Genomic DNA, 57,671 nt, shown 5'->3' on the forward strand with positions numbered 1-57,671 from the left:
GTGCGGGCCCGCGCGGCTCAGGTGTCGATACCCAGGCGGGCGCCGACGGCGGCCGGGACGGGGAAGGCCCGTTCCGGCGGCAGGAGCCGTCCCGCCTGGGCGGTGCGGCCCGCGCGGACGAGTTCGTCGATCCGGCGGACCCGGGGCGTGATGTCGGTGATGTCGGTGACCCACTCGTCGGCGTAGGAGCGGATCAGGGTACGGCCGATTCCGACCTGGATGCTGTAGTGGTTCAGGGCCGCGCCCCGCAGGGACCGTTCGGGATCCCACTGGACATGGACCGGCGCCGCGGCGAGCGCCGTCGGGTCGCCGGTCGTCAGGGCGGCGCTGCCGAGCGCCTCGGTCCAGCCCTCGCGGGTGACGCGTACCGCGAGTATCCGGGTCTGGCCGGCCTTGCGGCCCCAGTTGCTGCGGTGCATCAGCCACAGGAACGACGGCTTGATCCAGGTCATCCGGGTGAAGGAGAAGGGCGCCGTGAAGCGCCCAGCGCGCAGGGCGGCGTCGGCGACGGCGGGCGCGTACGCCTGGTAGACGACGATCGTCCGCTCGTCGTAGTCGGCTCGGACGCTGTACAGCGATGTCATACGGACACGCTGTCATCGGACCGCCGGGGCGGGCGAACGGTTTTCCCCCCGCGAGCCGGGCCGACCGGCGCCCGGCGGGGCCCGTGTGCCGGGGGGCCGGGAGCCGGGGGGCCTCAGTCGCGCGACACGACCCGGGTGAACGGGCCCGGGACGGCCGTCACCTCCTCCCAGGTGCCCTGCTGGACGACGCGGCCGCCGGCCAGGACGGCGATCAGGTCGGCGTGCCGGATGGTCGCCGGACGGTGCGCGATCAGCAGGGTCGTGCACCGGGGCAGGGCCGCGACGATCTCCGCGTCGCCGACGCCGTCGAGTTGGGCGGTGGTCTCGTCGAGTACCAGGACCCTCGGCCGGGTGAGCAGGGCGCGGGCCAGGGCGACCCGGGCCCGCTGTCCGCCGGAGAGGGTGGTGCCCCGCTCGCCGACCAGAGTGCCGTAGCCGTCGGGCAGCCCCGCGGCCACCCGGTCGACCCCGGTGGCGCGGGCGACGTCCCGGACCGCCCGGTCGTCCGCTTCGGGGGCGGCCAGCCGGAGGTTCTCCATCAGGGTGCCGTGGAAGAGGGGGGTGTCCTGGCCGACGACGGCGACGGTACGCCGCAGTTCGGTGTCGGCCACGTCCCTCAGGTCCACGGCGGTGCCGTCGGCGCCGACGAGTTCGACACGTCCGGCGGCCGGGTCCCAGTAGCGGGCCAGCAGATGGGCGCAGGTCGACTTGCCGGCGCCGGAGGCCCCGGTCAGCGCCAGGCGTGTCCCGGCGGGCACCCGCAGGTCGACGCCGGTGAGGACGGGGCGGGTGCCGTAGTCGGCGTGGACGGCGTGGAACCGTACCGTCAACGGCCCTTCGGGGACGGGGCGCGGCTCGCGGGGCGGCGGGGCGAGCGCGGGAGCCCGGACGGCGGCGCCCACCCGGGCGGCGGCGGCCCGCAGACCGCTCGCCTGCCCGGCCGCGGCGGTCGCGTCGGCGACGGGCGCGAGGGTGCCGAGGGCGAGCGCGAGGGCGGCCGGGGCCCAGGCGCCGGTGATCCCGTATCCGGCGACGGCGGCGACGCCCACGAGCGCGGCCGTCACCAGCAGATCGCGGGCCGCCGCCGCCCTGGCCTCCCACGACTGCTCCGCGAGCTGGGCGCGGCCCAGGTCGCGGCCGTCGGCCCGCAGTCGTTCCCGGCCGCTTTCGAGGGCGCCGAAGGCGAGGAGTTCGCGCAGCCCGTCGACGGTCTCGACCGTACGCGCCGAGAGGCGGGCCGCCGCGCGCCGGGTCACGGCGGCCCGGCGGGTCCTGGCCCGGCCGTCGAGCAGCGGCAGCAGGACCAGCAGCGCGGCGGCGGCGAGCACCGGCGGAAGGAGTCCCGGTTCCACGGCCCCGAGCGCCACCGCCCCCGTACCGAACACGGCGCTGGAGGCGGCGAGTTGGGCCACGGCGTGGGCGTAGAAGAACTCCAGCGCCTCGACGTCCGCGAGGGCGGCGGAGGCGAGATCGCCGCTGTCGCGGCCCCCGACGCGCGCGGGCGCGCTGCGGGCGAGCCCGTCGAAGACCCGGATCCGCAGTTCGGCCAGGACCCGGTAGGCGAGGTCGTGCGAGAGGTCCATCTCCCACCAGGTGACGACCGCCCGTACGGCGACGAGGGCGACGAGCGCCGCGATCACGGCGGGCCCCGGCGCGGTGCCGTGGACGACGGCCGCGCCGGTGGTGTGGGCGGCGAGGACGACGAGCGCCACGAGCGCCGTCTGGGAGAGCAGGGCCGCGACGAACGTCTTGACCGTGGTGCCCCGGTGGGCGAGCAGTACGGGCAACAAGGCGCGCAAGGCTCCGCGCCCGGGGACGTCGCCCCCGGCGCCGCCGTCGGTGAGCGGGGCGCCGTCGGTGAGCGGGGCGCCGTCGGTGAGCGGGGGGTCGTCGGCGCCGGGTGCGGGTGCCGCGCCGAAGTGCGGTCCTTCCGTGGTGGATGTCATACCGCGAGCCCTCCCGCCGACGCCCCGGCGGCCGTGGTGACCGTCGCTGTCGCTGTCGCTGTCACGAGGCGGGCGTAGAGGCCGCCCTCCGCCATCAGGGTGTCGTGGTCGCCGATCGCGTCGACCCGGCCGCCGTCGAGGACGACGACGCGGTCCGCGTCCCGTACCGACGCCAGCCGGTGGGCGACGACCAGCCGGGTCCGCCCGTCGGCGGCCCGCGTCAGGGCGCGGACGATCGCGGCCTCGGCCCGTTCGTCCACGGCGCTCGTCGCCTCGTCGAGTACGAGGACGGGCGCGTCGGCCAGGAGCGCCCTGGCCAGGGCCACGCGTTGGCGCTGTCCGCCGGAGAGGGCGGCGCCGCGTTCGCCGACGGGGGTCGCGTAGCCGTCGGGCAGGGCGAGGATCTCGTCGTGGATCCCCGCCACCCGCGCGGCGTCCCGCAGTTCGGCGTCGGTGGCGTCGGGGCGGGCCAGCCGCAGATTGGCCGCGACGGAGGCCGGGAAGAGGTAGGTCTCCTGGGAGACGACGGCGACCCCCCGGCGCAGCGCCGCGAGGGTGTACGCGCCGACGGGTTCGCCGTCGGCGAGTATCCGGCCGCGCGTGGGGTCGGCGTATCGCAGCAGCAGTCCGACGAGGGTCGTCTTGCCCGCGCCCGACGGCCCGACGACCGCGGTGGTGCGACCGGCGGGCGCGGTGAAGGTGACTCCTCGGAGGGCCGGGCTCCCGGCGCCTGGGTGGGTGAAGTGGACGTCGTCGAACCGGATCTCGGGAGCGGCGGCCCACGGCCGGGCGCGGGTGCCGGTGTCGGGTACGCCGCCCGGGGCGGTCCGCAGCCGGGCGATGCCGTCGGCGGCGGAGACCCCGAGGTATCCGGCGTGCCACTCGCGGGCCAGGTCGCGGACGGGCCGGAAGCATTCGGAGGCCAGCATCAGCAGCAGATATGTGCCGGTCGCGGTGGTCGTCCCGGACGTGGCGGACCAGCAGGCGACGAGGACGGCGGCCACCGTACCGCCCTGGACGGCCAGATCGGTGACGCCGGTGTCGACGAGGGAGACGCGGAGTTTGGCGACGGTGGCCCGGTGCAGCCGGTCGGAGTGCGCGGCGAGCCGGGCGCGGGTGCGTCCCGCGGCCCCGGCGGACCGGAGGGCGGCCATGCCCTGGAGGGCTTCCAGATAGTCGGCGGCCAGGGCCTCGTACGCGCCCCAGTGCTGCTTGCCGCGCCGTTCCAGCAGCCGGTCCCACCAGCGGGGGGCGAGCAGGGCGACGACGAGGGCGGGGGCGAGGACCGCGACGGCGACGGGCCGGACGGCGCCCACGGCGGCCAGCGTCAGCGGCGGCAGGGCGCAGGTGACGGCGAGTTGGGGCAGATAGCGCGAGACGTACGCGTCGGCGCCCTCGATGCCGTCCACGATGACGGCGCGCAGCGCCCCGGCCCGCTGGTGGCCGTCGCGGCCGGGGCCGGTGCCGGGGCCGGTGCCGCCCAGCCGGATCAGGAGTTCGTCGCGGAGCCGGACCCGTACGGCCGCGCCCGCGGTCACGGCGGCCCGCCGCTGCCGGACGGTGAGCAGGGCGCGGAGCAGGGCGGCGGCTCCGACACCCGCGAGGAGGGCGGGCAGGGGCCCGGTGTCGCCGCGCGCGGCGGCGGCGAGCGCGACCGCGAGCAGGGCGGCCTGGGCGAGTTGGGTCAGGGCGACGGCGGCGAGGAGCACGGTGGCGCGGGCTAGGGGGCGGCGCGCGGTGCGGGCGGCGCGCAGGAGTTCGGGATGGAGCATCATGCGGGTGCGTTCTCCTTGACTGGGGAAGCCGGTGACGTGGTTCGGTCGGGGCCGGTGGCGTACGGGTGCGGTGGGTGTGGCGGGTGTGACCGGTGTTTAGGTGGCGCGTCGGCTCCCGGGCGCGGTGCCGAAGGCCAGGCCGTGGACGATCCACCGCTGCCCGGCGGGTCCGCCGAGCGCCGCGCCGAGGTCGGCGCGCTGCCAGGCGCCGACGGGTCTGGCGGGCAGCCCGAGGGCGGTGGCCGCGAGATGGGCGTGGCCGATCCCGTATCCGGCACGCAGGTGGTCGCTCCGGATCCGGGCGGGTCCCGCGCCGGTGGGGCAGCCGACGGCGAGCAGGACGGCTCCGGTACGGGCGATCCACGCCTGCCCCGCCGCCCAGCGGGCGAGGGTGTCGAGTACCGGCCCGGTGGCCTCGGTGCGCAGGCCGTCGGCGTCGTGGGTGAGCAGGGCAGGCCGGGGTCCGCCGACGGCCAGCCACCAGTCGGGACCGCCGGGCGCGGCCGACCGGGCGGCGGCCAGCACCCGTCGCGCGAGCGCGTCGGGGGGCGGTCCGGCGGCGGCGAGTACGTCCGGCGGGGCGCTTCGCCGCGCGGCGATGACGTCGCGTGCGGCCCTGCGGTGCGCGGTGTACCAGGTACCGGCCGGAGGCCCGGACGACGCCAGGAGGCGCAGGATCCGCCGGGCGTCGGCGATGTCCGGGTGCGGGGCGGGGGCGCGTTCGCCGGACGGCGGTGCTACGGCTCCGGCCCGGTCCCCCAAGTGCCCTTCGGGGGTGAGGCGGACGGCCGCCAGCGGTATCCCGCCGGAGCCGGGGCCCGTGCGGGCGGGCCGGGGCAGGGTGCCGGGCGCCGGGTCGAGGCAGTAGCCGTACGCGCCCGCGGCGACGAGCGCGGCGACGGTGTGTCCGGTGTCCAGCAGGGTCAGCGGCCAGGCCCGGTGCCGGTAGTGGGCGACGGTCCGTTCGGGTGCCACTCCGAGGACGGCGAAGGCGCCGTGCGGCGGGGGCCCGGTCAGGGGCCCGACGGGGTGCAGCCGGTGGGTGTCCGGTTCGTACGCGTAGTGCCCGGCGGGCAGTCCGGCGCCGGTTCCGGCCAGCAGCCGTACGGAGACGGGGTGCAGCGCCCCGGCCGAAGCGGCGGGCCGCAGCCGCCCGCCCGCGACGGAGTACCGGAGCAGGGAGTCGAGCCCGGCGGGCACCGGGAGGCCGTCGGCGTCGCGGCGGGGCCGGGGCACGGCGACGGGCCGGCAGGGCAGATCAGGCCCGGGCAGCAGCGGCGAGCGTGCCAGATCGAGCGCGGCGGCCACGGTCACGGTCCGGGCCGCGCCGCCCCTGTTCGGCGGCCCCTCGGCGAGGCCGGTCCGACGGCGCGGGGCCGCGTCGCGGTCCGCCCGGCCGCGCGGGACCGCATCGTCGGCCCGGCCGCGCCGGGTCGTGCCGACACCGACACCTGCGCCTGCGCCGATGGCAGGGCCGCGCGGATGGGTACCGTCCGGCCCCGGGCGCGGGCCCGCGGGGACCCGGGCGCACGGATCCGTACCGACGGCACAGTTGTACGGATCCCCACCGACCGCCCGGTCGCGCCGGGGCGGGGCGTCGGTCCGCGCCGGGTCCGGCTTCCCCGGCGGGCCCGTCCCGCCGCCGGGACGCGGTGGACCTCCCGGTACGGCGCCTCGCGGGGCCGGGGCCGGGGCCCGGGTCGGCCCGCGTCCGCCCGGTGGCGCGGGCGGACACGGGTCCGGGCGGCCGGGTCCGGGGGCGGCTCCGGACGGACACTCCCCGCGGCGCACGCGCTCCGCGTCGGCGCGCGGCGGGCCGGGAGCCTCGCCCGGTACGGGTTCGATGGGCATCGGTACGGCCTCACATATGCGGCGGCGGGGTCAGGGTGAAGTCCGCCGGGCGCGAGGGGGGCCGGGTGCGCCAGCCGCGGGCGACGGCGGCGTCGGTGAAGCGGGGGCTGCCGAAGTAGCCGAACGCGGCCGGCGCGTTGGGGATCAGTCCGTCGACGAGGACCCGGGCGACCCTCAGTTCGGTACGGGCGACGTCCTCGGTGGTCAGGTCGGTGACGAGGACCCGGTGTCCGGCCGCGGCGAGCCGGGCGTCGAGGCCGGCCCGGTCGGCGGGCGGGAGGGCCGCGACGGGGACGGTGCCGTGCGCGGGGTGGGTGAAGCGGCGGGCGAGGGGCGCGGTGCGGGGGTCGAGCCACACCTGGACGTGCGCGCCGAGATCCCGTACGGCCCCGAAGTCGTCGCCGCAGTCGTCGAGATAGCGCCGGTCGGCACGGTGGTCGAGATAGAGGCCGCGGGCGAGCAGTCCGGCGTCGACGGCGCGGAAGACCCAGCCGTCCGGATCGGTGGTGCCCTGGGTGAACACCCAGGTGTGGACGGCTTCGAGTACCGCCTTGCGGACGGCTTCGGCGGGGTCGAGCCGGCAGGCGAACCCGGCCGCGTAGAGCCCGCGGACGGGATCGTGGGCGAGGGCGGCGGCGCACGGCGCGAACTCCGAGGGCAGTTCGACGGCGCTGATCTCCAGCGCGCAGCCCGCGAGATCGTCGGCGAGACCGGGTACGGAGTCGAGGTCGATGCCCCGGGTGGGCCCTTCGAGGTGCCACCAGAGTTCCAGCGCGTCGCGTTCGACGACCTCCAGCAGGGCGCGTTCGACGGCGTCGTCGAGGCCGCGCCCGGTGGCGATGCCCGCGTAGTTGAGGTGGTGGGTGCGGGGCAGTTCGCGCAGCGGGCCCTGGCGCCAGTTGAGATGGGTGAGGGCGACGGGCACCCACCAGGTGTCGCCGCCGGCCGGTTCGGTCGCCGTGGTCCACAGGGCGGGGGTGTCGGGGGTGAGCCGCCGGTAGGGGAAGCCGGGACGCTCGTACTGCCAGTCGGCGTAGGCGGGTACGGCTCCCGGCCCGTACACCCGGTGGCCTTCCGCGGTGAGTTCGGCGGCCGTGGCCCGGCGGGGCGCCCGGGGGTGGCCGGGCGGCGGGACCCGGTTGCCGCAGTAGCGCTCCACGGCCTCGGCGACGGCGGCCGTCCACGCGCCGTCGGGATCGCCGAAGGTGGTGCCGAGGGCGACCCGGTCGGCGGGCCAGGCCCCGAGGCGGCGGGCGTCGGCGACGTTCGCGGTCACGGCGGTGTAGCGGGGCGGCGCCCCGGCGGGGTGCGGTACGGGCGCGACGTCGCGGACGATGCCGCAGACGGGGTCCACCAGATGGTCGAGGGGCAGCGGCCGGGCGGCGGGCCCGGTGACAGCGGCGGCCATGGGTGTCGTCTGCGTCATCTGCGGAGCTCCTGGGGGAGGTCGGGGACGGTGTCGGCGGGGCGCGGCGGGGCGACGGGCAGCAGCAGCGCGCAGCCGTCGGCGCGCAGGGCCCGGCGGGAAGGCAGGAGCCGGGTCGCGGTGACGGGGTCCTGTCCGGTGTGGGGGTTGCGGGCGTGGGCGGGGAAGTGGTGTCCGGTGATCTCGGTCCGCAGCCGGGTGCCCGCGGGGATCCGGCGGGCCAGGGGGCCGAGGGGGACGGTGACGGTGGACCAGGTGCCGGGCGGCCGGGCGGTGCGGGCGCTGCCGACGGCGACGGGTTCGGCACGGCCGTGCGGGTCGACGGCGACGATCCGGACGAACCAGTCGGCGGCCGGGGTGTCGGCGCGGGCCCGCAGTTCGGCGGCGGCGGATCCGACGAGGTCGGTGTCCCGGGTGAGGGGCGCGGTGACGAAGAGGGCGCGGTCGGCGCGGTCGGGGTCGGCGCGCAGTTCGTCGGAGCGTACGGGCGCGGCGGGGTCGGCGTGGAAGGTCCCGCCGGTCAGGAGCGCCCCGTCGAGGGGTCCCCCGGTGAGGGGGAACCGGCGGGTGGGCGTGTCCACGGCGACGGCCGCCGGGTACCAGTACGGGGTTCCGGCGACGGCGACCGCGCCGTCCCGGCCCGGGAGCGGCGGTGGCCCGTCGCAGACGGCTCGGGCCCAGGCACAGGTCAGAGCGCCGAGGTCGACGCGGTGTTCGGGGCGGGCGCCGGGTCCGGGGTCGCGGGTGAGGCGGTGTCCCCAGGGTCCGAGGACGAGTCGGGCGGGGCCGCCCCAGGTCCGCCACAGGGCGAGGGTGTCGGCGGCGAAGGGGTCGTGGGTGCCGCCGATGGCGAGCAGGGGGGTACGGGCGGCGGGGGCGCGGCGTACGACCGCGTCGGCGCGCGGGGCGTCCCACACCCCCGGCCAGGACGGCAGGGCGCGGCCGAGCCGGGCGGGCAGGTCGGTGACCGGGAGATGGGTCAGCAGGCCGGGGTCGTGGCCGAGGCGCCGGTCGAGGGCGTCCGGGTCGGAGTCGGGGCGGTCGCCGTGCGCGGCCCACCAGCCGGCCCGGCCGAGGAGGCGTTCGACTCCGGAGGGGTCGCGGGCGGTCTCGGCGGTGCCGAGGGCGGGGACGGCGGCGACGACCGCGTCCGGGGGCCGGGCGGCGCACCCGTCGGGACCGCCGGGGTCGCCGACGACGGTCACCAGGGCGCAGTAGGCGGCGTAGGAGGAGCCCGCGGCGACGATCCGGCCGTCGCTCCAGGGGCGGGCGCGGACCCAGCGCAGGGTGGCGGCGCCGTCGGTGGGCTCGTGGGCGTACGGCCGCCACCGGCCTCCGGAGCCGTACCGTCCGCGGACGTCCTGGACGACCGCGGCGAAGCCGCGCGCGGCCCAGGCGCGGGCCTCGCCCCGGTGGGCGCGGCGGCCGTACGGGGTGCGGATGACGACCGCGGGGTACGGTCCGGCGGCGGGCCCCGCCGGGGGCAGCTGGATGTCGGTGGCGAGGAGGGCGCCGTCGACGGGGATCCGTACGGTACGTGTCACGGCGCGGTCCCCGGCCCACTGGTCCCCGGGCCACCGGCCGCCGGGCCGCCCGTGGTCGGGCCGCCCGTGGTCGGGAACGGGGCGCATGGGGGCACCGGCAGGACGGGGTGTCCGGTGGTGCTCAGATCGCGCAGGTCGACGGCGCGCAGGACGGGCGGTACGGCCTCGGGGCCGGTCCCGGCGGCGTTCAGCAGATCGTGGACGAGGAGCGCGGCCGTGTACGCGGCGGTGACCTCGGTATGCCGGGGGCCGGTGTCGGCCGTGCGGGATCCGGCCCAGTAGGCGGCGAGTTCGCGGTGGGCGGGGGTGGCGGCGAGCCGGCGCAGCCGGACGTCGGCCGATGTGACGCCGTACGGGCCGCGGGCGGTGGGCTCCACCCAGACCAGGGCGCCCTCGCGGTGGCAGCGCGCCCACAGGGCGCCGTCGCGGGCGAGCCGGTCGGCCGGATCCCACAGGCCGGGCGGTACGGGGCCGTCGAGGCACCAGACGACGGCGGTCCGGGGTCCCGCTTCGGTGGCGCGGTCGGTGAGCCGGTCCGGTTCGACGGTCGTCGGTTCCGCGCCCGCCGTACGGATCAGCCGGGCCACGGGCCGGGTGAGGACCGGATCGCCCAGCAGGAGCACGGTCGTTCCGGTAAGGGGGGTGTCGGGCCCGGCGGGTTCGGGGGCCCTGGTCGCGTATCCGGCGTCCTCGAAGGCGGCGACGAGCCGGTCCGCGATCGGCGGCGCGGTCGTTCCGGTGAGGGGGGTTTCGGGCCCCGGCGCGGCACCGAGGCCGCGGAGCAACGCCTGTGGCGGTACGTCCCCGGTGTCGACCCGGAGGAACGTGCCGTCGGGGGTCCGCAGGGCGAGGCCCCGGCCGGGCACGGTGACCAGGGCGGCCCCGGCGGTGAGGCGGGGGGTGTTCACGGGCGGACTCCTCAACTCGGTTTTCGGACGACGGTGTTCCGGTACGGCGCCGGAGCGGCACTGGTGCCGCTCGGTGGCCGGTGGTCGGTACGGCACGGTTCAGGCCAGCCGGACCGGCGGAAAGGGGCCGGGGCCGCCCGTGCGCGGGGGAGCGCGGACGCGGGCGGCCCCGGCCGACGGCGTCCGGCCGGTCACGCTCGGGGAACGGCGACCGGACGGCGCACCGTCATCCGGTTACTCGGCCGCCACCGCCGCGACCGCCGCGTCGGCCGTCTCGGCGCTCTCCGCGCCCTCGGCGCCCTCGGCGAAGGGGTTGTCGACGAGGGCGTTGGAGTGGGTGGCCGACTGGTGCGCGAGCTGGCCCGGATCGGCGATCGGGGCGAACACCTTGTGCTGGTCCACGGCGTGGACTCCTCTCCTGGGTGGAGCGTGCCCGCGGTCGCGAACACACCTCAACCTTAATGAATATGATTTTCATTCCGCAATAGCTGATGGCGCGGTCACGGGGTGATCCGGGTAACACACGGGCCAGCCGCCCTCCGGATCGACCCCCACCCGGCCGACCACGCCCAGGACATCGGCGAGCAGCCGGGGCGTGACGACATCGGCGGGTGGACCGTCCGCCGCCACGACGCCGTCCCGCAGGGCGACGACGCGTTCGGCGAACCGGGCGGCCTGGCCGATGTCGTGAAGGACCATCAGGACCGTGAGGCCGCGTTCGCGGCGCAGCCGGTCCACGGTCGACAGCACCTCCAGCTGGTGGCGCAGATCGAGATAGGTCGTCGGTTCGTCGAGGAGGAGGATCCGGGTGTCCTGGGCGAGCGCCATGGCGAGCCTGACGCGCTGGCGCTCGCCGCCCGACAGGGACTCCACGGGCCGGTCCGCCCAGGTGTCGACGCCCACGTCCGCCATCGCCCGCGCGGCCACGGCGTCGTCGCCGCCGCGCAGCATCCCCAGCGGACCCCGCTCCGCGTACCGCCCCTGGGAGACGAGTTGACGTACCGTCATACCCGAGACCGGCGGTGCCGACTGGTGGAGCAGGGCGGCCTTGCGGGCGGCGGAGCGGCGCGACAGCCGGGTGAGGTCGTCGCCGTCGAGCCCGATCGTCCCCCGCGACGGGCGCAGCAGCCCGGCGCAGAGCCGGAGCAGGGTGCTCTTGCCGCAGCCGTTGAGGCCGATCAGGGCCACCGACTCCCCGGCGCGTACGGTCAGATCGACGCCTCGGAGCACCTCTCGCCCGGGGTAGCCGAAGTGGACGCCGTCCACCCGGATCACCGCCCCGCCCGGACCGCCGCCCGTGGTTCCCCGGGCCGCCGCGGCCTCTTGCCCCGCCGTCCCGGGCACGGCGCCCGCGTCCCCTTCCGTCCTCCGCTCCGCTCTCGGGGCGGTCGCGTCCCTCGTCATGTCGTGTCCTCTCGGATCCGGCGGGCCACGATCAGCAGCAGAGCCGCGCCCGCGCAGGTGGTGAGCGCCCCGGTCGGCACGCTCAGCCGGTCCGCCCCCAGGGCGTCGGTCAGCAGCCGGGACAGTGCCTGGGCCGCGGCGTCGGCCCCGCCGACCACGGCGGCACCCGTGAGCGCCGCGCCGGGCAGGGCCGTCCGCAGATCGGCGCCGTACAGCGCGAAGGCCAGATGCGGTACGAGCAGTCCGACGAAGCCGAGGGCGCCGACGACGGCCACCGCCCCCGCCGTCAGGGCGACCGCGCAGCCCAGGGCCGCCAGCCGGACCCGGCCGGTACGCAGCCCCTGTGCGGCGGCCTGTTCGTCGCCGCACCGCAGCAGGGTCAGCGGGGCCGCCAGCGCCCAGGCGGCGGCGAACCAGCACAGCGCCCAGGGCCACAGCAGGCTCCAGTGCTGCCACACCCGGCCCTCGGTGGAGCCGACCAGCCACTGCACGACGCTGCCCAACTCCCCCGGCGCCACCAGCAGCACCATGGCGGTCGCCCCCGACAGGACGGCGGAGACCAGGACTCCGTACACCGCGGCGTCGAAGGGGTCGGCGTGCTCCCGCCCGGCGAGCAGCCACAGCAGCCCCGCTCCGGCGAACCCGCCGATCACGGCGGCCACGACCACGGCACCCGGCGACTGCCAGCCGGCGAACCCGGCGCCGGAGGCGACGACCGCGCCGAGAACGGCGCCCGGGGCGACGCCGGTGACCTCGGGTCCCGCGAGCGGATTGCGCAGCGCCGACTGGAGGACGATGCCCGCGACGCCGAGGCTCGCGCCCGCGACCAGCGCCACCAGGGCGCGGGGCAGCCGCAGTTCGAGGACGATATGCCGGGCGAGCGGGGATCCCCCGCCCCGCAGCACCTCCCACACCCCGGCCGGGCCGATGGCCCGCCCGGCGACGAGTCCGGCGCAGCCCGCGGCCACCACCAGGGCGCCCATCATCAGCAGACGTCTCATCCGGCACCCCCGAAACGGGTCCGGGCGGTTCGGACGGCGCTGTCAGGACCGTCGGGGCCGTGGCGTCCGGCCGGTACCGCCGGGCGCGGCCGGGGCGGACTCCCGCCGGCCGCCGCCCGTCCCGGCCGGCGCTTGAGCAGCAGCACACCCGCCGGAACGCCCAGCAGCGCCGTCCACGCGCCGACCGGGGTCTCGACGGGGGCGAGGGCGAGCCGGGCGGGCAGATCCGCCCAGGCCACCACGAGCGCGCCCCAGACGGCGGACCAGGGCAGCCACCGTACGGCGTCCCCGCCGGGCGCCAGCCGCCGCGCGAGATGCGGGGCGAGGAATCCGACCCAGGCCACGGGGCCGCAGACCGCGACCACGGGGGCGATCAGCAGCACGGCGACGGCGAGCGCCGCCGCGCGGGCCCGGTGCACCCGTACCCCGAGGGCGCGGGCGTCGTCGTCGCCGAGGCGGAGCACCGAGAGCACCGGGGCGCACAGCACCAGCGCCGGTACGGCGACCACCAGCCAGGGACCGAGTCCGGTGACGTCGTCCCAGGTCCTGGCGGAGAGGCTGCCGAGGAGATAGCGGTGGATCAGCTGGAGGTCCAACTGGTCGGCCAGCACCATCAGGAGCAGCAGCGCCGACTGGAGGGCGGCGGCGACGGCCGCCCCGCACAGCAGGACGGCGGACGGGCTCCGGGCGGCACCGGCGGCCAGCAGGGTCAGCGCCCCGCCGGCGGCCGCGCCGCCGATGGCGAGGAACGGCTGGAGCGCCAGGGGTACGGAGACGGCGAGGACGAGGGGGGCGGCGACACCGACGGCGGCGCCGGAGGAGACGCCGAGGAGTTCCGGTACGGCGAGCGGATTGCGCAGCGCCTCCTGGAGGATCAGCCCGGCGGCGCCCAGGCAGGCGCCCGCGACGAGGGCGAGCACCAGCCGGGGCAGCCGCAGTTCGGTCACCACGAACGCGTCGGCGAACCCGGCCGGGGGCACCACCGGTGTCCCCAGGGCGAGTCCGCCGCACACGGCGACCGCCAGCGCGCCCGCCGCGACGGCGGTACGCCGGGTCACCGCAGCTTCGCCGTCGCCTCGTCCAGCACGACGCCCAGGGACCGGGTGCCCCGGCCCTTCGCCCAGACATCGGCGTCGACCTCGTACACCCGCCCGTCGCGGACGGCCGGGATACGCGACCACAGGGGGTTCTCCGCCAGCTTCCGCGACAGCTCCTCCTTCGGGGAGCCGCCGAAGGAGAGCGTCTCGACGAAGAGGACGTCGACCTCGCGGGCGAGGATCTCCTCCAGGCTGTAACTCCCGTCGACGCCGCGGCTCTTCCACGGATAGTGGGAGAGTTTGGGGAAGAGTCCCGCCGTGACGTCGGTACCGGGGGTGGCGACGCCGAAGTTCTCGTCGCTGCCGAAGACGATCAGGCTGGTCAGATCGCTCCGGTTCCGCTCGGCCGCCGCCAGCTTGGTCCGGAAGGCCCGTTCGGCGCGTTCGCCCTGCTCGGTACGGCCGGTGAGCGCGGCCAGGTCGCGCAGGTAGCGGACGCTGTCCTGCCACTCCCCCGGCTGGACCGGCCAGAACACGGTGGCGCCCTTCAGGGCGGGGGCGAGTCTGCCGTGGGTGTCCTCCAGGCCGATCACCAGATCGGGCTCGTGGGAGAGGATCGCCTCGGTCTCGGGGCTCAGGAAGCCGCCGGGGACCACCGGGATCCGGGCTGCCCGCTCCTCGCCGAGGAAGCGGGGGTGGTCCAGGAGCGCGGAGTTGGTGGCCGCGGGCTCCATCCCCAGCTCGGTCAGCATGTCGTCGCAGAGGGCCACCAGACAGACCACCCGTCGCGGGGGATCCGGGGTGGTGACCTTCACCCCTCGGACGTCGGTGACGGTACGGGCGGCCGTGATCGGCGCCACCCGTACATCCGTCGGCTTCCCCGGGTCCCCGGCGCCCTCCTTCCCGTCGTCGGCCGTGGCACCGCACCCCGCCAGCAGGGTGCCCGCCAGTGCGGCGGCGGTCAGCCGGCGCAGGACATGCAGACGCGTCCGCAGCTTCACAATCCCTCCCCTTTCCTTTCGTTCCAGTTGATTTCAGTCGGCCAGGCGGTCGTTCGCCCCCGGCCGTGACGTCTCGCGCGCGCCGACCCCCTCGACGCACGATACAAGCCACATGATAATCATTTTCAGTAGAGACTTTCGCCCTTTCCCTCCAGGAGCCGCCCGTGTCCTCAGCCCGCGCCCGCGATCCCCGGCTGATCGTGGCCGACCATGTCGCCGGTGGAATCGAGGTGTTCGCGCTGCCCGACGGCGCGCGGACCGCCCGGCTGCCCGGCCGGTATCCCTCCGAGCACGCCGGATTCCTCGCCCTGTCCCGGGGCCGTACGGCCTTCGTCGACGACCGGGCGGGCGAGCTGGTGGTCCTCGATCCGTACGGCCCGGGACGCGGCCGCCCGCTCGTTGTGGCGAGCGCGCCGGTCGCGATCCCGGCCGAGCATCTGGCCGCCGATCCGTCGGGACGGCTGATCGTGGTCAGCACCGGACTTGGCCACGCCGACGCGCCGTGGAGCGATCTGCTGACGGCGGTGGACATCGGCGGGATCGGCGGGCCCCGCGCGGTCCGCGTCCGGACCAGGACCGGGGAGCCGGGGGTGCTGGTGATACCGCCGCCGGAGCACGGACGGCATGTGGGGCAGGCGGGGCACACGGAAACCCTGGTGGTGCTGCGGCAGCGCGAGCCGGGGGCGCTGGCCGGGTACCGCTGGGGCGATCTCATGGCGGCGCCCGCGGGCTGCCCGGCCGTCCCGCCCCGCGCGGGCCTGCCGCTCCCCGGCGACGGGCACGGCGACGCGTACGACCCGGTCACGGGGCTGCTGTTCGCCGCCGCCGGGACCGGTGTCCACCGGGCCCGTACGACCGCCGACGGCCTCACGGCCGAACCGCCGCTGCCCTGGGGCGGACCGGGCCGGGGCTACTATCTGCGGCTCGACCCGGTGCGCCGCACCCTGTGGTCGGGTGTCCGCGGCGGCCCCGCCGATCCGCGCCGCTGGCCCGAGTGGACCAACTGCGCCTGGTGGTACGGGCTGGACTCGGGGCGCTCGGGCCGGATCCCCATCGGCCCCGGTCTGGTGTTCCGCTTCGCCGTCGCGGCCCGGCACATCGCCTTCGCCCGGGTCCACCCCGACGGCGACGAACTGGTCCTCGTCGACCCGGCCGCCGGAACGGTCACCGGCCGTGTCCCGCTCCCGGCGATGTCCGGCGCCCCGCGCCCCGGCGAAACCCCCTGGGACGGCGTCCAGCGCCGCTCCGTCGCCGCGTCACCCGGCCACGACCTGGTCGCCGTGAGCCGCGGCGGCCACGGCGAGATCCTGCTGGCCGACGCCGCAGCCGGGACCGTCGTCCGCACCCTGACCGTACCCACGCCGCTCGACGAGGGCGGCCGGCTCGCCCTGTCGGCCCCGGACGACGGCGCCGAGGCCGACACGGTGGGCCGCTGACGGCCCGTCCTTGTTCTCCCGGGCCCAAGCGGACTCCCCGGTGGGGTCAGCGCAGGCCCAGACAGGGCAGCCAGGCCCGGGAGCCGCCGTGGCCGCAGGTCAGCAGGGCGGCGACGACCCCGGTCGTGCCGCCCAGGAGTCCGTCGTGCCATCGCTCCGTCTCGTCCAACTCCGGCAGTCGCGCCTCCAGATGGCGCAGCAGCCGGGCGCGCAGGGTCGCGGCGGCGGAGAGCCGGGCGTGGCGGGCGAAGGCGTCGGCGACGACGAGGACACCCGCGGCGCCGTGGCACAGACCGAGCCGGTCGGCGGGTTCGTCGCCGAAGAGGTGGAGGTTCTCGTCGTAGCGGTCGGCGAGGCCGGTGAAGGCTTCGGTCGCCCAGCTCGCCGTCTCCCGGTCGCCGACGGCGTCGGCGGCGTCCCAGACGGCCCAGGTGACACCGGGGTTGCCGTAGCACCAGGCCTGCCGGGCGCGGACCCCGGGCGCGGGCGGGGCGTCCAGTCCTGCGCCGTCCCAGCTGCGGACGGACAGCGCGTCGTCGAAGGACTGGCGGACGAGCCACGGCACGGCGTGGCCCAGTGCCCGGGTGAGCGCCGGTTCGGGGCCCGTAACGCGGACGGCGGCGGTGAGGGCGGTCACGAGGCCGGCGACACCGTGTCCCATGCCGGTGTTGATCCGGCCGTGGAGCCAGGAGAGGTTGGGGTCGTCGGCGTAGGGGCCGGTACGGAGCCGGGGCAGTTCGGCCTCGTCGCAGAGCGCCGCGAGATGGCGGGCGGCGGGGGCGGCCCGGCCGGGCGGTTCCGGGGAGCCCGCGTACAGGGCGAGCAGGGTGCCCGCGGGCCCGCTGATCAGGTCGTAGTCGGTGAGGGCGACGTCCTCGGTGCGCCAGGGCCGCCGGTCGGCCTCGGTCAGGAGGTGCTCGCGGAGCCGGTCGGCGATGCGGTGCAGCTGCGGATGGAGCCGGGCCGCGTGGTAGGCGCCGACGAGGGAGCCGGCGAGCCCGCCGTCGTACAGCGCGTGGTGGGAGGGGCCCCGGCCGACGGTGCGCGCCCACTCGGCCGTGGCGCGGTGCGCGGCGGCGACGGCGAGCCCGGTGCCGGTCGCGGCGACGAGGGCGGCGAGTACGGGGACCCCGGGGTCGCAGACGCCCGTGTCGTCGGCCCGGTATCCGGCGAGGAGCCGTACGGCCCGGTCGAGGGCCTGCGGCGAGTCGAGGGGGGTGGAGGTGTCCCGAGGGCTGGTGGGCATGGGTCTCTCCGGGATCGTTCCGCGTTCTTTCCGGGCCTCTCCGGGCCTCTCCGGGGGCGCGGAGGCGTGGGGGCCGCGGTCGGGCGGTCTCCGGCCCGGCGGCGGCCGGGCACGGGCGAGCCGCCCGGCGGTGGCCGGGCAGCTCTGTGGTTCCGGTCGGGTCAGCAGATGCCGACGACGGCCGTGCAGATCAGCAGGGTGCAGATGCCGATCGTCATCGGGGCGTTGGCCTCGACGGTGCCCTCGGTGGTGACGCGCTCGTCGAGCTGGTCGATGAGCTGGTCGAGGTCGGTCATGTCGACGGCGATCGTGTCGGTCAGTTCGGCGATGGGCATGGGAACTCCTTCATTGATCCGGCCCGGTTCACCCGGGCTCCTTCTTCCTGTGGGGTGGTGACCGTCCCGGTGGCCGGAGCGCCGGAGGCGCCCGGACCGGGAACGACTGGGGTGAGCGCGGCGGCGGCGAGCGCGGCCAGCTCATCGGGGTCCCGTACGGGGGTGAGGGTCAGCAGCAGTTGCCCGGCGACGGCGGCGCCGTGGTGGGCCGCGTCGCGGAGGGTGAGCCGGCCGGGGCCCGGGAGCATCTCCTCGATCAGCAGCTCGTCACCGGGCACGGTCGCGCAGAGCCGTTCGATCAGCGTCGTCGCGGACGAGGCGGTGAGATCGACGGGTACGGGTTTGGCGGCGGCGGACGGGCGCACCAGGACGCAGCGGGGCAGCCGGGCGGCGCGGGTCAGGACGGCCAGGGCACGGGCCTTGGCGAGGTCTCCGGCGCGCGGCGGCCACAGCCGTTCGCGCGGTACGCGCCAGGTGGCGGGCGCCACCACCAGATCACCGCCGACGGTCAGTCGCGGGGTCCGCGATATCTCCCCGGTCGCGGGGAACGCGTGGGCGAATCCGTCGAGCCGGAGGGCGGTCGTGGCGGCGGGCGGGCCCGCGCGCAGCAGCAGCCCGGCGAGGGTGTCGTACGGCGGCGCGGGTACCCGGGTGGCGTGGTAGACGGGCAGCAGGCGCACCCCGCCGGGCCCGCCGGCCTCGGCGACGATCCCCGGCCCCGGTGCCCCGTCGGGGCCCGGCGGGCGGCGCAGGGTGATGCGGTCGAGCGGCAGATAGCGCTGCGGTGGCCCGCCGGGCGCGCAGTACGCCAGACGGTTGGGGTCGCCGGTCCACCAGCCGGTGGTGACGGGCCGTCGGACGGCGTTGGCGGCGCGCTCGCCCGCCGGGGGGAGCAGCAGCTCCACGAAGCGGGCCCCCGAGTGGCGCTCCACGGCGGCGAGGAAGGCGCGGTACGCGTCCACGGCGTCGTGGCGGCCGTGGAGGGCGCGGATCGCCTCGGCGAACCGGGCGTCGAGTACATGGGCGGCGGAGGCGGTTTCGAGGACGGCGACGGGACCGGTGGGTCCCGGCAGCGGGCGCAGCAGGCAGTCCAGCGGCCAGGCGGGCAGGATCTCGTCCGCCGGGGGCGCGCCGACGGAGTCGAGGAGCGCGTGGCCGATGTCGACGCTCTCCGGCGTGCCGTCCCCGACGAGCCGGCCGAGCCGGGCGAGCAGCCGGGCGTAGCCGGAGCGGGGGTCGTGGGCGGGGTGCCATCCCTCGTAGCGCCGGATCGGTACGGCGGCGGGCCCGCTGTCGGTGTCGGCGTCGGCGTCGGCGTCGGTGTCGGTGTGGAGCAGGTCGAGGAGGAGGGCGCCGAGGGGGCGGGGCTCCACGCCGACGGCGTCGACGAGGGCGCTCGGCCGGGGTGCCCCGGCGGCGCCCGCCGCCAGGTCCGCTGTGCGGAGGCCGTCCACCCGGGCGGCGACGGCCAGGGCCCGGCGTACCCGGTCGGCCGCGGCGGCCGGGACGGTGGCGTCCACGGTGCGGTAGGAATCGGTGAACCAGTCGTGCGCGCGGCCCGTCCCGGCGGGTTGGGCGACGACGCCGGGGCGGCGCACGTCCCGGGCCGGGATCCAGCCCCCGGTACGACGGCGCGGGGGCAGACAGGGCTGGAGGACCCCGAGGCGTACGAGATGGCCGAGGAAGCCGCGCAGGGCGGTGGCGCCGGCGGATCCGGCGAAGGCGCTCTCCAGATCGGCGAGGGTACGGGGGCTGGCGGCGAGCAGCCCCAGTACGGCGTCGAGCGGCGGGGTCCGGCGGACGGCGACGCGGCGCACCCGCCCCGGCTCCTCGGGGTCGACGCCGTAGCAGTGCAGTCGCCCGTCGCCATCGGTGGCGTGCAACGCCGCGGGCGCGACGAGGACGTCGGGATCCCGCTGCCACGCGTCGGCGTCGGTGAGCCGGGCGCGCAGCAGATGCACGTTCTCGGCGGCGGTGGCCGCGAGCGCCCCGACGACGCTCCCGGGCACCAACAGGGGCGGGCCGATGGGGTGGTCGGGGCGGGCCCGGTGCACGACGGGTTCCCGTCCGGGGGCGTCGCGACGAGCATCGCCGTCCGCGACCGGCTCGCATCCGGGCACATCACCGCCACCCGCACGCCGTCGCGCGGGACCGGCCACCGGGGTGGAATCCGGTACGGCGCCCCCGGGAGGACGGCCGTTCACCGCCGACCGGGGTCCGGGCAGCGCGTCCGGCGGTACGTCACCGGAGCAGGCGCCGAACCCGAAGGGCCCCGCGCCCCGCCCGGAGTCGTCCGGCGCGGGCTCGACCGGGATCGTGGCGATATGGCAGGCCCAGCCCCGGGGCGTCGTCTTCACGGACGCGCGGGCGATGGCGCGCCACAGATAGCCGGACCGCTTGCGCAGCCGCTTCCCGGTCCAGGTCTCGCCGTCGGCCAGGAAGCGGGCGATGTCGGCGACGAGCCCGGGGGTCGCGGTGTCGACGAAGGCCCGCAGCACGGGGCTCTCGTCGAGCAGCCGCCAGGCGAGCGCGCCCGCCCGTTCCCGCTCCGCGGCGAGTTCCCGCTCCAGGGTGGACTGCGCGGCGGTCGCCGCCCGGGTGGCCCGGAGCAGTTCGCCCGCCTCCCGGGCCAGTCGCTCGGGGACGGCGGGGAGCCGGGTCAGCAGTTCGCACTCCCCCGGCCTCGGCGCGGCTCCCGAATGCAGCCGCCTGCGCAGGGCCAGAACGGCGTGGCGTTCGGCGTCGGTCAGCCGAGGGTCGGGGACGATCGCGCTCAGGGCGGCGGCCAGTCGCCGGGCCTGCGCGGCGCGGCGCTCGGCTGACTCCGCGTGGTCGGCGAGCCGTTCGGTGAGCCGGGGGTTGCCCGCGGCGGTCCACAGGGCGCACGGCACCCCGGCGATCCGGACCAGCGCCGTACCGTCCAGCGGTGGGAGGGCTCCGTGTCCAGCGTTTCCGGCGCCGTCGCCTACGTCGTTGTCGTCGTCGTTGTCCGGCCCGTGCTCGAAGGTCCCGTGCTCCGCGCGATATCCGGGGCGCGGCCCCTCGGTGCCTCCGGCCGCCGCCGAGCCGGGCCTCGTGGACACCCCTTCGGTCTCGGGCGGCCCGGAGCGGGGACCGCCCGCGGCGGCTTCGGTCGCCGGCACGTCCGGGCGTCGTGCCCCGTCCCGCGGGGCACGACGCGCACCGCCGACGGGTCCGTTCTCCGACGGCCCGTCCACGGTGCTCCCCCGGTCCGCCGGCGCGGGACACGCCGGCTCCGCCGCCGCCGTGTGGGGCCGACAGCCGCTCGGCGCCGCGTCCTCGCGCGCCCCGGTCCCGGAACCCGCTCCGGACCGCCGCTCGTTCCGTGTCATGTCACGCCGTCCCGTCCGCGACGAGGGCCTCGGTCAGCAGACACTGGCGGCCGGCCGGGAGGGCTCCCCGGTTCCAGTGGAAGATCACGGCGTACGCAGCGGCACGCCGGGGACCCCGTACCGCGTCACCGCCTTCGAAGTACCCCGTACGCCAGCCGTCGGCGGCGCGGCGCACCGCGTCGCGGTGGACGCCGAGGGGTTCCCGCCAGATGTCCGGCAGGGCGGCGAGCGCCTCGTCACGGGGGCGGGCCCACCAGGCGCGGATGCCCTGCTCGGCCCGGTGCCGCTCGGTGTCGGCCGGATCGGCGGGGGTCAGGGCGCGCCCGGTGTCGGACCGGACCGCCTCCCAGACGCCCCGGTGTTCCCAGCCCACGATGTGCAGTCCGCCGAGGAGTTCGCGGAGCAGCAGCAGCGAGATCCGCCATCCGGCGGGCGGCCGGTCCTCCGCCGCGGCCCGGTGGCAGTCGAGCCAGGCCAGGGCGTCCGCGGTGAACAGCCGGTGCACCCATGGCATGGCCGCTTCGCCGCCGAAGAGATAGCTCTCGGGCTCGTAGACCGTGCAGATCGGCGGCGCCGTCAGCTCTCCCCGGTCGTACAGGACCTTTGTCCGCGTCAGCAGTTCGGCGCGGAGCGCGGGTACGTCCGCCGGGTCGGCGGCCTGGAACCTGACCCGCAGCCCGGGGGGCTTGTGCATGAAGAAGAACTCCCGCGCCCCGGCCGCCAGTACGTCCCGGGCCAGGTCCGCGAGGCTGCCGTACAGCCGCGGCGGCACCGGGGATCCGGGGGTCAGATTGACCTGGACCCAGCTGTCCTCCGGATATCCCGGTCCGGGAACCGTCGCCGCCATGGTCCACCCCCTTCGCGTCACGACCCATTCGCCTGCGTGGCGATCCTTCACATGGAGTTAATTTCCTGATATCCATGTGACTCAAACGAATGTCAGATTTAGTCGTATAATGCGAAAAGTGCTACGGGGTACGGCAGTCGACCGTCCCGACGGCCCGGTCGGCGACGCGGGACCGGCGTCGGGAATCCCTCCTCAGCCGCGGCGGTCGGGCTCCAACTCCTGCCACAGAACCGCGAGTTCGTCGATGAGGGGGAGCACCGACCGGCCTCTCCGCGTCAGCCGATAGCGCACCCGGGGCGCCGAACCACCGACATCGTGGACGGTCCGCTCCACGAGCCCCGTGACGACGAGCCGGTGCAGCGCCCGGTCCAGCGGTTTGTTCTCCGCAAGCCCCGTCGCACGGGCCAGTTCGTTGTGCCGGGTCGGCCCCTTGGCGAGCTGGGCCAGGATCGCGAAAGTCCACTTACCGGACAGGACACGCGCGGCCTCGTACGCGTCCCGCGCCTTCTGCTGCTCGTCGAGGTGATCCAGGTACTCCGGCAGGATGGTCATCGATTCGGTTCCTCCGTCCGACACACCGGCTGGCGGCTCGCGGTCGAGCCGTTCGGGAACACACGCACACCCCGGGCGGTTCGCGAACGGAACGGCGGCGCGCGGGGGCGAAGGCCCAGTGTCGCAGGGATTCCTTGAATGATCCTTGACCATATGTGCGATCGCATGCGGTACGAACCGGGGCGCTCAGTCCGCAACCCGGGCGCGGAACAGGGCGACCGAGCCCACCACCGCCACCGAGTGCGTGGCGAACGCGGCGTCCAGCGCCTGGTCGAGGTCCGCCAGCCGGTCCTCCCGGTTGCACATCACACCGAGCCGGTTGGCGAGCGCCAGCTGGGCTCTCGCCAGCCGGGTGTGGCGCGGGCCTTCCCCGAGGATGGTCGCCCCGAAGAGGGTGCCACCCGGCCTCAGGACCCCACGCGCGTGGTCGAAGACGACGGCCTTGTCGGGCAGGGCCCCCGGCAGACAGTGCAGGAGGTAGCACATACCGACGGAGTCGGCGGAGCCCGGTGGCAGGCCCCATGGCCGCAGCGCGTCGGCCCGGTGGAGCCGGGGTCCGTATCGCCGCAGCCGGTGGGAGGCCGTGGCGAGGGACGCGGGATTGAGATCCATCAGGGTGACCGCGGGACGCGGCCCGGGGAACCGGCACTCGTCGAGCAGCACCCCGGTGGCGACCCCGACGTCGAGATGGCGCGCGGATACCTCGGAGTCGTACAGCTCGATCAGCCTGCGCTTCGGACAGCGCCAGGTCAGTGGGGAGTTGATGCCGTATACGGCCGTGTCGTAGACGCGGAGGAAGGCCCGGGTGTAGAGGGCCTGCCCCGCGTGGACGGCCCGTTCCCGCCGGCGGTCCGCCGCCGTGCCGTCGTCGTCTCGCGGCGCTTCCGTGCCGCCGCCGTACGCCTTTTCCACCCGGCGTCGTCCCCCTTCGTGGTCCGGTGGACGGCCGGGCGCCCCGCCCGGCCGCTTCGTACGCGTGACCCGGCCGTTCAGCGCGTCCGCGGCCGGGGAGCCAGCCGGATCACGGGGATCTCCCGGGTGGTACGGCGCTGGTACGCGGCGTAGCCGTCGAAGTCGCGGACGAGCCGGGCCCACCACCGCCTCCGCTCCTCCGCGTCCAGCACCCGGGCGTGTACGGGCCAGGAACGGTCCCGGATCCGGATCGTGGCGTCCGGTTCGGCCAGCAGATTCCGGTACCAGGCGGGGTGCCCGGCCGAGCCCCGGTAGGAGGCGACGACGAGGACGTCGTCGCCGTCGTGGAAGGTGAACAGCGGTACCGAATAGGGCTGTCCGTCGCCACGGCCCGTGGTGGTGAGGATCCCCACTTCGTGGCCCAGCAGCCGGGTGCCGAACCGTCCGCCGGTGCGTTCGTACAGCCCGGTGTGGACAACGTTGTTCGCCCGCTGGGCCAGCCTGCTCCAGCGGGAGACCCGGCGGCCGGTGCTCCCGGCACCCCCGGTCACGGTCATGGCCACCGCTCCTTCCCCGGGACGGCCGTGCGCCGTCGCGGCCGATCCCGCCGTCGTCGTCTCCGGCCGGGCCGGGGACAGCCGGGCCGGGTCCTGGTCGCGCGGAGCGCGGTAGCGGTCCCACAGCAGGGTGGGGACGACCCAGAACGCGTGGGTCAGGACGAGGCGTTCGATGCCCGCGCCGTTCGCCCGCATCCACGACAGCCGTCCGCCGAGGGACGCCGCGGCGCCCGTGACCGCCGCGTTCCCGGTCGCCAGATGGGTGGCGCCGTAGACGACGCCGGTGATGACGGCCGCGCGGCGCGGCCCGTAACGGCGGCTCAGTCCGCCCTGGAGAAGCCCGCGCCAGAACAACTCCTCGCCCGGAGCGATGACCAGGGCCAGACAGGCGGTCATCGGGACCGGGCCGAGGCCCGAGGCCGCGGCGCTCAGATTCCGGGCGTCCCGGTCGAGCCGCGGCAGGGCGCGGCGGACCACGACCTCCGCGACGGCGCCCGCCACGAACGTCCCGAACCCGATCCGGAAGGCGGTCGCGACATCCTCCCGGGTGAGGGCCCGGGGCCGGATCGAACGGTCGGCGGCCAGGGCGGCGATGCCCGCGGTGCCGTGGGTGAGGACGAGGCCGGGCCAGTGCGCCCGGCTCGGCCCCCGGAACGCGGCGGCGAGACCGATCGCGGTGAAGGGGACCCCGGCCGCGGCCACCAGCCGCCCCGCGGTCCACGGGCCGCCGCGGGTCCCGGTGGTGCCATCGGTGTGTTCGCGCGGATCCGGCACGGCCGCCTCCTAACGCTGCTCGTCGGTGACGGATGGGAGGCCGCCCGCCGTGCCGTCCGGGGCGGCGGGGCGCCGCAGGGACGGAAACTTGGTGTGGACGCACCGCTCCCAGACGTTCGCGGACAGCGCGCGCCGCAGGGCCAGCAGGACATGCGCGTCGGGTCCGACGCGATAACGGGCCCGGGGACGCCGGGCCGTCACCGCCCGCAGGACGGCCGCGGCCACCTTCCCGGGGGGCACGCCCTTGGGCAGCCGCTCCGCCATCTGCCGCGTCATCTCGGCGACGGTGTCGCCGTACGGTCCGTTCGTATAAGCCTTCAGCTCCGGTACGTTCTCGCCCCACCGGGTGTCGATGGCGCCGGGCTGGACGACACTGACGCGTACCCCGAAGCGGCGCACTTCCAATCGCAGGGACTCGGAGACACCTTCCAGGGCGTACTTGCTGCCGTGGTAGGCGGCCCCCACGGGCAGGACCAGTTCGCCCGCCATGGAACCGACATTGACGATCCGGCCCCGGCCACGGGCCCGCATCCCGGGCAGGACGAGCTGGATCAGACCCACGGGGCCGAAGACGTTGGTGGCGAACTGGACCGCCCACCGCTCCAGCGGTACCTCCTCGCAGGGCCCGAGCTCGCCGTAGCCCGCGTTGTTGACCAAGGCGTCGACGGCCCCGTACACGTCGGTCAGCTCCCCCACCAGCTCCCGGCGGGCCGTGGCGTCCGTGACGTCGAGCCGGCGTACGACACAGCCCGCGTCGGCCAGTTCGCGCATCGCGCCGACGTCGCGCGAGGTGGCGACGGTGGTGAAGCCGCGGCGTACGGCCGCCAGGGCGACGGCCCGGCCCACGCCCGAGGAGCAGCCGGTGATCAGAACGGTCCGCCGGTCCGCGTCCGGCGCACGACCCCGCTCGCGGCCCGGCTCCGGAACGGCGGTCATACGAACACCCCCAGGGAGAACTCGGCGCTGACACCGGGCCCGAATCCGGCGACGAGACCGCGAGCCCCCGCGACCGCGGTCTCGCTCGTGAAGAGCCGGGCGAGGGCGTCGAAGACCAGGACGCTCGCCGTGTTGCCGTGCTCGGTCAGGGCGGCCCGGCTGAACCTGTGGTGGTCGGGGTCGAGATCGAGGTAGCGGGTGAGGTCGTCGAGGATCCGGGGGCCGCCCGCGTGCGCCACCACGAAGTCCAGCTCCCGCACGGACCGTCCGGTACGGGCCACGAAGGCGTCGATCCCGGGGGTGACATCGCGCATGGTGTCCCTTACCCGGCTGTCGAGCCGGAAGTGGAAGCCGGTCTCCTTGACCTCGTAGGAGATCCAGTCGGCAGTGTGCGGAATGGTCTCGGTGGCCGACCCCTCGATCCTCAGACCGTGCCCGCCGCCACCCTGCCCGTCGCCATCCGGGCCGCCGCCACCCGGCGCGTCGTCGCCCCGGACGACGGCCGCGGCGAATCCGTCGCCGAACAGCCCGGCCGAGAGCAGGGATCCGACGTCGGTCTCGGTCGGCTGGTAGCAGAGGGAGCAGAGTTCGAAGGCGACGATCAGCGCGTTGCGGTCCGGATGGGCCCGGCAGTACTGGGCGGACGCCCCGATCGCGCCGCTCCCCGCGGCACAGCCGAGCTGGGCGATCGGCAACTGCCCGGTCGCGGTGGAGAACCCCAGCTCGTTGATCATCCAGACGATCGGGGACGGCATGGTGAATCCCGTGCAGGAGACGAAGACCACGGCGTGAATCTCGTCGCGGGACAGCTCCGCGTGGGCGAGGGCCCGTTCGACGAGCTCCGGCAGATACCGCTTGACCGCGTTCCGGTACAGCGCGGCACGGGCCGGGACACCGGGGTGCCGCAGGGTGTCCTCCATCGGCTGGAGGATCCGCCGTGTCTGGACGCCGGTGTTCTCGATGAGCCGCAGCGCGGCCTCCAGCCGGGGATGGTCGGCATGGATCCGGCGCGCGCTCTCGATGGTGTCCTTGAGGGTGATCTCGTGGTCCGGGAACATCGTCGCGGGGCGGCAGAGCACAGGCACGTCAAATCCATTCTGCCAATGCGAAAAGGGCGAAGAACGAGGCGAGCAGCCGCGGCATGTGCAGCCAGGACGGCATGGTCGCCCCCAGTCGTGAACGCGCCACGGCGACCATGATCCAGATCGCGTACGGAAGGGTGATCAGCGGCGCCGCCGGGGCGAGCGCGTCCAATTCCCGGGCGACCAGGGCCATACAGAGATATGGTGCGGCCAGGAAAAGCACATAGGCCGTTTTGGCGGTACGGGGCGACATCCGCTGGGCGATGGTCCGTTTACCGGCCGCCAGATCCCCGCCGGTGTCCCGGAGATTGTTGTGAAACATGATCACCACGAACAGGAATCCGGCGGCCGCGGCACTGAGCCAGACCGGCGCGGTGAGCTGTTCCACATTCACCCAGATCACGACGCCCACCACGAAGCAGCCGGTGAGCAGGAAGTCCATCACCTCACCGAGCGCTCGGTGGCCGATCGGCGACGGTCCGCCGGAGTAGAGGAGGGTCGCGAAGGCCAGCGGGATCACCAGGACCGACAGCGGGCTCGTCGTGTAGAGGAGATAGCTGAACCCGGCCGTGGAGACGGCGAAGCAGCTGAGCCCCACCAGCCGTACTCGCTCCATGGGAAGTCCCAGGTCGAGGGCGCTCCCGGGACGGGCGTTCCCGGGTCGGTCGACCCCGCTGCGGTAGTCGTCGTAGTCGTTGATCAGCCGGCGGCTGATGCTCTCCGGGATGAACAGGGCCAGGGTCAGCAGGGCGCGCGGCGGCGACAGCGTCCCCAGATGGCGGGCGACGGAGAGGGCGAAGGCCGCCTGCAGCAGAACGACGGCGGTCATCGGCAGCGCGAGTGCGGATATCCAGGCGCGAATCGACCCGGCCGACGCCTGCCCCGTCCTGTTCGGACTGTTCGCACTGTTCGCCACGGTCGGCTTCGACGGTCCTCGGGCCCGGGATTCGGACATGTGGAACTCCCCACTTCGACGGCGTCGGCGGGTCCTGGGGCACAATTCGAGGACGCTAGGCGAAGGCCGGACAGAACGTCCAGAGACAGCGTTGTCCGCTGGGGACATCACTGTCCTTATCGCTCTGACGGACGACTGGTAGCGTGACCGGCCGTTCGTGTTCTCCGATGACGGGGTCGCCGTGTCTCCTGAAATGCAGAACGAGCAGCAGACGGCCGAAGAGCCTTATCCGTTCGGCACGTACGACGGGCTTCTTCTCCATTCCCGTTACCAGCGGGTCCGGGCGGAAGGGCGGCTGTGTCCGGTACGGATGCCCTACGGGGACCGGGCGCTCCTGGCGACCCGATACGCGGATGTCAGGGCCGTGCTCGGCGACCCGCGGTTCGGCCGGACGATACCCGCCGGTCTCGACCAGCCGCGGGTCACCCCCGAGGTCCTTCCTCTCGGTCTGATGGAGATGGACCCGCCCGACCACACCCGGATCCGGCGGCTGATCGCGTCGGCGTTCACCCCGCGGCGCGCCGAACGGCAGCGTCCGTCGACACGGCGGCTCGCCGAACGCCTCATCGACGACATGATCGCGTCCGGCGGCTCCGCCGATCTGGTGAAGGGCTTCGCCTTTCCCCTGCCGATCGGGGTGATCTGCGATCTCCTCGGCGTGCCGTACGACGACCGGGACGAGTTCCACACCTGGGTCGTGGCGATGAACGAACTGGCGTCGGGGCAGGCCGACGAGTCCCGGATGGAGAACATCGGCCGGATGATGGCGTATCTCTCCGGACTGATCGCCGAGCGGCGCGCGGTGCCGACCGACGACCTCATCGGGAAGCTGGTACGGGATACCGACGAGGGCGCCGAGGAGAACGACCGGCTCGGCGATGACGAACTCGTCTTCCTCAGCATGCTGCTGCTGGTCGGCGGCTACGAGACGACGGCGAACCAGATCGGCAACTTCGTCTATCTGCTGCTCACCCACCCCGACCAGCTGGAGCTGCTGCGCCGCAGGCCCGAATTGCTGCCGGGCGCGGTCGAGGAGCTGCTGCGCTACACCCCGCTGGCCGTCTCCGCGATGTATCCCCGGTACGCCAGGTCCGAGGTCGTGCTCGGCAACGAGGACGAGGCCGGGACCGACCGGTACGCGGAGGCCGGGGACGCCGTGTCCGTCGTGGCCGAGGGATGTCCGGTCCTCACCTCGACCGCGGCGGCGAACCGGGATCCCCGGGTCTTCCCGGACCCCGACCGGCTCGACATCACCCGTGACGCCGCCGGGCATCTCGGCTTCGGTCACGGCGCGCACCACTGCGTGGGAGCGTCGCTGGCGCGGATGGAGTTGCAGGTCGCGCTCGGGCGGCTGCTGGAACGGCTGCCGGGGCTACGGCTCGCGGTCGGCCCCCGCTCGATCGCGTGGCAGCCCAATCTGCTCTTCCGCGGCCCCGTGGAACTCCCGGTCACCTGGTGACGGGACGGCGGGCCGCGGTACGGCGCGCCCGCCGGAACGGCGCCGTACATCCGTACCGGTGCCGCAGGACGGACGACCAGCAGTCCCGGCGGCCCGCGCCGCCGGGACCAGGACCCCAGGGGGGCAGGATGGACCACGCACCGCCGCCGGCCCCGGTGGCCGCAGGCACGACGACCGCGGCGCGCTCGGTACTCGGCCGGCTCGAACCCGACCTCCTGCGCGTACGGCGGTCCGTCGTGGCCGCCGCCGCGGCCGGTCTCCCGACCGCCGACGCGCCCTTCACCCACTACGTACGACGCCAGGGGCGGCTCTTCCGACCCGTTCTCACCCTGGTCTCCGCCTATGTGTGCGACGGTCCGCGCACCCCGTCCCAGGGGGACCGGCTGATCGCCGCGGCGACCGCCGTCGAGCTGCTGCATCTGGCCACGCTCTGCCACGACGACCTGTGCGACCGGGCCGCGACCCGCCGCGGCCACCCGACGGTCAACGCCGAGTTCGGCGACGACGCGGCGCTGCTGGCGGGCGACCATCTGATCGCCTGCGCCATGTCGGTGCTCGCCGGGATCGGCGGCGACGCGACCCGGATCGCCGGGGAGACCCTCAAGGAGCTGTGTCTGGGGCAGCTGCTCGAACTCGACGCCGTCCACCGGCTCGACCGCACCGAGGGGGCGTACTTCACCGTTGTCTCCGGCAAGACGGCGGCACTGATGGCGGCCTGCGCGCGGCTCGGCGCCTCGGCCGCCGGGGCGTCCGAAGCCGACCGGGACATCATGGCCCGGTTCGGCCACAGCCTGGGGGTGGCGTTCCAGATCTGGGACGACGTCCTGGACATCTGGGCGCCGCCCGGCATCACCGGCAAGCCGCCCGGCAAGGACGTCGAGAACGGCGTCTTCACCCTGCCCGTGATCCACGCGTTGCGGCAGGGCGGCACCGAGCTGCCCCGGCTGCTGACCCGCCGTCCGTTCACCCCCCGGGACCACGAGGCCGTCGTCCGGGAACTCGACCGGCTCGGATCCCGGCGGTACGCCGTCGAAGCGGCGCGGGCGCGGATCGCGGACGCCCTGGCCGGGGTGCGGGAGCTGGGCTCGTCCGTGGACGCGGTGGCCCCGCTCGTGGAGGTCGCCCGGCATCTCATGCCCGAGATCGACCATCTGCTGCCGCAGGGCCCCGGCCCGGACGGCGAAGGGACGGCACCATGAGCACCGAAGCGGCCCGCGCGGACGACTGGGCGGCGCTGGCGGCGGCCCGGAGCGCCGTCCGGGGCACGCAGGACGGCGAGGGCGGGTGGCCGGGTGAGTTCGCCACCGGCGGTACGTCCTGGGAGTCCGCGGACATCCTGCTGCGGCACCTGCTCGACGCGGTCGACCCGACGCACGTCGCGGCCCAACGCAACTGGATCGTCTCCCAGCAGAACGACGACGGCGGCTTCCCCCTGTGGACCGGCGGCCCTTCGAAACCGTCGGTCACCGTCCTGACCCATGTCGCGCTCCAGCTCGCCGGGTACGACGACGACCGGGAGCGGCTAGACCGGGCCGCGCGGTTCGTCCGGGCGAACGGCGGGATCGAGGCCGCCGAGTTCATTCCCACCCGGTTCTGGCTGGCGTTCGCGGGCGTCACGAGCTGGGACGAGGTCCCGGCGGTGCCGCCGGAGCTGATCCTGCTGCCGTCCTGGTTCCCCGGCAATGTGAACGACTTCGAGCCACTGGCCCGGGAGATCGTCGTCGCGGTCGGCATCCTCGCCGGCATCCGCCCCGTACGCCGGCTGCCGATCGACGTCGAGCCGCTGCGGCGCGACAACCCCGCGGCCTTCTCCCCGCGTACCGCGGTCAACCGGGCCGCCGCGGGCGCGGCACTGGGCACGGCCCGCGCCCTGCGGCGTCTCTCGCCGCCGCCCCTGCGGCAGGCGGCGCTCCGGCGGTCGGAGCGGTGGTTACTGAGTCGGCAGGAGTCCGACGGAAGCTGGGGCGGCACGTGGACCGAGACCATGGTCGTCGTCCTCACTCTCTGGTCCCTGGGATACGGCTCCGGGCACCCCGTCGTCCGTAAGGCGCTGGACGCGTGCGCGAGTTATGCCATCGAGCACGGGGACACCCGGCGCGTCCTGGTCTTCCCCTCCACGGTCATGAACACGGCGCTCACCCTGCGCGCGCTGGCCGCCGGGGGCGGGCGCGCCGGATCGGATCCCGTGGTCGACCGGGCCGTCCACTGGCTGATGACCCACCGCAGCGACAGCACCCACAACGCGCCCCACCCGCCGGCCATGGTCTGGGACTACGAGGGCATCCCCACCATCAACCCCGACGTCGACGACACCGCGATGGTCATCGCGGCACTCCACCGTCTCGACGTGCCGCGCTCCCCCGAGGTCGCCGCCGCGATCGCCGAGGGGCTGCGGTGGATCCTCGCCGGGCAGTCCCCGTCCGGCGGCTGGACCGGATACGGCGTGGACCACTGGTCGCTCCTCGGCAAGGGCGTCCTGGCCGGTATCAGCTTCATCGAACAGCCCTCCCCGTGCGTCACCGCGCATATTGTGGAGACACTGCACCTGGAGGGCCTCGGCTGGCACCCGGCGACCCGCCGGGCCGTCCGCTGGCTCCTCGGCCGGCAGGAGCCCGAGGGTTCCTGGCCCGCCCGCTGGGGTGGCCGGCTGTACGGCACGTCGCAGGTCCTCGTCGCCCTCGCGGCGGCAGGTTACGGCAGCGGGCACCCGGCCGTGGCCGCCGGCATGGAGTGGATCTACCAGCACCAGAACGACGACGGCGGCTGGGGCGAGGACATCCCGTCCACCCTGGGCACGACGGAGCACGGCACGGGCGAGAGCACGGTGGTCCAGACGGCCTTCGGTGTCGTCGCCGCGTACGCCTCCGGGCTGGTGGACGCTCAGCGGGTCGAGGCCGCGGTGGCGTATCTGCTGAAACACCAGGACGACGACGGCGGCTGGTCGGACACCCGTGAGTGGTTCGTCGTCATCCCCAACAACGTGTACTCCCTCGACCAGGCGCTCACCAACGCCTTCGCCCTGTGGGCGCTGGCGCTGCACGCCCGGCACACCGAGCGGAAGGACCTGCCGTGACCGTCACCGACGTCGCCGAGTACGACGCCTGGTCGTCCCTGTGGTGGCGCCGCCGCGGCCCCTTCTCGACTCTCCGCTGGCTGGCCCGCGCCCGCGCCTCCCACGTCCCGCCCGCCCGCCGCGACGACGCGGTCCTCGTCGACGTCGGCTGCGGCGGCGGGCTGCTCCACCCCTTCGTCGCGGACAGGGGATACCGCCATATCGGCATCGACATGTCCACGAAGAGCGCGGAGGTGGCGACGCGCCACGGTGTCGACGAGGTCCTGATCGCGGACATCTCCGCCCCGCTCCCCCTCCCCGACGCCTCCGCCGACGTCGTCACCGCGGGCTGCTGCCTGGAACACGTGCCCAACCCGGAGGACGTGATCGCCGAGTGCTGCCGCGTCCTGCGCCCGGGCGGCACTCTCATCATGGACACCATCGCCGACACCCTGTTGGCACGGCTGTCCGTCATCACGTTCGGCGAGAACGTCCCCCTGATGTTCGCGGCCCCCAAAGGCACCCACGACCACCGCCTGTTCATCTCCCCGTCCCGGGTCGTCACGGCCTGCGCGGAGAACGGCGTCCCGGTGACCCCCTTCGGCCTGGTCCCGAAGGCGGGGCAGCTGACGGCCTGGGTGGCGGGGCGGTGGAGCGGCGACGTGGGGATCCGCCGGGTGCGGAGCACGAGCGTCATCTACGGGGTGGTGGGGGTGAAGTCACCGGTGGGATCGACACCGGACTCCACGGACTCCACGGGCTCGTCAAGGACCGGAGGCCGTGCGGATTGGCCGGTTCAGCGGGCCAGGTAGCCGGCCGGGCCCATGACGATCAGGGGGGCGTCGGCCGGGCGGAGGGCACGCAGGAGGGTTTTCATCGCCGGGCGGGAGAGGGCGACGCAGCCCTCCGTACCGCCGCCGTGGCCGATATGGACCCAGATGCCGCCACCGCGCGATGCGCCAAGGGGGCGGGTCCAGTCGGACGGCGTGCGGCCGGGGACGCGGTTGTAGTCGATGGCGACGACGTGGTCGAAGGCCCCGGCCTTCGGTTCGTCCTCGAAGTTCAGGCCCCCGACGCGGTAGATCGGGTCCCGGTGGTAGGGCAGTTCGGTCCCGGGGTCGGGGAGCCGTCCGCCCGCGTCCGTGAGGGTGAAGGTGCCGATCGGGGTCCGCAGATCACCCTGGACGTGGTGGCCGGTCCAGCCCCGGTGTCCGTTGCGGGCGGGCCAGACGGGGGACTCGGGGCGCCAGCCGCGGGCCGGGTCACGGCGGTAGAGGACGGCCCGGGCGTGGTTGGAGTTCTCGGCGTCGCCGGTGACGACGAGTACCTGACGGGTCCCGGCACCGACGGTCCTCCGGGTCGCCGGGCCGAGCCCGGGTATCTCGGCGGGGCGCCGTTCCGTCGCCGACGGCGACGGGCGGGGCGGGCCGCCCGCGCGGGTCGTGGGCGCCGCCGCCCGGTCGTCGTCGGCGTCGCCCGCCGAGCAGGCGCCGAGGAGAGCGGAGGCTCCGACGAGGAGCGCGGCACGGCGGGTGCGGGGGTGTTCGGGGATCGGCGTCATCACTGCTTCCGGGGGTTTAGGGCCTGGTACGGCCGGTTGCGGTGGCCGTTTCACGGGTAACGGGGCGGGCGGGCGCGGCGGTTGCCCGTACCGGTGGCGCTGGCCCGGGGATGCGACGAGAGGTGGAGCGGGAGTCCGCCCCAGGTCGCAGCCGGGGACGGCGCGGATGGGACCCGGGGTGGAGCGAGTCGGGCCCCGGAGCTGATGATCAAGAACCGTCCCGGGGCCTACCGTCCTGGACATGACCTCCATCCGACGCGGCCCGGTGGCCGCGCTGCTCGCCCTGGCCATGACCCTTCCCCTGGTACAGACCGCCGTCGCGGCGCCCGCCGCCGCGCCCGCCCCGGTCTCCCGTGACGCGGTGGCCCGGCAGGCCGAACTGCCCCGGCCGACCGGCCCGTACGCCGTCGGTGCGAGCACCCTGCCGCTGGCCGAGAACGGCCGTACCGACCCGTGGGTGCCGGAGTCGGGCGCGCGGCGGACACAGGTGACGCTGCACTACCCCGCCGTCGGCGGCACGGGCGGCGCGCCCCGGCCGTATATGACGGTCGAGGAGGCCCGCGCGCTGATCACCGCCATGGAGCTGCTGCCGCCGGGCAGTGAAGGGCCGCTCTCCGCGACCCGGTCCTGGGCGCGGCAGGATGCCAGGCCGGCGAAGGGACGGTTCCCGCTGGTCGTGCTCTCGCCGGGGTTCGGGGGGCCGCGGGTGAGTCTGACCCATCTCGCCGAGGACCTGGCGTCCCGGGGCTATGTGGTGGCGTCCGTTGACCACGCCTACGAGTCGGTGGCGACGACGTTCCCGGGCCGGGGGCTGCTGCCGTGCGTGGCCTGTCAGAAGGTCGGGACCGGGGAGATCTCGTACGCCGACGTCACCGCCGCGCGGGCGAAGGACGTGTCGCACCTCATCGACCGGCTGACGGGCCCGCGGCCCGTATGGAAGCACGCCGGGATGATCGACTCGCGGCGGATCGGGATGGCGGGCCATTCGATCGGCGGCGCTTCGGCCGCGCACACCATGGCGACCGACCCGCGGGTGGACGCGGGCGTCAACATGGACGGCAGCTTCTTCGTACCGATCCCCGCGGACGGTCTGAAGGGCCGCCCGTTCCTGCTGCTGGGGGCCGAGGACGGGGCGCCCGGCAGCGGGGACGCCAGCTGGGACGCGGGATGGCGGCAGCTCTCCGGCTGGAAACGCTGGCTGACGGTGACCGGGAGCGCCCATGACAGCTTCAGCGACGCGCCGGTCCTGGCCGAGCAGCTCGGCGGTTCACCGGGCGGCCCGGGGCTGAGCGGCGACCGGGCGGCCCACCTCAATCGTGTCTATGTCGCGGCCTTCTTCGACCGGCACCTCAAGGGCGCGTACCGCCCGGTGCTGAACGGCCCGGCCGCCGCCCATCCGGAGGTCGTCTTCCACGCCCCCGGCCGCCGCTGAACCCGCGCCTTGGGAGGTCGTACGGCCCGACACGCGCAGGTGTCCGTACGGTACGGTCCGCGTCCGGTGCCCCCGGTTACAGTCTCCCGGACGACGGATCGCCGCTCGTGTCGATCCGCGGCACCCCCCGTACGACCTAGGGGTGAGAGGGTCCGAGCCGCGGACCCGGATCGTCCGAGGAGCCGGATCATGAAGTACATGCTGATCATGCGGGCCACCCAAGAGGCGTTCGCGAAGATGGCGGGCACCGATTTCGACGAGATGCTGACGATCGTCGGCCGGCACAACGACGAGATGATCCGCGCCGGGGTGCTGGTCGCGGCCGAGGGGCTCGACCCGGACGGCGGGGTGATCGTCGACTACGCGTCGGAGCCGCCCCTGGTGACGGACGGCCCCTACGGGGAGACCAAGGAGCTGTTCGTCGGGTACTACGTCCTCAATGTGGCGTCGAGGGAAGAGGCCGTCGAGTGGGCCAGGCGCTCACCGATCACCGGCGCCGGTCTCACGACCGAGATCCGACGGGTGACCACCATCGACGAGTTCCCGCAGGACAACCAATGGGTGCAGAAGGAGCGGACGTGGCGGGAGGCCACGGGCCAGCTCTGAGCGGCAGCGGTGGTCCCGGCCCGGCGGGCCGGGACGCCGTCGCCGCCGTCTGGCGGATCGAGTCGGCGCGGATCGTCGGCGCGCTCGCGCGCTGGACCGGCGATTTCGCGCTGGCCGAGGACCTGGCCCAGGAAGCGCTGGCGGAGGCGCTGGTGACCTGGCCCCGGGACGGTGTGCCCCGGCGTCCCGCGGGATGGCTGCTGACGGTGGGACGGCGCCGGGCGATCGACGCGTTCCGCCGCCGGGCCGCGCTCGACGAGCGGTACGCCGTCCTCGCCCACGACCTGGCCGAGGGCGGCGCCGTCACGGGCGGCCCGGCCGCCGATCCGGACGGCGGCGATGTGCTGTGGGATCCGGACCGGGTCGACGACGACGTCCTGGCGCTGATGTTCACCGCCTGCCATCCGGTGCTGTCGCGGGAGGCCGGGGTCGCCCTGACCCTGCGGGTGGTCGGCGGTCTGACGAGCGACGAGATCGCGCGGGCGTTCCTGGTGCCGACGGCGACCGTGCAGGCACGGATCACCCGGGCGAAGAAGGCCCTGCGGGCGGCCGGGGTGCCGTTCGCCGTGCCGTCCGCGGCGGAGCGCGCGGAACGCGTCGGCCCGGTACTTGGCGTGATCTATCTGATCTTCACCCAGGGGTCGTCCGCCGCCACCGGCGACCGGCTGATCCGCTTCGATCTGGCGGGTGAGGCGCAGCGGCTGGCGCGGGTGCTGAGCCGACTGGTGCCCGAAGAGCCGGAAGCCCACGGTCTGCTGGCGCTGCTGGAGCTGACGGCGGCGCGATTCCCCGCCCGGGTGGGCCCCGACGGGGACGCGATCCTGCTGGAGCGGCAGGACCGGCGGCGCTGGGACCGGGCGGCGATCCGCCGCGGCCGGGCCGCCCTGGCGCGCGCCGGGCGCGCGGGCCGCGGTCTGGGCGCCTACGGCGTCCAGGCGGCGATCGCCGAGTGCCATGCCGTCGCCCCGTCCGTGGCGGAGACCGACTGGCGGCGGATCGTCACGCTGTACGACGCCCTCGCACGGCTCGCGCCGTCACCGGTGGTGGAGCTGAACCGTGCCGTCGCCGTGTCGATGGCACGGGGTCCGGCGGTGGCGCTGCCGCTCGTGGACGCGCTGGCGGCCCGGGGCGCGCTGACGGGCTCCCGGCTGCTGCCCGCCGTACGGGGCGAACTGCTGGCCCGGCTGGGCCGGACCACCGAGGCGCGCGCCGAGTTCGCCCGGGCGGTGGAGTGGTGCGGGAACGACCGTGAACGGGCGGCGCTGGAGCGTCGTATCGCGGAGTTGGACGGGCCCGGCTGAATGGGCGGCGGGCCGGTACCGGCCGATCCGCCGGGCCCGGTGCCGGCGGACCGCGCCGCCCGGCGCCGAACGCCGTGGTGGTGCCGGCGGACGGCCGGACGTCCCGGCCCGGGCGGCGTCCGCCGTGCCGGACCGTGGTGGGGCTGTTGCCGCGCCCTACGGGGACACCCGCCCCCGGCCCGGGCCCGGGCCCAAGTGGTCACCATCGGCCCCGCCTGACCGGCCCCGGTGCGGGCCGCGGGTCCCGTCCGGTCGAGAGGATCGGACGGGACCCATGGCCGGCCCCGGTGGGTCAGCGGGTGCAGTTGATCGCGGCGTAGCCGTCCCACCAGCCGTACCCGGCCCGGTCGGAGTAGGCGTAGAGCAGCACGCACTGTTCATGGGTGTATCCGGAGATCAGCGCGTGCCGACGAGCCGTGTTCTCGGCCTCCCGCTTCGCCTTGCCGGAGCTCTGCTCGTACGAGGTGGCCGTGAAGACCTGCGCCTCCTTGGCGTCGGCGTCGGCGTGCGCGACGGCGGGTACGAGCGTGACGAGGCCCGCGATGGCCAGGGCGGCGCCGCCCCGGATGAGCGTACGAGTCATTTCGGTATCCCCATTCCTGGTGGAAGAGTTGCTGGAAGAGTTGCTGGAAGTGCGGTGGAAGTGCTGGTGGACGTCGGTGTGCTTCAGCGCTGGCAGAACAGTTCGGCGGTCGCCGAGTACACGCCGCCACCGACCGACCTGACCTGGGTCGCGCGGACATGGCAGTGGTTCGCCTGCCAGCCCGCCGACTGCGCGGCCTCGTAGGCCCGCCGGATCGCGCTGTCCACCGCCTGGCCCTGCGAAGTGCCCAGCGCGGTGCCGGTGAACGTCCTTACCTCGGCCGGGACGGACCGCTGTTGGGCGGCTTCGGCTCCCGCCGGGGCCGCCTGGACGGAGGTGACACCTCCGACGAGGAAGGCCGAGGCGGCGACGGCCACGGCGGTGGAGCGCAGATACGACGAGGACGAGCGGGCCACAGGGACTCCTCGATGGTCGCTTCGACAACCGTCGGAAACGGGCGTCGCCGTCTTCGACGACGTGTTCCTTCACCGAACGGCGTCTGAGGGATTCGGCCGAGCGGCCGGCTTGACGGTCCACAGCTTCGGCAGCCCGGCGGACGGCGGGCAAGCGCTGCGGGATCGGGTGCAACGGTGGAACCATTCCACCCCCGGTGACGTGGGATCACTCGACGGGGGTGGAATGCCGCCCCGACACGTTGGGGGCGGGGACGGTTGAGCGCTCTGGAGTCGGATACGGAGGTGTTCGCGCGTCGGCTGCGCGAACTGCGGGAGGCGTCGGGGCGCAGTTACGGTGCCTTGGCCCGCCGGGTGGGGGTCAACGCCTCGACCCTGTACCGCTACTGCTCCGGTCGGACCGTGCCGCTGGACTTCGTCGCAGTCGAACGGCTGGCGCGGCTGTGCGGCTGCCAGGGCGAGGATCTCGTATCGCTGCACCGACTCTGGGTGCTGGCGGACGGGGAGCGCCGCAGACGTCAGGCGTCGGCGGCGGCCGGAGCGCGGCAACGGAGCGCGGCGGGATCGTCGGAGGCGTTACCGGGGCAGGGCGGCGGCGGGTGCCCGGCGGGCCCCGAAGCCCCTGAGGCGTCCGAAGTCCCGGAGGGCACCGGGACGGCCGCCGCCGTGGGAGGTTCGTCCGCGGTAGCCGTCGTGCCGGCGGAGCGGTCGGCCGAAGGGCCCCGGCCGGCGGCGGCCGGGTCCACCGTGTCGCCGGGAGGTCCACGGCGAAGGCGCCGGACCGCCCGTGCCACCGGCCTGGTCGCCGCCGCGACCGTCCTCATCCTGTTTCTTCTGTCGGCGTTCGAGTACTCCCCGTCCTTCCGGGAAGGACCGGTGGGCCGGGAACGCGCCACCGCTCCGCGGGGCACGGGCACCCCCGCCGTCCCCGCCGTCCCCTCCGGATCCGCACCGGGCCCGTCCGCTTCACCCTCCTCATCGGCTTCGCCACGGGATACGGCCGCGGGACCGCCGGCCCGCCCCTCCGCCGCCGCGGGTCCGCGCCGCACCGGCTCAGCCACCGCGCCCCGGAAGTCTCCCGCGGCCTCGGAACCCCCCGGTGGCGCCGCGCCGTTCATCTGGAGCGTCGACCACCACGTCTGGGCGGCCGACTGCAACCACGCCTATATCGTCGACCGCCCGCCGGCGGCGGTCCCCCCGCCGCCCGCCATGGCCGACTCCGAAGCCTGGGCCCGCGCCCTCGGCGCGGTGCACAAGGGCGACACCCTCATCAGGGTGACCGTCCAGGGCCGCGGTGAGCGGACGGTGGCACTCCGGGCGCTCCGGGTCCGGATCGCCGACCGGCGTCCCCCACAGCGTCGGAACGTCTACTGGACGGGTCCGCCCTGCGGAGGGGCGCTGGCCCCCCGGAGTTTCGCCGTCGACCTCGACGCCACCCGCCCGTCGGCCCGTCCGATGCCCGGGTACGACTCCGGGGCGGAGATCCCCGCCGTGTCGTTCCCGTACCGGGTCTCGGCACGGGACCCGGAGGTCCTTCTCGTTGTCGGCCGCACGGTGAACTGCGACTGCGACTGGTATCTGGAGCTGGGGTGGAGCAGCGGGGACCGCTCAGGGACCGTACGGATCGACGACGCCGGACTGCCGTTCCGCACGAGCGGTGTCCGGGACGGACCCGCCTACCTGTACGACGACGGGACCCGGCGCTGGGTCCCGGCCGATGGCGGTGGCGGTGGCGAGGACGAGAGCGAGAGCGAGAGCAAGGGCGAGGGCACCCGCCCACACGGAGTAGGAAGCCCCGTCGTCGTCCGTCGAACGATGCAGCGCGAAATCGTTCGGGCGGCCGACGGTCCGCTCTCCGTACCGCTCCTACGATCGAAGCCTCCCCCGACGAACCGCACGCGAGTGCCGTAAGGAAAGGGCCAGCGATGAGGCCTGCCCGCAGGAATCTGACCGATGGAACCGTGACCGCCCTCGCCGGTCTCGCCTTGATGTTGTTCACCGACGGGGTCGAGGTCCCGGTCGTCACCCTCACCAAAGTGGGCGTGGTCATGATGGCCATCGGCGCCGCCGGAGTGCTCGTCGGCCTCGTTCAGTCGAGGAAGTCCGAGCAGACGTAGGGACCGACCTGGCCGGCTCGGGCTCGGAGGGTGACCCGGATGTCGTCCGTCCGCTTCGTTTCGCGCCCGTCGGTCACGGCCCGTGCCCTGGCGAAGGTGCACACGAGTTGTCCCATCAGGTTCCGGTCCCTCGGCTCCGTGGGCGACAGCTCGTCATCGGGGACCGTGACGGCGACCGTGTCGCCCTCGTAGACGGCTTCGAACCGGAAGTAGGGATCGTCGCGCACCAGTGACACCAGTCCGGCCGCGCGCTCCACCTTCGACGGGCCCATGGTCAGTTCCTTGATGACGACGGCGGGATACGCGAGGTCGTCGGCCGTCAGATCCGGGCGTGGTACGGCCTCCAGGCGTCCGGTCGGGGAGACGAAGTACATCCGCATCCCCTTGGTCAGCCCGCCGGGGGCCTGCCCGCCGTCGAGGACCCCCGTGGGGCGGACCCCGCATCCGGCGACGAGCACGGCGGCCAGTGCCGTCAGGGCGAGCCGGGTCGCCGGGCGTACGGCGGTCATCGTGTCTCCTCGGGGGCGGGGCGGCGGGGCAGCCGCAGGGTGAACAGGGCGCCGCCGTCCGGCCGGTCGGCGGCGACGACGGTCCCGCCGTGCAGCCGGGCGTTCTCCAGGGCGATCGCGGTGCCGAGTCCGCTGCCCTCGGAGCGGGTCCGGGCGCTGTCCGCCTTGTAGAAGCGGTCGAAGACATGGGGAAGCACATCGGGCGGCAGCCCCGGGCCGCGGTCGGCGACCTCGACGGTCGCCCCGCCGGCGTCGGCGGCCAGGGCCACGGTGACGGGTTCGGCCCCGTGCCGCAGGGCGTTGCCGACGAGATTGGCGACGATCACGTCGAGCCGCCGCCGGTCCACCGGCAGGGTGACGGCCGGACCCGGTTCGAGGCGTACCCGGTCGGTCCAGCCGCGCAGCGACAGGGTGGCGCGGACGGCTTCCGCGAGATCGGTGTCGGACACATTGAGCCGGGCCGCGCCCGAGTCGAAGCGCGACATCTCCATCAGGTCCTCCACGAGCCGGGCGAGCCGGGCGGTCTCCTCGGTGACCGTGCGCGCGGCGCGGGCCGAGTCCGGGGGGAGCGATCCCGCGTCCTCGTCGAGGACGGTGGCGACCATCGTCATCGCGGCGAGCGGGGTGCGCAGTTCGTGCGAGACGTCGGCGACGAAGCGCTTGGCCCGGGCGTCCTGTTCGCGCAGTTCGGCGACGGACGCCTCCAGCGCGTTCGCCGTCTCGTTGAAGTCGCGCGCGAGGTCGGCGAGTTCGTCCCGGCCCCGGACCCGGACCCGGGACGAGAGGTCACCCGCGGCGTGTCTGCGGGTGGCCCGGCCGAGTTCGCGTACCGGACGCAGTACGGTGCCGGCGGCCAGCAGCGCGAGGACGACGGCGAGCAGCACCACCGGCACCATGGCGTCGCGGACCGCGGCGAGCACCCCCGTGGTGTGCTCCAGCTCCGCCCGCAGGGATACGACGGCGAAGACGTCGAGGCCGGAGGGGCGGGCCGTGTCGGTGGTGACGGGGGTGCCGACGACGAGATACGGGCTGCCGCGCCAGTCGACGCGCTGGAAGCTGATCCGGTCGCGGGTGCGGACGGCTTCGCGCAGGGCGGGGGTGATCCGCGTCCGGTCGGCGGACGGGTCGGACGCCCCCGTCAGCGACCGGTACCGGGTCACGACGAGGGCGCCGTCGCCGAGTCCGTCCGCGATCCGGTCCGCGAGGCGGGACAGGGCGACCCCGTCGGCCGGGATGTCGAAGTCGGCCGCGGCCTGCTCCATCCGGTTCCGGAAATCCGTCAGGACCGCGTTCTGTTTGCGGTCCAGGACGGCGTTACGGGACTCCCGGTACGCGAACGCGGTCGCGGTCAGCCCGCTGACCAGGGCGACCAGGACGAAGGCGACGACGAGCCGGGTCCGCAGCCCGCCGAACCAGCGGAGCCGGCGCAGCCGGGGGCGGCGCGGGGCGGGCGGAGTCCCGGCCGGTCCCGTGAGCCCGCCCGGCGCGTCGTCCTCCCCGCCGGCCCCCGTACCGCCCGCTCGCCGCGTCCTCACAGCGGGCCGAAGCGGTAGCCGAAGCCCCGCACGGTCTGGATGAAGCGGGGCCGTGCGGGGGTGTCCTCGATCTTGGCGCGCAGTCTGCCGACGGCCGCGTCGACCAGGCGCGAGTCCCCGAGGAAGCCGTGGTCCCAGACCGATTCCAGCAGCTGTTCGCGGCTGAAGACGCGCCCCGGGGACGCGGAGAGTTCGAGCAGGAGCCGCAGCTCGGTGGGGGGCAGCGCGATCGGCGTCCCGTTCTTGGTGACGGTGAGCCCGGCCCGGTCGATCACCAGGCCCGCGTGGTTCTCCCCCCGGGCCGCCTTGACCGGTTCGGCCCGGCGCAGCGCCGCCCGGATCCTGGCCTCCAGGACGGGTGCGGTCACCGGCTTGACCACGTAGTCGTCGGCGCCCACCTCAAGCCCACCGACGATGTCGGAGTCGTCGCCGCGCGCGGTCAGCATGATCACGGGGACGGTCGAGCCGGAGGCGCGGAGCCGGCGGCAGACCTCGAAACCGTCGATGCCGGGCAGCATCAGATCGAGGACGGCGATCTCGACGGCCGCGCCCGCCGGTCCCGCCAGCAGGGCGAGGGCCTCCTCGCCGGTGGCGGCCGTGGCGACGTCGTAGCCGTGTCTGCGCAGCACCAGCTCCATTCCGTCGCGTACGGACATGTCGTCCTCGATGAGCAGCACATGGGCCATGGGCCCGATTATGCGCGACGTTTCCCCTGTTCAGGGCCGGTGGGAGCGGGGTGGGGGCCCGGTCCCGGGCATTGTTACGCGTTCATCACGCGGCCATGGAAACGCCGCCATGTCGGGGCTCGACGGTGAGCCTCATGACCAACCACACCGTCTCCCGCGGAGCCGCCCGGCTCCGGCTCGCCGCGGTCGTCGCCGCTCCCCTGCTGGTCCTCTCCGCCGCGTGCCGCGGCGGGGAGGGCGTCCGGGCGCACGAAGGCGAGGAGATCGCCTCCGTCGCCGACCAGCCGGCCCCCGCCGGGTCGGCCCGCGCCGGCGGGGGTTCGCCGAAGCCCGCCGCCTCGGGCCGGAGCGCCTTCTACGACGCACAGCTCACCTACGTCCGGTGCATGCGCACCAAAGGCGGGGTGAAGGACTTCCCCGATCCGAAGCTCAGCGGCTATCTCGACTGGCCGAAGATCGACGACGTCGTGGACCCGAAGGGCCGGGGCGAGGAGTACAAGGGCGGCCGGAACGCTGTGTGCTTCCCCGAGATGGAGGCCGCGATGGAGCTGGCGCCGAAGCGGGACAAACAGAAGGACTACGAGTCGATGCTGGCGCACGCCAAGTGCATGCGCGACAACGGGGTCTCCGCCTTCACCAACCCCACGCTGTCCGGCGGCGGGGTGATCCCCGGCGGCGACCCCAACCCCGGGAACCCGGTCATCGACCCGAAGTCCCCCGGGTACGAGCGGTCCCGTGAGGCGTGCGCGAGCAAGCTGCTCGAAGGTCTGGACGGGATGCAGTAGATGCGACGCCGTACCGGACTCCTCATCGGCGGGACCGCCGTCGCCGCCGCGGTGGGCGCGGGTGCCCTGGTGTACGGCGCCGGCGGGACGGACGGGCGCGGTGACGGCCGCGACCGAGTGCCCGCCACCGCCGCCGTCACCAGGGCCGATCTCGTCCAGTCCCACACCGTCGACGGGAAGATCGACTTCGCGCGGCGCCGGGCGGTGAAGTCGGCCGTGCCCGGGACGGTGACCGTCGCGCCGAGGGAAGGCGCCACGGTCACCCGCGGGCAGGCCCTGTACGAGCTGGACGACAAGCCCGTGACCCTGCTGTACGGGCCGGTGCCCGCGTTCCGCGAGATGAAGGTGGGCGATCGCGGCAGCGACGTCCTCCAGCTGGAACGCAATCTGGTGGCACTCGGCCTCGGACGCGGCATCCTCGTGGACCCCCGCTACGACGAGGCGACCGAGGCCGCCGTCGAACGGTGGCAGACGTCCCTCAACCGCGTCCCGACCGGCCGGGTCGGGCACGGGCATGTCGTGTTCCAGCCCGAGCGGGTCACCGTCGTCCGCGCGGACGCGGCGCTCGCCGATCGGGTGGGGCCCGACACTCCCGTGCTCACCGTCGCCTCCACCCGGCCCGTGGTCCGCGCCGACCTGGGGCAGAACGAGGCACGGTACGCGGCCGATGGTACGAAGGTCGAGGTCACCCTGCCCAGTGGGAAGTCGGTACAGGGCCGGGTCACCGGCACGGTGCGCCCGGCGGACGCTTCCGGGGGCGGAAGCGGAGGGGGAGGCGGAGGCGGAGGCGGATCGGGCGACGGCATCACCGTCGAGATCGCCCTGGACGGCGGTACGTCGGCGGTGTCCGGCGAGGACACCGAAGCCACGGCGAACGTACGGTTCATCAGCAAGAGCCGTCAGGACGTCCTCACGGTCCCGGTGGAGGCGATCGTCGCCCTGCGCGGCACGGACGGCGGATACGGCCTCCAGATCGTGGAGGGCGCCACGTCCCGGATGGTGCGGGTCGAGACGGGGATGACGGCGGACGGCCGGATCGAGGTCGGCGGGCCCGGGATCACCGAGGGGATCGAGGTCGGGGTGGCCGTCGAATGACGTACTCCGTCTCCACCACCTCCACCGCCTCCACCACCACCGGGCCCGTGGTCGAACTGCGGGACGTCGGCAGGACGTACCCGGGCGGGGTTCACGCCCTGCGCGGGGTGAGCCTGAGCGTCGACGCCGGTGAACTGCTGGCGATCGTCGGCCCCTCGGGTTCCGGCAAGTCGACGATGCTCCATGTCGTCGGCACCCTCGACGCGCCCACCACGGGCACGGTCCGGGTGGCCGGGTACGACGTGGGGCGGCTGTCCGACGCCCGGCTGTCCGCGTTGCGGGCCCGCCACATCGGCTTCGTCTTCCAGCACTTCCACCTGGCGGCGGGCCGGGACGCCGTCGACAACGTCGCGGACGGGCTGCTGTACGCGGGAGTCCCCCGTGGCGGACGCCGCGCCCTGGCCCGCGCCGCCCTGGAACGGGTCGGGCTCGGCCACCGCCTGCGGCACCGGCCCGCCGAGCTGTCCGGCGGCGAGAAGCAGCGGGTGGCCATCGCCCGCGCCGTGGTCGGCGAACCGGATCTGCTGCTCGCCGACGAGCCGACGGGCGCGCTGGACTCGGCGTCCGGCGCGGTGGTGATGGACCTGCTGCACGAGTTGAACGCGGCGGGCACCACGATCTGCGTGATCACCCACGACAACGAGATCGCGGCGTCGCTGCCGCGCCGGGTCCGCTTCCGGGACGGGACGATCGTCGCCGACTCCCGCACCGGGGAGGCGGTTCCCCGATGAGCCCGCGCACTCCGCGCCGCGTACGGCGGCCCGGCCCGAAGCCGGCGCGCCCGGCACTCCGGGACGTCCTCGCGCTCGGCGCCGTCGGGCTGCGGGCCCGGCGGGCCCGGGCCGCGCTCTCCGCCCTCGGGATCGCGATCGGGATCGCCACGATGGTCGCCGTGATCGGTGTCTCCCACTCCAGTACATCGGATCTGATGGCACGGCTCGACCGGCTGGGGACCAACCTCCTCACCGTCGAGGCGGGCGAGGAACGGGACGGCACACCGGTGAAGCTGCCGAAGTCGGCGGTGGCGATGGTGGAGCGCATCGGGCCCGTACAGCAGGCCACGGCGACCGGGCACGTCGACGCCCGGATCCGCCGCAGCGACCTGGTGCCCGAGGAGCGGGCGCCCGGGGTCACCGCGCAGGCCGCCAGGACCGATCTGCTGGCGGCGCTCAACGCCGAGATGGCCCGGGGCACCTGGCTGAACAGCGCCAACGAGCGGCTGCCGGTGACCGTCCTGGGTTCGGTCGCGGCGCGGCGTCTCGGGGTCACCGCGCCGGGCGAGAAGATCAGGATGGGGGACGAGTACGTCGTCGTGGTCGGGATCCTCGCACCGGTGGAACTGGTCCCCACCCTCGACCGGGTGGCGCTGGTCGGCTTCCCCGCGGCACGGACCTACTTCGGCTTCGACGGCCATCCCACGATGATCTTCGAACGCTCGCCGGATGCCACGGTCGAGGACGTCCGCGCCGTGCTGGCCCGTACCGTCAGCCCCGGCGCCGAGCACGGTGTCAAGGTCTCCCGGCCGTCGGACGCGCTGGCGGCGAAGGCCGCGACGGACGAGGGGCTGACCGCCTTGATGCTCGGTCTGGGCGCGGTGGCGCTCCTGGTCGGCGCGGTCGGCGTGGCCAACACCATGATCGTCTCGGTCCTGGAGCGGCGCCGGGAGATCGGTCTGCGCCGGGCGCTCGGCGCCACCAGGAACGCGATCCGGATCCAGTTCCTCACCGAGTCCCTGCTGCTGTCGGCCGTCGGCGGAGCCGCGGGAGCTGCCATCGGCTCGGCGGCGACCCTGGGTTTCGCCCGGTTCCAGGGCTGGACCGCGGTGATCCCCCCGTGGTCCCTGGCGGGCGGCGTCGGTGCCACCCTGCTCGTCGGCGCCCTGGCGGGCCTGTACCCGGCGGTACGGGCCTCCCGGCTGCACCCGACGGTGGCGCTGAACGCGATGTGACGCTCCCCTTGCGGGGCGCTTTGGGGGTCCTGAGCCCCGGCGCCGGGCGCTCCAGCTGTCCCTCCGGCCGGGGTGGTGCCGCCACAAGGAGTTTCGGCTGCGGGCCGTCCGTGGCTGGTCGCGCAGTTCCTCGCGCCCCTGGATACCCGGCTGCCCCGCCCGGCAATGCCCCGGCCCACCGGGCGGGGATGTGTTTCGGACGCGGGCCGTCCGTGGCCGGTCGCGCAGTTCCTCGCGCCCCTGGATACCCGGCAGCCCCCGCCCTCGCGGGGCCACCGGGTGGCTCAGGCGGGTGGGACGACACCCGGGGGGCGCAGGGCGGTTGCGAGGGTCGGGCCGATTACCGTGAGGGCGGTGGGGTCCATCAGGCGCAGATGGGCGAAGGGCACCGGGACCACCGTGATGTCGCCGCCGATATGGGGGCGCCACCGGTGGGCCAGGCCGGGGGCTGCGTTGCCCTCGGGCGAGCCGAACACCAGCAGCGGGCCGTCGAAGACCCCGGCGGGCGCCGTCGTCTCGTCCATCAGGCGTATGAGGTTCCGGGTCACGTGCAGGACCCGTTCCCCCGCGCCCACCGCCTCCGCGCGGTCCACCGGGCCGCCGTCCCGGGCGATCGCGTGGACGTCCGGCGCTCCGCCGGCCGCCGGTTCGCCGCGAACGGCGCCGACGGGCCAGGAGTCGATCGCCGCGAGCAGCCCCACCCGGTGGCCGAGTCCGCGGAGCCGTACCGCCAGGGAGTGGGCCACCGTTCCGCCGAAGGACCAGCCGGTCAGCAGATAGGGGCCTTCGGGCTGTGCGCCGGTGATCTGCCGCAGATAGTCGGCGACGAGCGCGTCGTAGCTCTCCGCGAGGCCGCCGGTGCCGTCGAGACCGCGCGCCTGGAGGGCGAACACCGGATGCTCCCGGGGGACGTACGGCAGCAGGCCCGTATAGCTCCAGCCCAGTCCGCTGCCCGGGTGGACGCACCACAGCGGCGGTCCCGCGCCCTCGCGCAACCGGAGCAGCGGGCCGAGGGCCGTGGGGCCCGCGACCGGGTCGCGCAGCAGGCCCGCGACCGTCGGCCGGAGGAAGAGCCGCTGGACGGTGATGTGGACTCCGGCGGCCTCGCGGGCGCGCCGTATCAGCCGCGGTACGAGGAGGGAGTGCCCGCCCAGCTCGAAGAAGTTGTCGTCCGCGCCGATCCGGTCCTCGGGAACGTCCAGGATCTCGGCGAAGACGGCGAGCAGCGCCTTCTGTTCCGGGGTGGCGGGGGCCCGCCCGGACGCGCCGCCGCCCGGTTCAGGACCGGCGGTCGTCGGCGGCGCCGGCAGGGCGGCCCGGTCGGTCTTCCCGTTGGGGGTCAGCGGCAGTTCGGGGATGACGACGACCGCCGAGGGGACCATGGGCGCGGGCAGGGTCTCCCCGAGCGCCCGGCGGATCCGGGCCGGGTCGAGCGCGGCGGGGTCGCCGGACGGGACGGCGTAGGCCACCAGCCGGCGGTCGTCGGCGGAGCGTTCGACGACGGTCACGGCGCCCCGGGCGACGCCCGGCAGCGCGCCGAGCGCGGCCTCGATCTCGCCGAGTTCGATGCGATGGCCGCGGATCTTGACCTGGCCGTCGGCCCGTCCCACGAACTCCAGGTCGCCGCCGGGCAGTCGGCGGACGAGGTCCCCGGTGCGGTACATCCGGCCGCCCGGCGGGCCGTACGGGTCGGCGGTGAACCGTTCGGCGGTCGGGGCCGGACGGCCCCGGTAGCCGCGGGCCAGGCCCTGCCCTGCGACGTACAGCTCCCCCACCACCCCGGCCGGGAGCAGCCTCAGCCGGGCGTCGAGGACGAGGAGGCGGACGCCTTCGATCGGGCGCCCGATGGGCACGGGTCCCGGCGGGGTCGGCTCCCCGGGTTCCAGCCGGTACTCGGCGCAGGCGACCGTGGTCTCGGTGGGACCGTAGAGATTGTGGACGCGTACGTCCGGGTTGCGGGCGCGCCAGCGGTCGAGCAGCGGGCCGTGCAGCGCCTCGCCGCCGATGAGCAGGGAGTGTTCGGGGGCGACGGAGTCCGGAAGCTGGGTGAGCAGCTCCAGATGGCCGGGGGTGGCGCCCATCAGCGTCGGCGGCGCGAGGGGCCCGGCGCCGGGCGCGGCCTCGAACCGTACGCGTCCGCCGCTGATCAGCGGGGTGTAGAGGCCGGGTACCGCCCCGTCGAAGGCGACGGAGAGGCCGATCAGACTCACCCCGGCAGCGGCGGGGTAGCGGTCGCGGCAGTTGCGGAGGTACGCGGCGAGGGCGCCGTGCTCGACGACCACGCCTTTGGGGCGTCCGGTGGAGCCGGAGGTGTAGATCACGTACGCGGGGTGCGCGGGGTGGGCCGGCCCGAGCGGCTTCGCCGGGCCGGGCGGGGCGCCGGGGGGATCCGCCGGTACGTCTCCGTCCAGCTCGATCACGGGCAGGCCGGCGCGGAGGCCGGCGGGGGTGCCGGGCCGGGTCAGCAGCAGCCGGGGCGCGGCGTCACCAATCAGGAAGGCGAGGCGCCGTTCGGGGTTCCCCGGGTCGAGCGGCACATAGGCGGCTCCCGACTTCAGGACCGCGAGCAGCGCCGTGACCAGGTCGGTGCCGGGTGGCAGCAGGACCACGACACGGTCCTCGGGCCCGATGCCGCGGCGGATCAGCTCCCGGGCCAGCCGGGCGGCGCGGGCGTCCAGTTCGCCGTAGGTGAGCCGGTCGTCGCCGTGTTCGACCGCGACGGCGGCGGGGGTACGGGCCGCCTGGTCCGCGATCAGCTCGGGGAGCAGGGGTCCGGCGGGCGCGGCGGGCGGTCCGCCGGTGAGGAGTTCGGCCCGCTCCCCGGGGGTGAGCAGCTCCGCGTCGCCGATCCTGGTGTCAGGTTCGGCCGCGCACACCGCCAGCAGCCGGACGAGCCGGTCGGCGAGGCGCTCCACGGTCGGGGGGTCGAAGAGGTCGCGGGAGAACTCCACGGCCCCCTCCATTCCGGCGACGCGTTCGCGCTGTCCCGCGCGGCGTTCCCGGAGGTGGACGGTGAGGTCCACCTTGGCGTCCGCTTCGACCACGGGTTCCAGGGTGGCCTCGACGCCGGGCAGCCGTGGTACGGCGTCGGTGTCCTCGACCAGGCTGAGGCCGACTTGGAAGAGGGGGTTCCAGGCGGCGGAGCGGACCGGGCGCACCACTTCGACGAGCCGGGCGAAGGGCAGGTCCTGGTGGGCGTAGGCGGCGAGGTCGGTCTCCCGTACCCGGCGCAGGAGTTCCCGGAAGGTGGGGTCGCCGCCGGTGTCGGTCCGCAGGACGAGGGTGTTGACGAACATGCCGATCAGATCGTCGAGTCCCTCGTCGGTGCGTCCGGCGACGGCGGAGCCGATCGGGATGTCGGTTCCGGCGCCGAGCCGGGTGAGCAGTGCGGCCAGCGCCGTCTGGAGCACCATGTAGAGGCTCGCCCCTTCGCGGCGGGCCAGTTCCAGCGCCGCCCGGTGGGTGTCGCGGCCGATGGTCAGGGGGACGGAGCCGCCGCGGTAGCTCGCGACGGCGGGGCGGGGCCGGTCGACGGGGAGTTCCAGGCAGTCGGGGATCCCGTCGAGGGTCCGCCGCCAGTAGGCGAGTTGCTCGGTGGCGAGGCTGCCGGGGTCGTTCTCGTCGCCGAGGAGGTCCCGCTGCCAGAGTGTGTAGTCGGCGTACTGCACCGGCAGGGGTTCCTGGTCGGGGGCCCTGCCGTCGGCGCGGGCCGTGTAGGCGGCGGCGAGATCGCGCAGCAGCGGGGCGAGGGACCAGCCGTCGGCGGCGATGTGGTGCAGCACGATCAGCAGGACGTGTTCCCGCTCGCCGACGGCGAAGAGGTCGGTGTGGAGCGGTGGCCGCCGGGTGAGGTCGAAGGGCCGGTGGAGCGCGGCGTCCAGGGCCGGGCGGAGTCCGGTGGCGTCGACGGTCGTGGTCCGCAGCGGGGGGCGTGCCTCGTCGGGTTCGAGGATCCGCTGGTACGGCTCCCCTTCCGGGTCGGGGAAGACGGTCCGCAGGCTCTCGTGGCGGGCGACGACGTCCGCGAAGGCGGCTTCGAGGGCGGCCCGGTCCAGGTGTCCGCGGAGCCGGTAGCCGAGGGCGATGCGGTAGCCCGTACCGCCGTCCAGCCGGTCGAGGAAGAGGATCCGGGCCTGGGCCTGTGACAGCGGGATCATCGTCCGTCCTCCCCCCGGGGCCTGCGGCGCAGCACGGGCCGCCGCCGTACGCCCTCGGTGGGGCCGGGGTCGGGCAGGGCGGCGGCGAGCGCGGCCGGGGTCGGGGCCTCGAAGACGGCGCGTACCGCGACGTCCACGTCGAGGACGGTACGGATCCGGCTGGTGAGGCGGGTCGCCAGCAGGGAATGGCCGCCCAGGTCGAAGAAGGACTCGTCGGCGCCGACCCGGTCGAGGCCGAGGAGTTCGGCGAAGAGCTCGCAGAGGGACTTCTCGCGGGGGGTGCGGGGTTCGCGGAGGTCGGCCCGGCGCGAGAAGTCGGGTACGGGCAGTTCCCTGCGGTGGACCTTGCCGCTGAGGGTCAGCGGCATCCGCTCCAGGAAGACGGTCGCGGAGGGCAGCATGAAGTCGGGCAGTGACGTGGCGGCGAAGGCGCGCAACTCCCCCTCGTCGACCTCGGTGCCGGGGCGTGGCACGACATACGCCACCAGGCGTTTGCCCGCCCCGGGTGTGCCGTCGTCCCGGACGACGACGGCGACCTGGGCGACCCGTTCGTGGCGGGCGAGTACGGATTCCACCTCGCCGGGTTCGACCCGGAAGCCGCGGACCTTGACCTGGTCGTCGACGCGTCCGGCGAAGGCGAGGTGTCCGTCGTCGGTCCACCGCACCACGTCTCCGGTGCGGTACATCCGGGATCCGGGCGGCCCGAAGGGGTCGGCGACGAACCGGCGGGCGGTGAGTCCCCGGCGGGCCCAGTAGCCGCGGGCGAGGGCGGCTCCGGCGATGTACAGCTCCCCCTTCACGCCCGGCGGTACCGGCCGCAGCCATCGGTCGAGCACATGGAGCCGGGTGTTCCAGATCGGGCCGCCGATGGGTGCCGTGGTCGATTCCCAGCCGGGCAGTTCCTCGGCCGTGAGCGCGAAGGCGGTCACCAAATGGGTCTCGGTGGGGCCGTACAGGTTGTGCAGCCGGCGTCCGGGCCGCAGGGCGAGGAACTCGCGCAGCCGCGGGGTGAGCCGCAGGGCCTCGCCGCCCTGGCTGATGTCGCGCAGCGCGGGCAGGGCGAGGCCCTGTTCCAGCGCGGCTTCGGCGATGGCCTCCACCATCACCTGCGGGGTGCAGATCTCGTGGACGCCGTGTTCGTCCAGCCAGCGGACCAGGGCCGCCGCGTCGCGGCGTACGTCGGCGTCGGGCACGGCGACCTGTTTGCCCGCGGTGAGCGGTTCGATGATCTCCCAGGCGGAGACGTCGAAGCTGAAGGCGGAGAACTGCGCCACCGGGCCCGCGGGGGCGCCGGCCCGGCCCCGGGCGATCCAGTCGGTGTGGTACTGCACCAGGTTGACCATGGCGCCGGAGACCATGGTGACCCCCTTGGGGGTGCCGGTGGAGCCGGAGGTGTGGATGACGTAGACGGGGGTGTCGGGCACGAGGGGGGAGGTGCGTTCGGCGTCCCGGACGTCGTGCCCGGGGCGGGCGGCGATCCGGTCCCGTACGCCCGTGTCGTCCAGCACGATCCGGGGCACGCCCCCGGGCAGTGCGGCGGCGGTCGCCCCGGTGGTCAGCAGGGCCGCCGGGCGGACGTCGTCCAGGAGGAAGGCGATGCGCTCGGCCGGATAGCCGGGGTCGAGCGGCAGATACGCCGCCCCGGCCTTGAGGACCGCCCAGACCGCGGCGATCAGGTCGGTGGAGCGGGGCAGGGCGATGGCGACGACCCGTTCGGGGCCCGCGCCGTGGGCGATCAGCTCGCGTGCCAGCCGGTTCGCGCGGGCGTTGAGCGCGGCGTACGAGAGCAGCTCGCCGGCGGCGGTGACGGCGGGGCGCCCGGGGTCCCGGTCCGCCCAGGCCTCCAGCAGCTCGGGCAGGGTGGCATCGGCGACGGGGTGGCCGGTCGCGTTCCAGCGGGTCAGGACCCGCTCCCGCTCGCCCGGCCGGAAGAGTTCCAGGGCGCTCAGCCGCAGCTCCGGCCGGTCCGTGACCGCGCGGATGAGCAGCAGCAGCCGTTCGGCGATCGTCCGGACCGTGGTCTCGTCGAAGAGTTCGGTACTGAAGTGGACCGCGCCGCCGAGCCCGGCGGGCCCGTCGGCGGCGGGCGAGGTGTCGTCCAGTTCGATCACCAGGTCGAAGGGGGTCGTGCCCTTCTCCACGGTCGCGCGGCGGGCGGTGACGCCCGGGAGGTCGAGCCGTCCCGCGCGGGTGTTCTGGAGGACCAGCATGACCTGGAACAGCGGATGCCGGGCCGGCGACCGTTCCCGTACCAGGTCCTCGACGAGCATTTCGAAGGGGATGTCCTGGTGGGAGAGGGCGTCGAGGGCGGACTCCCGTACCCGGTCGAGCAGTTCGGCGAAGGAGGGGTTGCCGGCGAGGTCGGTCCGCAGGACGAGGGTGTTGCTGAAGAAGCCGACGAGGTCCTCCAGCGCGGCGTCGTCGCGGCCGGCGGTCGGGAAGCCGATCGGGATGTCGTCGCCCGCGCCGAGTTTGCCGAGGAGGGCGGCGAGGACGGCCTGCACCACCATGAAGAGGCCGGCGCCCCGGGATCGGGCCAGGTCCTCCAGGGCGCGGTGGAGGTCGGCGGGGACCGTGAGGGGGATCGACGCGCCCCGGGAGGTGGCGGTCGCCGGACGGAGCCGGTCGAACGGCAGGTCGATCTCCTCCGGCAGTTCGGCGAGCGCCGTCCGCCAGTAGGCCAGTTGGCGGGCCACGACGCTGCCGGGGTCGGCGGCGGTGCCCAGGAGGTCCCGCTGCCAGAGCGCGTAGTCCGGGTACTGGACGGGCAGCGGCGGCAGCGCCGGGGCGCGGCCGTCGCGGCGGGCCGTGTACGCCTCCGACAGATCGCGCAGCATCGGCCGGTGCGACGAGCCGTCCCCGGCGATGTGGTGGATCACCAGCAGCAGGACGTGCTCGTCGGGGCCGGTGGCCAGCAGGGTCGCCCGCAGCGGCGGTTCGCGGTCGAGGGCGAACGGAAGCCGGGTGAGCCGGGTCAGCTCGGCCGCGAGCCCTTCCGGTGGTACGGGGACCACCGGCAGGGCGAGTTCGGCGGCGGCGGGGTCGAGGACCCGCTGCCGGGGTTCGCCGTCGGTGGCCGGGAAGACGGTGCGCAGCGACTCGTGCCGGGCCGTCAGATCGCCGAGCGCCGCCCTCAGGGCGGGGACGTCCAGCGTTCCGGTGAGCCGGAGCGCCATCGGCTGGTGGTAGGTGGCCTCGTCGCCCCGGAGCTGGTGCAGGAACCACAGCCGTGACTGGGCGTACGAGAGGGGGATCCGTTCGGGGCGTACGGTACGGACCGGTCCTGCGGGCCGGGGTGTCCTCGGTGTCTCGGGCGCGGCGCCGTGGCCGGGGCCGGTCGGCGGGACGGGGCCCAGCCGGGCCGCGAGGGCGGCGACGGTGGGTGATTCGTACACGGTACGGATCCCGATCTCGCGGCCGAACCGGGCGCGGATCCGGCCCAGCAGCCGGCCCGCCGACAGGGAGTGGCCGCCCAGGGCGAAGAAGTCGCCGTCGCCGCCGACCCGGGCCGGGTCGACACCGAGGACCTCGGCGAAGACGGCGCACAGCGCCTCCTCGACGGGTCCGGCGGGCGGGCTCGCGCCGTCGGGGTGCTCGGCCGCGGGGACCGTGAGGGCGGCCCGGTCGACCTTGCCGTTGGAGGTGAGGGGGAGTTCGGCGACGACGACGATCCGGGTGGGGACCATGGCGGAGGGGAGGACGGCGGCCAGCTCGTCGCGGACGGCGGCGGGGTCGGGCCGGGCCCCGGGTCCGGCTCCGGCTCCGGGTCCGGGTCCGGGTGCCGGGACGACGAACCCGGTCAGCCGGGTGCCCGTACCGTCGTCCCGGGCGACGGCGGCGGCCTGTCCGACGCCCGTACAGCGGACGAGGGCCGACTCGACCTCGCCCAGTTCGATCCGGAAGCCGCGCACCTTGACCTGGCCGTCGGCCCGGCCGATGAACTCCAGCTCCCCGCCGGGGAGCCGGCGGACCAGGTCACCGGTCCGGTACATCCGGCCGCCCGGCGGGCCGTAGGGGTCGGCCGTGAACCGTTCGGCGGTGAGCGCGGACCGGCCGAGGTAGCCGCGGGCCAGTCCGGCGCCCGACAGATACAGCTCGCCCGCCACCCCGTCCGGTACGGGCTCCAGCCCGCCGTCGAGGACCCTGACCACGGTGCCGGGCACCGCCCGGCCGATCGGCGGGTCCGTGCCGCGCGCGGGGGCCGCGCAGGGGTGGCGGGTGGCGTCGACGGTGCTCTCGGTGGGCCCGTAGGCGTTCCACAGGGCGCGGCCCGGTCCGGCCCAGCGGTCCACCTCCTCGGCGGGCAGGCGCTCGCCGCCCGCGGACATCAGCCGCAGCGCGGGCAGTTCGGCGGGCCGCAGCGGTGGCAGCACGCCGGGGGTGACATGGGCGACGGTGACGCGTTCCCCGGCGAGCAGGGCCTGGAGGGCGTGCGGGTCGACCCGCTGCTCCTCGTCGGCGAGCACCACGGTCGAACCCGCGGCGAGCGGGACGAACAGGCCGATCACGGAGGCGTCGAAGGTGAAGGCGTGCCAGGCCAGCACCCGGTCGTCGGGCCGTAGTTCGTGGTGGGCCGCGGTGGCGCGGACGAAGAGCGCGATGGACCGGTGGGCCACCACGACGGCTTTGGGACGGCCCGTTGAACCGGAGGTGTAGAGGGCGTACGCGGGGTTCTCCGGGCGCAGCGGGGCCCGGAGCTCGGTGCGGGTGACGGGGGTGTCGGGGACGGGTTCCGCCGCCTCGGCCGCGGTGTCGTCGATGAGCAGCAGGGGTCCGTCCGGCCGTATCCCGGCGAGCCGGTCGGCCAGTTCGGCGACGGTGACCACCAGCGCGGGGGCGCAGTCCCCGAGCGCGTGGGCGATCCGCTCCGCCGGATGGCCGGGGTCGAGGACGACCTGGGCCGCGCCCGCCTTGAGGACGGCCACCATGGCGACCACGGCGTCCGGTGTCCGGGGCAGCAGGAGCGCGACATACCGTTCGGGTCCTGCGCCGCGGGCGATCAGCCGGCGGGCGAGCCGGTTGGAGCGGGCGTCGAGTTCGGCGTACGTGAGGGTCGTCGCGCCCTGGACGACGGCCGCGCGCCCGGGGTCCCGGGCCGCTCCCTCCGCCAGCAGCGCCGGCAGGACGGTCCGGTCACGGCCGGCGGCCGGTTCGCCGTGGCCCGCCGCCAGGACCCGGGTCCGCTCGGGTCCGGTCAGCAGGCCTATCCGGCCGAGGGGGGTGTCGGGGGGCAGTTCGGCCAGCCGGGACAGGAGTTCCGTCAGCCGGGTGGTGTGCCCGTGCTGTTCGGCGCTGCTGTAGAGGCGGGGGTCGGCGTCGAGGACGAGGCGCATCCCGCCGTCGGGCTCGTGGTCCCACAGGGTGAGGCCGAGGTCGTGGAAGGGTCCTGTGGAGAGGTTGTGCGTGGTGTAGTGGCCCTCGCCGAAGGCGCCGTGGCGGGTGAACGGGATGACGTTGACGGACATCGACCACAGGGCGTCGCCGGGCACCGTCCCCAGGTCGCGGCCGAGGTCCTCGGAGCGGTAGCGCTGATGCCAGAAGGCGGTGCCGATCCGGCGGGACGCCTCGGCGACGAGGTCTTGCAGCGACATCCCGGGCCGGACGGGGAGCCTGATCGGGACGATGTTCGACATCATGCCGGGGACCGCGGGGGTCCCGGGGCGGCCCGGTGCCGCGGTGTCGAGGTCCCGGCCGGGGACGGCGAAGCCCACCACGACGTCCTGTTCGCCGGTGACCCGGCCGGTGTAGAGAGCGGTGGCCGCCACGGCGAACCGCGCGGTACCGGTCCGCAGCGCCGCGGCGGCGTCCCGCAGCCGGGCGGCGTCCGCCGGGGAGACGGCCCTCTCCTGTCGCCGGCGCTCCCGGGCCGGTCCCCGGGGGCTGAGCCCGCCCGGGCTGCGGGGGGCGGGGCGGGCGGCCAGCGCGTCGAGCCAGTACGCCCGGTCCTCGTCGAACCCGGCGGAATCCCGGTAGGCGGCCTCCTGGGCGAAGAGGTCGCGCAGCGGGGGGAGGGCGGGCTCCGGTACGGCCCGGCCCGCCGCGAGCGCCGTGTAGATCCGCGCCAGCCGGTCGCCCAGCACGGCGTAGCTGAGGCCGTCGAGAACGAGGTGGTGGCAGCCCCGGTAGAAGAGGAACCGCCGCTCCCCCAGCGGGAAGAGCGCCTGGCGGACCAGCGGCCCGGTCAGCGGGTCCTTTAATCGCGCCAGGTCCGCCCGCATCCACTCCAGGGCCGCCGCGCGCGGATCGGGCTCACCGAGGACGTCGACGACCGCCAGAAGCTCGTCGGGGGGCGGGCCGATGTACTGCGCCGGTCCCCCGTCGTCCTCGCGCAGGACCAGCCGCAGGGTCTCGGCCTCGTCGGTCAGCCGCCGCAGCGCCGCTCGGAACACCCCGATGTCCAGGGGCGCGGTGATGTCGAGGTATTCCCCGACGTTCAGGATGGAGCTGTCCGGATCGAATTTCTGGGCGTACCACATACCCTGCTGGCCGGCCAGCAGGGGCAGGCCTTCCGCACGGCGGTCCGGCATCTCACACCTCTTAGGTCGTCTCTTTCGGATCCATGACATCGGTGACGGCGGCACGGAAGAACTGACGACGCGCGACGGAATCGGCGGGGAACAGCGGAAGAACGGCGGGAAGGCCTCCGGATACGAACCCGCCCGGGACGCCCGGGGCGTGCCGGGGGATCACCCCGCCGGGTACAGGTGTACGGGGTATCCGCCGGTGGTCCGGACTACCGCGGGGAAAACCCGGGCCTGCCGCGCGGCCGACACCCGGGGGCGCCGCGGTCGGCTCGTAGCGGCGACCACGACCGAACCCGGGCCGGTGCGCGCCCACCCCGATACGGTGTTTCGCGATTCACTGCGTTCCCCGTTCTGGTGACGACGGCGGCCGTCTTCCTCAGGTGGTCACGGGCAGAGAAGTGGACACAGTGTCACCTGATGTCCCACAAAGGGCAAGACCTCCGTTG

General features: G+C 75.1%; 43 protein-coding genes and 1 pseudogene. 14 read left to right on the top strand and 30 right to left on the bottom strand.

Annotated elements, in window-relative coordinates; genetic code table 11:
• Window positions 1-17: 17 nt before the first annotated feature.
• From ACFXG1_RS20415 to ACFXG1_RS20470, 12 genes and pseudogenes are all read right to left on the bottom strand, one after another.
• Window positions 18-584 (bottom strand): DUF4291 domain-containing protein, encoded by a 567-nt coding sequence (locus tag ACFXG1_RS20415; protein ID WP_384724017.1) that lies wholly within the window; start codon window positions 582-584, stop codon window positions 18-20.
• Window positions 585-697: 113 nt separating this feature from the next.
• Complete coding sequence (locus ACFXG1_RS20420) at window positions 698-2,530, bottom strand: ABC transporter ATP-binding protein (protein ID WP_384743942.1); 1,833 nt, start codon at window positions 2,528-2,530, stop codon at window positions 698-700.
• The gene (locus ACFXG1_RS20425; RefSeq protein WP_384743944.1) at window positions 2,527-4,305 is read right to left on the bottom strand and encodes an ABC transporter ATP-binding protein/permease; all 1,779 of its coding nucleotides are present in this window, start codon (window positions 4,303-4,305) and stop codon (window positions 2,527-2,529) included. The genes ACFXG1_RS20420 and ACFXG1_RS20425 overlap by 4 nt, the downstream gene beginning before the upstream one ends.
• Before the next feature lie 96 nt (window positions 4,306-4,401).
• Window positions 4,402-5,619 (bottom strand): hypothetical protein, encoded by a 1,218-nt coding sequence (locus tag ACFXG1_RS20430; protein WP_384743946.1) that lies wholly within the window; start codon window positions 5,617-5,619, stop codon window positions 4,402-4,404.
• A gap of 547 nt (window positions 5,620-6,166) precedes the next feature.
• Entirely contained in the window at window positions 6,167-7,564 is a 1,398-nt protein-coding gene (locus ACFXG1_RS20435; protein WP_384743992.1) for a YcaO-like family protein, read from the bottom strand.
• A gap of 14 nt (window positions 7,565-7,578) precedes the next feature.
• The gene (locus ACFXG1_RS20440) at window positions 7,579-9,126 is read right to left on the bottom strand and encodes a CocE/NonD family hydrolase (protein WP_384743948.1); all 1,548 of its coding nucleotides are present in this window, start codon (window positions 9,124-9,126) and stop codon (window positions 7,579-7,581) included.
• A complete protein-coding gene (locus ACFXG1_RS20445; RefSeq protein ID WP_384719037.1) occupies window positions 9,123-10,034 on the bottom strand; it encodes a hypothetical protein in 912 nt (303 codons plus the stop codon). The genes ACFXG1_RS20440 and ACFXG1_RS20445 overlap by 4 nt, the downstream gene beginning before the upstream one ends.
• A gap of 234 nt (window positions 10,035-10,268) precedes the next feature.
• Window positions 10,269-10,436, bottom strand: coding sequence for a streptamidine family RiPP (gene amiA / locus ACFXG1_RS20450; RefSeq protein ID WP_384719039.1), 168 nt, complete (start codon window positions 10,434-10,436; stop codon window positions 10,269-10,271).
• 56 nt (window positions 10,437-10,492) lie between these two features.
• Window positions 10,493-11,438 (bottom strand): annotated as a pseudogene (locus tag ACFXG1_RS20455) (ABC transporter ATP-binding protein).
• Window positions 11,435-12,439, bottom strand: a complete 1,005-nt coding sequence (locus ACFXG1_RS20460) for a FecCD family ABC transporter permease (protein ID WP_384719041.1) — start codon at window positions 12,437-12,439, stop codon at window positions 11,435-11,437. Before ACFXG1_RS20460 ends, ACFXG1_RS20455 begins: the two are co-directional and overlap by 4 nt.
• The gene (locus ACFXG1_RS20465; protein ID WP_384743950.1) at window positions 12,436-13,497 is read right to left on the bottom strand and encodes a FecCD family ABC transporter permease; all 1,062 of its coding nucleotides are present in this window, start codon (window positions 13,495-13,497) and stop codon (window positions 12,436-12,438) included. The genes ACFXG1_RS20460 and ACFXG1_RS20465 overlap by 4 nt, the downstream gene beginning before the upstream one ends.
• Window positions 13,494-14,471: an ABC transporter substrate-binding protein gene (locus tag ACFXG1_RS20470; RefSeq protein ID WP_384723129.1), complete on the bottom strand. Its 978-nt coding sequence runs from the start codon at window positions 14,469-14,471 to the stop codon at window positions 13,494-13,496. The genes ACFXG1_RS20465 and ACFXG1_RS20470 overlap by 4 nt, the downstream gene beginning before the upstream one ends.
• Before the next feature lie 170 nt (window positions 14,472-14,641).
• On the opposite strand from ACFXG1_RS20470, the gene ACFXG1_RS20475 reads away from it, so the two are divergent.
• The gene (locus tag ACFXG1_RS20475) at window positions 14,642-15,913 is read left to right on the top strand and encodes a hypothetical protein (protein WP_384743952.1); all 1,272 of its coding nucleotides are present in this window, start codon (window positions 14,642-14,644) and stop codon (window positions 15,911-15,913) included.
• Window positions 15,914-15,959: 46 nt separating this feature from the next.
• On the opposite strand, the gene ACFXG1_RS20480 is transcribed toward ACFXG1_RS20475, so the two are convergent.
• The 10 genes from ACFXG1_RS20480 to ACFXG1_RS20525 form a co-directional block, all read right to left on the bottom strand.
• Window positions 15,960-17,159 carry a lanthionine synthetase LanC family protein gene (locus tag ACFXG1_RS20480; RefSeq protein WP_384720916.1) on the bottom strand — a complete coding sequence of 400 codons (1,200 nt, stop codon included), beginning with the start codon at window positions 17,157-17,159 and terminating at the stop codon, window positions 15,960-15,962.
• 161 nt (window positions 17,160-17,320) lie between these two features.
• Window positions 17,321-17,494 carry a hypothetical protein gene (locus tag ACFXG1_RS20485; RefSeq protein ID WP_384720913.1) on the bottom strand — a complete coding sequence of 58 codons (174 nt, stop codon included), beginning with the start codon at window positions 17,492-17,494 and terminating at the stop codon, window positions 17,321-17,323.
• A complete protein-coding gene (locus ACFXG1_RS20490) occupies window positions 17,476-20,577 on the bottom strand; it encodes a hypothetical protein (protein ID WP_384743954.1) in 3,102 nt (1,033 codons plus the stop codon). Before ACFXG1_RS20490 ends, ACFXG1_RS20485 begins: the two co-directional genes overlap by 19 nt.
• A 271-nt stretch (window positions 20,578-20,848) precedes the next feature.
• Window positions 20,849-21,694, bottom strand: a complete 846-nt coding sequence (locus tag ACFXG1_RS20495) for a thiopeptide-type bacteriocin biosynthesis protein (protein ID WP_384720902.1) — start codon at window positions 21,692-21,694, stop codon at window positions 20,849-20,851.
• 192 nt (window positions 21,695-21,886) lie between these two features.
• Window positions 21,887-22,246: a winged helix-turn-helix transcriptional regulator gene (locus tag ACFXG1_RS20500; protein WP_384720905.1), complete on the bottom strand. Its 360-nt coding sequence runs from the start codon at window positions 22,244-22,246 to the stop codon at window positions 21,887-21,889.
• Window positions 22,247-22,432: 186 nt separating this feature from the next.
• Window positions 22,433-23,158, bottom strand: a complete 726-nt coding sequence (locus tag ACFXG1_RS20505; protein WP_384743957.1) for a class I SAM-dependent methyltransferase — start codon at window positions 23,156-23,158, stop codon at window positions 22,433-22,435.
• Window positions 23,159-23,235: 77 nt separating this feature from the next.
• Window positions 23,236-24,489, bottom strand: coding sequence for a nitroreductase/quinone reductase family protein (locus ACFXG1_RS20510; protein WP_384743959.1), 1,254 nt, complete (start codon window positions 24,487-24,489; stop codon window positions 23,236-23,238).
• A 9-nt stretch (window positions 24,490-24,498) separates the two neighbouring features.
• Complete coding sequence (locus ACFXG1_RS20515) at window positions 24,499-25,425, bottom strand: SDR family NAD(P)-dependent oxidoreductase (RefSeq protein WP_384714179.1); 927 nt, start codon at window positions 25,423-25,425, stop codon at window positions 24,499-24,501.
• A complete protein-coding gene (locus tag ACFXG1_RS20520) occupies window positions 25,422-26,510 on the bottom strand; it encodes a type III polyketide synthase (RefSeq protein ID WP_384714176.1) in 1,089 nt (362 codons plus the stop codon). Before ACFXG1_RS20520 ends, ACFXG1_RS20515 begins: the two co-directional genes overlap by 4 nt.
• Before the next feature lies 1 nt (window position 26,511).
• Window positions 26,512-27,462 carry a prenyltransferase gene (locus ACFXG1_RS20525; protein WP_384714174.1) on the bottom strand — a complete coding sequence of 317 codons (951 nt, stop codon included), beginning with the start codon at window positions 27,460-27,462 and terminating at the stop codon, window positions 26,512-26,514.
• A 157-nt stretch (window positions 27,463-27,619) separates the two neighbouring features.
• Here ACFXG1_RS20525 and ACFXG1_RS20530 point away from each other — a divergent pair, with 157 nt between their 5' ends.
• The 4 genes from ACFXG1_RS20530 to ACFXG1_RS20545 all read left to right on the top strand — a co-directional run bounded on the left by ACFXG1_RS20530 (window position 27,620) and on the right by ACFXG1_RS20545 (window position 32,785).
• Complete coding sequence (locus ACFXG1_RS20530) at window positions 27,620-28,921, top strand: cytochrome P450 (RefSeq protein WP_384743961.1); 1,302 nt, start codon at window positions 27,620-27,622, stop codon at window positions 28,919-28,921.
• Between the two features lie 128 nt (window positions 28,922-29,049).
• A complete protein-coding gene (locus ACFXG1_RS20535) occupies window positions 29,050-30,120 on the top strand; it encodes a polyprenyl synthetase family protein (protein WP_384714168.1) in 1,071 nt (356 codons plus the stop codon).
• Window positions 30,117-31,994, top strand: a complete 1,878-nt coding sequence (locus tag ACFXG1_RS20540) for a prenyltransferase/squalene oxidase repeat-containing protein (protein ID WP_384714165.1) — start codon at window positions 30,117-30,119, stop codon at window positions 31,992-31,994. Before ACFXG1_RS20535 ends, ACFXG1_RS20540 begins: the two co-directional genes overlap by 4 nt.
• Window positions 31,991-32,785 carry a methyltransferase domain-containing protein gene (locus ACFXG1_RS20545; protein ID WP_384714162.1) on the top strand — a complete coding sequence of 265 codons (795 nt, stop codon included), beginning with the start codon at window positions 31,991-31,993 and terminating at the stop codon, window positions 32,783-32,785. Before ACFXG1_RS20540 ends, ACFXG1_RS20545 begins: the two co-directional genes overlap by 4 nt.
• Here the strand turns inward: ACFXG1_RS20545 and ACFXG1_RS20550 are convergent.
• Window positions 32,770-33,534 (bottom strand): L,D-transpeptidase family protein, encoded by a 765-nt coding sequence (locus ACFXG1_RS20550; RefSeq protein ID WP_384743964.1) that lies wholly within the window; start codon window positions 33,532-33,534, stop codon window positions 32,770-32,772. The two genes, ACFXG1_RS20545 and ACFXG1_RS20550, sit on opposite strands and share 16 nt — an antisense overlap.
• Before the next feature lie 241 nt (window positions 33,535-33,775).
• Between ACFXG1_RS20550 and ACFXG1_RS20555 the strand changes: the two genes are divergently transcribed.
• The 3 genes from ACFXG1_RS20555 (at window position 33,776) to ACFXG1_RS20565 (ending at window position 36,873) form a co-directional block, all read left to right on the top strand.
• A complete protein-coding gene (locus ACFXG1_RS20555; RefSeq protein WP_384743966.1) occupies window positions 33,776-34,966 on the top strand; it encodes an alpha/beta hydrolase family protein in 1,191 nt (396 codons plus the stop codon).
• 189 nt (window positions 34,967-35,155) lie between these two features.
• Window positions 35,156-35,572 carry a YciI family protein gene (locus ACFXG1_RS20560; protein WP_384724496.1) on the top strand — a complete coding sequence of 139 codons (417 nt, stop codon included), beginning with the start codon at window positions 35,156-35,158 and terminating at the stop codon, window positions 35,570-35,572.
• Window positions 35,545-36,873 (top strand): RNA polymerase sigma factor, encoded by a 1,329-nt coding sequence (locus ACFXG1_RS20565; protein WP_384743968.1) that lies wholly within the window; start codon window positions 35,545-35,547, stop codon window positions 36,871-36,873. Before ACFXG1_RS20560 ends, ACFXG1_RS20565 begins: the two co-directional genes overlap by 28 nt.
• Window positions 36,874-37,165: 292 nt before the next feature.
• On the opposite strand, the gene ACFXG1_RS20570 is transcribed toward ACFXG1_RS20565, so the two are convergent.
• Entirely contained in the window at window positions 37,166-37,456 is a 291-nt protein-coding gene (locus ACFXG1_RS20570; RefSeq protein ID WP_384723974.1) for a hypothetical protein, read from the bottom strand.
• 83 nt (window positions 37,457-37,539) lie between these two features.
• Entirely contained in the window at window positions 37,540-37,872 is a 333-nt protein-coding gene (locus ACFXG1_RS20575; RefSeq protein ID WP_384723972.1) for a hypothetical protein, read from the bottom strand.
• A gap of 255 nt (window positions 37,873-38,127) precedes the next feature.
• On the opposite strand from ACFXG1_RS20575, the gene ACFXG1_RS20580 reads away from it, so the two are divergent.
• Together ACFXG1_RS20580 and ACFXG1_RS20585 are read left to right on the top strand one after the other, a co-directional pair.
• Window positions 38,128-39,780 carry a helix-turn-helix domain-containing protein gene (locus ACFXG1_RS20580; RefSeq protein WP_384743971.1) on the top strand — a complete coding sequence of 551 codons (1,653 nt, stop codon included), beginning with the start codon at window positions 38,128-38,130 and terminating at the stop codon, window positions 39,778-39,780.
• A 14-nt stretch (window positions 39,781-39,794) separates the two neighbouring features.
• Window positions 39,795-39,986: a DUF5708 family protein gene (locus ACFXG1_RS20585; RefSeq protein ID WP_384719053.1), complete on the top strand. Its 192-nt coding sequence runs from the start codon at window positions 39,795-39,797 to the stop codon at window positions 39,984-39,986.
• Here ACFXG1_RS20585 and ACFXG1_RS20590 read toward each other — a convergent pair.
• From ACFXG1_RS20590 to ACFXG1_RS20600, 3 genes are all read right to left on the bottom strand, one after another.
• Window positions 39,959-40,495 (bottom strand): hypothetical protein, encoded by a 537-nt coding sequence (locus tag ACFXG1_RS20590; protein ID WP_384719051.1) that lies wholly within the window; start codon window positions 40,493-40,495, stop codon window positions 39,959-39,961. The two genes, ACFXG1_RS20585 and ACFXG1_RS20590, sit on opposite strands and share 28 nt — an antisense overlap.
• Window positions 40,492-41,925: an ATP-binding protein gene (locus tag ACFXG1_RS20595; RefSeq protein ID WP_384743994.1), complete on the bottom strand. Its 1,434-nt coding sequence runs from the start codon at window positions 41,923-41,925 to the stop codon at window positions 40,492-40,494. Before ACFXG1_RS20595 ends, ACFXG1_RS20590 begins: the two co-directional genes overlap by 4 nt.
• 101 nt (window positions 41,926-42,026) lie before the next feature.
• Window positions 42,027-42,716, bottom strand: coding sequence for a response regulator (locus ACFXG1_RS20600; RefSeq protein ID WP_384719047.1), 690 nt, complete (start codon window positions 42,714-42,716; stop codon window positions 42,027-42,029).
• A 134-nt stretch (window positions 42,717-42,850) separates the two neighbouring features.
• Between ACFXG1_RS20600 and ACFXG1_RS20605 the strand changes: the two genes are divergently transcribed.
• Genes ACFXG1_RS20605 through ACFXG1_RS20620 form a run of 4 tightly spaced genes read left to right on the top strand, consistent with a single transcriptional unit; the run spans window position 42,851 to window position 46,544 of the window.
• Entirely contained in the window at window positions 42,851-43,501 is a 651-nt protein-coding gene (locus ACFXG1_RS20605) for a hypothetical protein (protein ID WP_384743974.1), read from the top strand.
• Entirely contained in the window at window positions 43,502-44,596 is a 1,095-nt protein-coding gene (locus ACFXG1_RS20610; protein ID WP_384743976.1) for a peptidoglycan-binding protein, read from the top strand.
• Window positions 44,593-45,327 carry an ABC transporter ATP-binding protein gene (locus ACFXG1_RS20615; protein WP_384743978.1) on the top strand — a complete coding sequence of 245 codons (735 nt, stop codon included), beginning with the start codon at window positions 44,593-44,595 and terminating at the stop codon, window positions 45,325-45,327. The genes ACFXG1_RS20610 and ACFXG1_RS20615 overlap by 4 nt, the downstream gene beginning before the upstream one ends.
• Entirely contained in the window at window positions 45,324-46,544 is a 1,221-nt protein-coding gene (locus ACFXG1_RS20620; protein ID WP_384743980.1) for an ABC transporter permease, read from the top strand. The genes ACFXG1_RS20615 and ACFXG1_RS20620 overlap by 4 nt, the downstream gene beginning before the upstream one ends.
• A 284-nt stretch (window positions 46,545-46,828) precedes the next feature.
• Here the strand turns inward: ACFXG1_RS20620 and ACFXG1_RS20625 are convergent, their stop codons facing one another.
• Together ACFXG1_RS20625 and ACFXG1_RS20630 are read right to left on the bottom strand one after the other, a co-directional pair.
• A complete protein-coding gene (locus ACFXG1_RS20625) occupies window positions 46,829-50,701 on the bottom strand; it encodes an amino acid adenylation domain-containing protein (protein ID WP_384743982.1) in 3,873 nt (1,290 codons plus the stop codon).
• Window positions 50,698-57,228, bottom strand: a complete 6,531-nt coding sequence (locus ACFXG1_RS20630; RefSeq protein WP_384743984.1) for an amino acid adenylation domain-containing protein — start codon at window positions 57,226-57,228, stop codon at window positions 50,698-50,700. Before ACFXG1_RS20630 ends, ACFXG1_RS20625 begins: the two co-directional genes overlap by 4 nt.
• Window positions 57,229-57,671: the final 443 nt, after the last annotated feature.

This window comes from Streptomyces sp. NPDC059248 (assembly GCF_042753905.1).
GTDB lineage: Bacteria > Actinomycetota > Actinomycetes > Streptomycetales > Streptomycetaceae > Streptomyces.

What these genes read in the sequence shown, in the direction of transcription:
- ACFXG1_RS20515 (WP_384714179.1), bottom strand. Translation starts at nt 25,425, where the DNA reads ATGACCGCCGTTCCGGAGCCGGGCCGCGAGCGGGGTCGTGCGCCGGAC.
- ACFXG1_RS20570 (WP_384723974.1), bottom strand. Translation starts at nt 37,456, where the DNA reads ATGACTCGTACGCTCATCCGGGGCGGCGCCGCCCTGGCCATCGCGGGC.
- ACFXG1_RS20610 (WP_384743976.1), top strand. Translation starts at nt 43,502, where the DNA reads ATGCGACGCCGTACCGGACTCCTCATCGGCGGGACCGCCGTCGCCGCC.
- ACFXG1_RS20460 (WP_384719041.1), bottom strand. Translation starts at nt 12,439, where the DNA reads ATGAGACGTCTGCTGATGATGGGCGCCCTGGTGGTGGCCGCGGGCTGC.
- ACFXG1_RS20420 (WP_384743942.1), bottom strand. Translation starts at nt 2,530, where the DNA reads ATGACATCCACCACGGAAGGACCGCACTTCGGCGCGGCACCCGCACCC.
- ACFXG1_RS20495 (WP_384720902.1), bottom strand. Translation starts at nt 21,694, where the DNA reads ATGGCGGCGACGGTTCCCGGACCGGGATATCCGGAGGACAGCTGGGTC.
- ACFXG1_RS20540 (WP_384714165.1), top strand. Translation starts at nt 30,117, where the DNA reads ATGAGCACCGAAGCGGCCCGCGCGGACGACTGGGCGGCGCTGGCGGCG.
- ACFXG1_RS20590 (WP_384719051.1), bottom strand. Translation starts at nt 40,495, where the DNA reads ATGACCGCCGTACGCCCGGCGACCCGGCTCGCCCTGACGGCACTGGCC.
- ACFXG1_RS20435 (WP_384743992.1), bottom strand. Translation starts at nt 7,564, where the DNA reads ATGGCCGCCGCTGTCACCGGGCCCGCCGCCCGGCCGCTGCCCCTCGAC.
- ACFXG1_RS20500 (WP_384720905.1), bottom strand. Translation starts at nt 22,246, where the DNA reads ATGACCATCCTGCCGGAGTACCTGGATCACCTCGACGAGCAGCAGAAG.
- ACFXG1_RS20480 (WP_384720916.1), bottom strand. Translation starts at nt 17,159, where the DNA reads ATGCCCACCAGCCCTCGGGACACCTCCACCCCCCTCGACTCGCCGCAG.
- ACFXG1_RS20415 (WP_384724017.1), bottom strand. Translation starts at nt 584, where the DNA reads ATGACATCGCTGTACAGCGTCCGAGCCGACTACGACGAGCGGACGATC.
- ACFXG1_RS20425 (WP_384743944.1), bottom strand. Translation starts at nt 4,305, where the DNA reads ATGATGCTCCATCCCGAACTCCTGCGCGCCGCCCGCACCGCGCGCCGC.
- ACFXG1_RS20600 (WP_384719047.1), bottom strand. Translation starts at nt 42,716, where the DNA reads ATGGCCCATGTGCTGCTCATCGAGGACGACATGTCCGTACGCGACGGA.
- ACFXG1_RS20485 (WP_384720913.1), bottom strand. Translation starts at nt 17,494, where the DNA reads ATGCCCATCGCCGAACTGACCGACACGATCGCCGTCGACATGACCGAC.
- ACFXG1_RS20550 (WP_384743964.1), bottom strand. Translation starts at nt 33,534, where the DNA reads ATGACGCCGATCCCCGAACACCCCCGCACCCGCCGTGCCGCGCTCCTC.
- ACFXG1_RS20535 (WP_384714168.1), top strand. Translation starts at nt 29,050, where the DNA reads ATGGACCACGCACCGCCGCCGGCCCCGGTGGCCGCAGGCACGACGACC.
- ACFXG1_RS20560 (WP_384724496.1), top strand. Translation starts at nt 35,156, where the DNA reads ATGAAGTACATGCTGATCATGCGGGCCACCCAAGAGGCGTTCGCGAAG.
- ACFXG1_RS20615 (WP_384743978.1), top strand. Translation starts at nt 44,593, where the DNA reads ATGACGTACTCCGTCTCCACCACCTCCACCGCCTCCACCACCACCGGG.
- ACFXG1_RS20630 (WP_384743984.1), bottom strand. Translation starts at nt 57,228, where the DNA reads ATGCCGGACCGCCGTGCGGAAGGCCTGCCCCTGCTGGCCGGCCAGCAG.
- ACFXG1_RS20585 (WP_384719053.1), top strand. Translation starts at nt 39,795, where the DNA reads ATGAGGCCTGCCCGCAGGAATCTGACCGATGGAACCGTGACCGCCCTC.
- ACFXG1_RS20555 (WP_384743966.1), top strand. Translation starts at nt 33,776, where the DNA reads ATGACCTCCATCCGACGCGGCCCGGTGGCCGCGCTGCTCGCCCTGGCC.
- ACFXG1_RS20625 (WP_384743982.1), bottom strand. Translation starts at nt 50,701, where the DNA reads ATGATCCCGCTGTCACAGGCCCAGGCCCGGATCCTCTTCCTCGACCGG.
- ACFXG1_RS20605 (WP_384743974.1), top strand. Translation starts at nt 42,851, where the DNA reads ATGACCAACCACACCGTCTCCCGCGGAGCCGCCCGGCTCCGGCTCGCC.
- ACFXG1_RS20525 (WP_384714174.1), bottom strand. Translation starts at nt 27,462, where the DNA reads ATGTCCGAATCCCGGGCCCGAGGACCGTCGAAGCCGACCGTGGCGAAC.
- ACFXG1_RS20620 (WP_384743980.1), top strand. Translation starts at nt 45,324, where the DNA reads ATGAGCCCGCGCACTCCGCGCCGCGTACGGCGGCCCGGCCCGAAGCCG.